The organism is Citrobacter sedlakii NBRC 105722 (genome assembly GCF_000759835.1).
Lineage (GTDB): Bacteria > Pseudomonadota > Gammaproteobacteria > Enterobacterales > Enterobacteriaceae > Citrobacter_A > Citrobacter_A sedlakii.
Map to the genome: position 1 here is coordinate 227,832 of NZ_BBNB01000009.1, position 55,593 is coordinate 283,424.

A 55,593-nucleotide genomic window follows, 5' to 3' on the forward strand; every position below is an offset into this window, starting at 1 on the left:
TCGGTTTGTGAGATTGCGCCGTAGCGACTGTTCAGCCGGTGCCTGTTCATCGGCGGCGACTTTTACCTGATCTACCATGTTTTATTCTTCCTGTACCTGTCTGTGTTGTGCAGGCTCTGCGGCCTTTAATGCGTCTGTTGTGCTTCTGTATGATACGACGATCCTGTTGTCAGGACTCATCGATATTAGGTAAGAATCGGCGGGATGAATACTAAGATTTAAATATTATGTTAACTATATGTTTAAAGTGAGTGTCATATCACTCTGATAACGCGAATTAGCTCACAAAAATACACGCAACGGAACCATTTGCAAGATAAAATGCCGATGTTCGGCGAATACGCGGTTTTATTGCATATTTTCTGTTCCCCTCTTTTCCGAAGGGAACAGAAGACTCTGCTTACAGGATTTCCAGCAGCTCGACGTCAAACACCAGCGTGCTGAACGGCGGAATGGAGGCACCCGCGCCGCGTTCACCGTAGGCGAGTTCATGAGGAATAGTCAGTTCCCACTTCGAGCCGACCGGCATTAAGGTCAGCGCTTCAATCCAGCCGGCGATCACGCCATTAACCGGGAATTCAGCCGGTTCGCCGCGCGCTACGGAGCTGTCGAATACGGTGCCGTCAATCAGCTTGCCGGTATAATGCACGCGAACGCGGTCAGTACGGGCCGGAATCGGACCTTCACCCTGGGTCAGTACGCGGAATTGCAGACCGGATTCGGTGCTGCTCACACCCTCTTTCTCACGGTTTTCTTCCAGATACTTCACGCCTTCCGCGGCCATCGCCTGGAAACGTTCGCGACGTACGGCATCAGCACGCTCATGAATTTCACGCAGCGCGCGGTGTACCACGTCAACCGGAACAGCCGGTTGTTTACCTTCCAGCGCATCGGCAATACCTGCAACCAGCGCTTCAGGCAACAGCCCCTGCAGGCCGGATTCGCTCAGTTGCTGTCCTACCTGCAAACCAATGCCGTAGCTTGCTTGCGCTTCGATAGTATCAAAAGTCGGGGTTGCCATCGTATTTCCTTTCATCGGATTTAAAGTAGCGGGCAGCATAACAGCCGCGCCCTCTGCGGTAAAATGTTGTCATGGGGTGGATGACAAATCCTGGGGAAAAAGAAACAATAGGGGTATCCCGTATGAATATATCAAAAGCGGGTAATATCACGAACATCATAGCGTTAGCTGTCTATACTCTATGATTGAGGAACGAGACGCGGAGCAGGAGGAAAGCCATGCCCGGGCGCTTTGAACTAAAACCTACCCTGGCGAAAATCTGGCATGCACCGGACAATTTTCGCCTTATGGACCCGCTTCCGCCGATGCACCGCCGCGGCATTATTATTGCGGCAGTGGTGCTGGCCATCGGTTTCCTGCTTCCCTCCGACGACAATAGCGTTGCGCCTACGGTAACCCGTGACGCGCAGCTGGATATTCAGTCACCGTCTCAGCCACCGACCGAAGCACAGCTGCAGGCGCAGCTCGTCACGCCGCAAAACGATCCCGGACAGGTCGCTCCGGTGGCGCCGGAACCCATTCAGGAAGGCCAGCCGGAAACGCAGCCGCAGACACAACAGTCGCAGCCGCAAACGCAGCCTTTCCAGCCGGACAGCGGGATCGATCAGCAATGGCGTTCTTACCGCGTTGGTTCTGGTAAAACGATGGCGCAGTTGTTCCGCGACCACGGGCTGCCGCCGACAGACGTGTATGCCATGGCAAAAGTGGAAGGCGCAGGCAAGCCGTTGAGCACCCTTAAAGAAGGGCAGTTAGTGCAGATTCGCCAGAATGCGAACGGCGTAGTGACAGGCTTAACCATCGATACCGGCAATGACCAGCAGGTACTGTTCACCCGTCAGCCGGACGGCAGTTTCCTGCGGGCGCGATAATCACCTATGCCCGGCGACAGTATGCCACCGGGCCTGATTTACGCTTTACGCACCTTATTGACCCACCAGATCCCCGAACACACCAGCACCAGCGCAATCGCGTATTTCCATTCAAGAATATTCTCGCCAAGAAACACTGCCGACAGCACCGCTCCGGAAACGGGAATCAAGAAGTTAAACGGTGCAATCATTCCCACCCGGTTGTATTTGAGCAAAATGCTCCACAGTGCAAACGCTACCGACGAGAGTAATGTCAGATAACCGAGAATCGCGACAGATGAAAACCCGTGGACGGTGAGCGTGCCGCCAAACGCGTAACCGCCAGCGATCAGCGCCAGGCCGCCAATCCCCAACTGGTAACCGGTCATTACCGTAGGGTCAACCGTCTGCGAGATGCGCTTGCCGTAAAGCGTGGCGGCGGAAAGGATAAACGCCGCCAGGACGACAGACCCGTCGCCCAGCAGGCTAAAACTGAAGTCCAGCCCGCTGCTGAAATTCACCACCATCACTCCCGCGAAGCCGAGGATACAACCCAGTGTTTTGTTATAGCTCAGCTTGTCATTCTGGTAGATGAAGTGCGCCAGCAGTACGCTAAAGAAGGTGCCTGTCGCATTCATGATCGAGCCTTTCACCCCAGTGGTGAAGGCCAGACCAATATAAAAGAAGATGTACTGTAAAGAGGTCTGCGTCAGCCCCAGTAACGTGAGCTGGCCGAACTGGCGAGAGCGTAATCTGCCGATGGGCTTACGCTGCGCCATGGCCAGCAGCAGAAGCAGCAGACCGGCAAACAGGAAGCGGTAACCGGCAAAAACAATTTTTGAAGGGATATCATCGGTTGCGATCTGGAAGATCTCATAGCCGCTTTTAATCGCCGGGTAGGCGCTCCCCCATAACAGGCAGCAAAACGCGGCGCTCAGGTAGACAATATTTTTACGCGCAAACAGAGGTTGCGGGTGCGGGGTATCCATTCTTCACCACATTGAAATTATGTTTTATTTTTAATGATTATCCCGAAAAGGGCAAAGAATAGCCAGTGTGAAAAAGCGCAGAGGAAGAAAAGCAAAACGCCGACACGAGGTCGGCGTTTTTCACGAAGCTGTCAGAATAAAAACTTATTCTGCAACAACGTTAATGGTCAGCTTAGCGAAGACTTCGCTGTGAACCTGGAAGTTCACTTCGTGCTCACCAGTGGTACGCAGAACGCCGTTCGGCAGACGAACTTCGCTCTTAGCCACTTCAACGCCAGCTGCAGTAACAGCGTCAGCGATGTCGCGAGTACCGATGGAACCGAACAGTTTACCTTCGTCGCCTGCTTTAGACGCGATAGTAACGGTTTCCAGTGCGTTGATTTTCTCTGCGCGTGCATTTGCAGCAGCCAGAACGTCAGCCAGTTTAGCTTCCAGTTCAGCGCGACGTGCTTCGAAGTATTCAACGTTTTTCTTGGTAGCAGGAACAGCTTTACCCTGTGGTACCAGGAAGTTACGAGCGTAGCCCGCTTTAACGTTAACCTGATCACCCAGGCTACCCAGGTTTGCTACTTTATCAAGCAGAATAACTTGCATTACCTTATCCTCTCAAAGTCGTATTAATGGACCGTGACCGATTACTGATGGCGATCAGTGTACGGCAGCAGGGACAGGTAGCGAGCGCGTTTGATAGCGCGAGCCAGCTGACGCTGGTATTTTGCACGGGTACCGGTGATACGGCTTGGGACAATCTTACCGCTTTCGGTGATGTAGTTTTTCAGCGTAGCGATATCTTTATAGTCGATCTCTTGAACGCCTTCCGCGGTGAAACGGCAGAACTTGCGACGACGGAAATAACGTGCCATATGGCTAGTCTCCAGAATCTATCAATTCAATCTGCTCGGCATGCAGAACCATTTTGCTCAGGCCGTTCTTTGCTTTGTGGCAAGAGATAAATCCCTGAATGGTTATGCGACTACCGACCGTTATACTGTGAGTAATGGCCTGGTTTTCATGTCCGCTAACAATAACGGGCATTTGGCACCACGCCTGCCGGTGAAACCCGGCTTCCTCTTGCACAGAACGATGCTCAAGCACGAACTGGCAATGCGGAATTCCTGATGGACTGACCTTTCGAAGGGGAGCCCTGCACACGGTGCCGGACAACACCAGACGGTTGGTCATCAGAAATTACTCTTCAGAATCCCCAGCTTCAGCATCATCTGCGGTTTCGTTTGCGAAATCATCGCGACGCTCACGGCGCTCGTCTTTCGCTTTAACCATCGGAGATGCTTCGGTAACAGCGTGCTTGGTACGCATTACCATGCTACGGATAACGGCATCGTTGAAGCGGAAGGTAGTTTCCAGCTCATCGATCACTTCCTGCGGCGCTTCAACGTTCATCAGAACGTAGTGCGCTTTGTGCAGTTTGTTGATCGGGTAAGCCAGCTGACGGCGGCCCCAGTCTTCCAGACGGTGGATCTTGCCTTCTGCGCCAGTGATGGCAGCAGAGTAACGCTCGATCATGCCCGGAACCTGTTCGCTCTGGTCAGGATGGACCATAAAAACGATTTCGTAATGACGCATCGAATTGCTCCTTACGGATTATTCAGCCTCCTGTCTGGGTCAGCCGAGGCCCGGGGAGGCAAGGAACGTGTTAAAGGTCGGCTGAAAAATGACGCGTCATAATACTGGGGTCAGACGGGAAACTCAAGGCGATTTGCAAACAATCGCCTGCTCGCTGTCGCTGCTCATCTCCCGGCGAGAAGAGAGAAGTTCATCTTGTGGTTGTTATTAGATGGTTTTTGCCGGGATGACCACTTAGTATGCAGGGAGATAAAATGGAATATTTGACCTGGAGCAAAGGATGCTTAGCAAAAAATGTGGGCTGGCGTTTATTTTCACAGGCCTGATGGCCTGGTATGTCATTCAGACGGGCACAGAGAGCCCGCCGCACCCTGAAAGCTGTTTACCATCACCCTATGCTGACTATAATCCTGCACCGGTTTTTACCCGGTGGCAGTGGGAATCGCCCGCAGAGCGGGGCCTGGCAAATTCGCCGAGAGCGTCCCTGGACGATACCAACATTCTGGTCTGGCTGGATGGCAAAAAACGTATTGCAGCGGATAAAATGACGCTGGCGATCGCCGCCGACTGGAATACGCTGGCGCCGAAGCTGTCGGACTTACTTAAACAAGAAAATTTTAGCCTTCAGTCAGCGTCAATGCCTGTCGCTTACCTGGAAGAGGACTGGGGGCAGACCCTGCTATCACACAGACCGGAAGTGGCCACCAGCCTGGCTGAAAAATTTGTCACGCCGAAATTATGGCAAGCACAACAGGCAGGCTATATCACGGCCAAAGAAGTTGAACACAAAACAAATCTGGCGATTTCACAGCATTGGTTATGGCGGGCGCCGCAGGAATTAATTAAACAGCCTGAACTACAAGAAGAAATATCGTTTACAGAGGCACGAAAAACCTACTCTGTAGGTGACACTAAACGAACCACTTATCTGAAAATAATGGACGCCAGCGCTGTTTTTGGCGAGCCAAAAGTTGCGTTGATCCTAACAACATGTGTCGTATCGCCTAATCCTAATTATTCGTATCTAAAGGCAATAGCGAACAGAATCGACTACTGGAAAAACTTTACTCTCCTCGGGCCGGGCCTCAGGCCATTACAGAGCTATCTCTCTGACAAGCTCGTGCTGGAAGAGAGTATCAAACCCATTACCACCTACCTGAAGAAAAATAATCTGCAAAGCGAACTGGCTTCAGAGGTCACGGCATGGGTTAAAAAAGTACCGTTAGCGGAAACTACGCCTGAACGTCAGTCTGCTGAAACAACGTCATCCGACGCCATGAGCATGGTAACAATCACACTCAAAGATCTCCTTTCTGATACGGATGACTCCCGGGAAATTAAGGAATACAAGGAACTTCCTGACGGTAATTCATTATTCGCCACGAAACGCTACGATCGCCAACAGCAAAATTACGTTTCGGAACTCTATATCACCGAGCCCGGAAATCCGCAGCATGCCACCCACCTTTGGCAAGGGGAAAGCCTGTCCGGTTTAACGTTGGTCCATAAAGGACAGAAGGCCTGGTTCAAAACGTCTTCAGGCCAGTGGTTTGAACTGAATATCCCCACCAGAGAAATAGCTACGCTGGCTTTAAATGAAGAAACTGGCGTGACATCATGGTTCAGCGATGCGAACGGGAATCCCATTACCTTTTCGAGCGACTATAGCGACGAGGGGAAAGGATGTTTGATTTTTCGCCGTATCGATCCGCGTATATCTCCGCCAGAAAATAGCCTGTTCAAAACTTGTCGTAACCATTTCGCCAGCGGAAACTCCATTCAACCGGTCCTGATTTCAACCCCTGGCTATTTTTGGCTTGAAGACAGCAATGGATTAGTCAAACTTAATTCAGAAACCGGAAGAGCTGAACTCTCGTATACGGTTCCTTTCCGATCGCCAGCCGATATCAGAAGCCGCCGCATCGATTTATCTGCCGATGACATTACCCGACATACGCCATATCCGCTGGGCTCCAGTGAGGCCCACTGGATAGCGCTGCATTATCAACATCAATCACCGCTTCAACATCACATGAATGCCTGGCGAATGGGGACCTATTTTATTGATAGTCTCAGCGGCAAATGGCGCTTTAGCGCAGAGCTTAAAAATGCTGACAGTATCACTGCAACCGCCCGTTCCGCTCATGGACGCTTTTTTGCTCAGGCAGGTTGTGAAAAACCGGCGGGTTCAGGAATAACCGCTGATATCTGGGATGTCGCCAGCGCGACAAAAATTGCATCATTGCACCGGCTTCGCTACTGCGGGTTAAAAAACATGGCTTTTAACTGGCAGGGAAATACGTTGATCCTGGTTTTTCATGACAGGTTGATACGCGTCAGACTGCCTGATAACAGACAAGATGCCGCCACTGCAGAGGCGATTCCCACTGAGTCGAAGAATTAATTCTGCTATGCCTGATGCGGTAATTTTTTGAACAACTGCATCAGAAAAGGTCGCCATCGACATTGCGGGTAGCGATTAAAATAAGATCAACAGGGGTTACCCCAAAAACGGTCTCGCTCATCCGAGTTAGCAGTCGAGGAGGTAGGTATGCGAACCCGTATGATAGCCCTTCTGGCTGGGCTTTTGCTTGGCGCCAATGCGCTTGCCGCCATTGAGATTGATAACCAGCAGGCCAGAAATATGGATGATGTTCAGAGCTTAGGCGTCATTTACATCAACCATAACGTCGCCACGGAAAGCGACGCTAAAGATGCGCTGAACGACGAAGCCGATGCGCAAGGCGCGACGTATTACCATGTCATTTTGATCCGCGAACCCGGCAGCAATGGCAACATCCACCCCAGCGCAGAGATTTTTCGCTAGCACCAGGTAAACCAACGAAAAATAATGCCATACTCTGATTTGCCCCCTTTGCAGGGGGCTTTTTTTGCAAAAACCGCCAGAACCTGACCGATTACCTCCCCGCCAGGGAGTGAGTTCCGGCGCTATTTACTTCTTCACTTCTTGCAGCTTCACGTCTGCCCATAGTAAGCGTTCGGACCGTGTTTACGCATGAAGTGTTTGTTCATCAGATAATCGTCGATGGGGCTGAGGTCTGGGTTAATCCCCCGCGCAATCCATGCCATCCGCGCTACCTCCTCCATGACCACGGCATTATGCACCGCATCGTGAGCATCTTTGCCCCACGCAAATGGGCCGTGCTGATACACCACAACTCCCGGCGTATGCAGCGGTTCAATGTCGCCCAGCGTTTCGATGATTACCATGCCCGTATTGAGCTCGTACTCACCCTGCACTTCTGCTTCGCTCAGCGCCCGGGTACAAGGGATGTCGCCAAAAAAGTAATCTGCGTGGGTGGTGCCGAGCGCCGGTATCGCCAGCCCCGCCTGTGCCCAGGCGGTGGCGTGGGTGGAGTGGGTATGCACGACGCCCCCGAGTGACGGATAATGGCGGTACAGCGCAAGATGCGTAGCGGTATCGGATGAAGGACGATACCGCCCCTCCACGACATGACCGTCCATGTCGACCACCACCATGTCATCAACCGTCATAGTCTCGTAAGGGACCCCGCTCGGTTTTATCACGACCAGGCCGCGTTCCCGGTCGATGGCGCTGACGTTGCCCCAGGTAAAGGTCACCAGGCCATAGCGAGGAAGATCCATGTTGGCGTTAAACACCTGCTGCTTTAACATCTGCATCATGCTGACTCCACCAGACCTGCGCTGACCATGCGCGCTTTCACCCAGTCGCGCGCTTTCGCCACCTCACGCGCCGGATCGTCCGCCGTTTCGCTCCACATCTCAATCAGGTATGGCCCGCAATACCCACTCTGCTTGAGCGTCGCAAAACAACGTTCAAAATCGACAACGCCTTCGCCAAACGGCACGTTCTTGAATACGCCCGGCTTCGTGTCTTTTACATGAACCGCCACGATATGACCTATCCCGGCCTGCAGCTCCATCTGAACATCGTTATCCCATGCCGACAGGTTGCCGATATCGGGATACAACTGGAACCACGGATTATTCAGATAGTGCGCGTAGCCTAACGCCTTACTGATGGAGTTCATCAGAGGGTAATCCATGATCTCCATCGCCAGCGTCACCTGCGCCCGGCTAGCCATCTCTACGCTCTCTTTCAGACCGTCACGAAAACGACGGCGCGTCTCGTTATTGGCTTCCTGATAATAGACGTCGTAGCCGGCTAACTGGATCACACGGATCCCGATATCCTGCGCCAACTGAATCGCCTTGCGCATGATCTCCAGGCCCTGAGCGCGCACCGCGTCATCTTCGCTTCCTAACGGAAAACGACGATGGGCGCTCAGGCACATGGATGGAATACGCACGCCAGTCTCCGCAATGGCGCTCACCAGCGTCAGTCGCTGTTCGCGGCTCCAGTCGAGTCGCGCAAGGCGCGCATCGGTCTCATCCACCGACATTTCAACGAAGTCAAAACCCAGCGTGTTCGCCATCCGCAGGCGCTCCAGCCAGCACTCCCCGGCAGGGAGCGCTTTTTCATAGATGCCTAACGGGTTCTGTTTCGACAGCATATCCGCTCCTTATCCCCACAGTTGGGCGATGGAACGTTTAAACTGGCGCGCCGCTTCAACCGGAGAGTCGGCATCGCGAATGCTGCGCCCGGCAATAAAGACGTGAACAGGAATCCCTTTGAACAGCGGCAGATCTTCCAGCGTCAGGCCACCGGTCACGGTCACTTTAAAGCCCATATCGGCAAGGCGCCTGATGGCGCTGATATCCGCCTCGCCCCATGCAACGCCCGCCGCCTGCGCGTCACGGCTACGGTGATAAACCACCTGCTGGATGCCCGCATCACGCCACTGCTGCGCCTGCTCCCAGGTCCAGTATCCGGTCAGCTCAATCTGTACGTCGCCGTTAAACTCTTTCGCCACATCCAGCGCGCCTTTCGCAGTGTTGATATCAGCGCAACAGATGACGGTCACCCAGTCGGCGTTGGCTTCAAAGCACATCCGGGACAGGATCTTGCCCGCGTCGGCGATTTTGGCGTCCGCCAGTACGATTTTATGTGGATAGAGCGCTTTCAGGTCACGCACCGCGCGTACCCCTTCCCCAACGCAGAGAATGGTGCCCACCTCAATAATGTCTACTTCTTCCGCAATCAGGCGGGTGGTCTCGTAGGCGTGAGACAGCGTTTGATTATCCAGCGCAACCTGTAACATGGGTAACTGAGACATATGAAATTCCTCTTAAACAGCCGCCGCGGTGGCGTTATCAATTAAATCAAGCACATCCTGCTCGGTGCGGCAGGCGCGTAAACGGTCAAAATTGGCCTCGTCTTCAAACAGATTCACGATCTGCATGATGCCCACTTCCTGATGGGTATTCGCATCAACGGCGGCCATGGTGATCAGGATATCGACCGGATCGTTATCTTCGTGGTTAAACGCCAGCGGCGTCTTCAACGTTACCAACGAGAAACCGGTTTTCTTAACGCCCTCTTCCGGTCGGCCATGCGGCATCGCCAGCCCAGGGGCAATCACGAAGTACGGGCCAAACTGCGCTACGCCATCAAGAATGGCCTGATAGTAGCGCGGCTCGACGACATCAGCGGCCACCAGCAGGTCAACGCCAATCTTCACGGCCTCTTGCCAGGTGCTGGCTTCAGCCTGCAAACGGACAGAATGGTTTTGCGCCAGCGAATCACGTAGTTTCATGACGCCCCCTTACTTCACATCCTGCGGAAAATGTTGTTTGATCACTTCCAGCAGCTTTGGGCCAAAGTCAGCGGGCGATAACATATTGCGAACGCCCACCACATACTTGTTACCTGTCACGCTAATCTCACCGGCGATATGGGTTGAGGCGATGATGATGTCGGCGCCGCCCAGCTCGCTTTTGTACTCGCCGACAGCACAGCTGTTTACCGTGTGGTCGATATTGGATTGGGTTAAAAACTGATCCACTTTCATTTTCATGATCATGGAACTCCCTTGCCCGTTGCCACATACAGCCAGAATACGTACGGTCATAATCCACACTCCTCATTAAGCAGAATGTTCTGCCAGTTGTTTTTCTGCGTCTTCTTCTGCACGTAGCGCGCGTCCGGCGAAGACCATATAAACCAATGCGATAATCAGAATGACGGCCATAAACGCGATGCCGAGGGAGAAGAAGCCCTGCATCATCGGCGGCGCCAGAATCGACCAGTCGGCCATCCCCATCCAGGCGCTCATACCCGTGAGTTTCACGGCCCAGACGCAGCCAAAGATTTCGATCATCCCCATCACCAGACAGATCTTCAGCGCCGCGCGCCAGCCGCCAAAGTGGTTGGCAAAGACGCCAATGGTGGCGTTGGAAAAGAACATCGGGATGAAGCCCGGAATGATCAGAATGGACGAACCGCAACCCACCAGAATACTGACCGCGATCAGTTGGCCGATGGTGCCCCACATAAAGCCCCAGACCACCGCGTTAGGCGCAAAGCTGTAAATCGCGGCGCAGTCGATAGCCAGCACGGCACCGGGAATCAGGCGTTGAGAAATACCGTTGAACGCTTCGGACAGTTCGGCGACGAACATACGCACGCCCTGGGTGATGATGAAAATCGCCACGGCAAATGAGAAGCCGGTTTGCAGGATATACACCGTCCAGTGTGTTTTACCCGCCATCGCCTGCACCGTGTCGATGCCGAAGGAAAGGAGGATCGCGCCAAAGAAAATCGTCATCACGATGGCCGTTGAAACGATGTTGTCGTGGAAGATATTCAGCCAGCCCGGTAGCTTGAGATCTTCAACGCTTTCTTCTTTTTTACCCAGATATGGCGCGACCTTATAAGCGATCCAGGAGGCGAACTGCTGCTGGTGACCGATGGAGAAACCGCAGCCGTCAGTCACTTCCTGAGTCGGCTTGTACATCATGTTGGACGTAATGCCCCAGTACAGGGAGACCAGGATGGCGGTGCAGATAATAGTGGTCCACATCGAATAGCCGAAGATGTAGAGCGACACCGCGATCAGCCCCGCCTGTTGGAACATGATGTGTCCGGTCAGCATGATGGTGCGGATGCCGGTAATACGTCGGAGCAGGACGTAACAAATATTCAGCGCCAGCGCCAGAAGCACGGCATACCCTACCCAACTGTAGGCATCGCCCATCCGGTCAATGGTTGCCATCATGGAGGCGTAGGTATCGGAGATCGCGCCGTTGATGCCGTACACCTCAGACATTTTGGCAACAACCGGCTTAAAGGTGCTGGTCAAAATGCCAGACCCCGCCTGCAACAGCATAAAACCAATAATGGTTTTAATGGTGCCTTTAATAATCACGCTGACGCTTTTACGCAGCAGGATATAACCGAGGCACGTCACGATGCCGAGCAGAAGCGGCGCGTTTGTCATTACCTGATTAAAGAAAACGGTAAAGACGTCGTAGAGGATCTCCATAACTCTCTCCAGTAAAAAGGAACACGAGGGGTAATCCCGGCGTGGTTGGTGCCATCACTCTAGTAATCACAAATAATCATCACAAGATTAAATTTGATTATTTGTGACGCATCACGCAAATTATTTCCCCTCTTTTCATAATGGATTTCATGATATAACCAGAAAACAGAATTACTCTTTATTTTTCATGGAATTAATTAAACATACACGCTCAATTACCGGCATAATCCGGTATTGACCGTGTGATCAATAAGGTAAAACCCCACGTTCCCCCCATTGCAAACCGCTCAAAATGGTGACAACATGAATCACATCAAATCATAAAATGATTACTTTTGATTGAACCCAGGAGTCAAACAATGAGTAAAGTGAATACCATCACCCGTGAATCATGGATCCTGAACACTTTTCCTGAATGGGGAAGCTGGCTGAACGAAGAGATTGAACAAGAACGCGTGGCGCCAGGCACATTTGCAATGTGGTGGCTGGGGTGTACCGGCATCTGGCTGAAATCCGAAGGCGGCACCAATGTGTGCGTGGATTTCTGGTGCGGTACCGGAAAACAAAGTCACGGTAACCCGCTGATGAAGACCGGCCACCAGATGCAGCGTATGGCGGGCGTAAAAAAATTGCAGCCAAACCTGCGCACCACGCCATTTGTGCTGGATCCTTTCGCGATTCGCCAGATCAACGCGGTGCTGGCAACACACGATCATAACGATCACATTGATGTCAATGTGGCGGCAGCGGTGATGCAAAACTGCGCGGACGATGTGCCGTTCATTGGGCCGCAGACCTGCGTGGACCTTTGGATAGGTTGGGGTGTGCCGAAATCGCGCTGCATCGTGGTAAAACCAGGCGATGTGGTTAAAGTAAAAGATATTGAAATACATGCCCTTGACGCGTTTGACCGCACCGCGCTGATCACACTTCCGGCGGACCAGAAAGCCGCAGGCGTTCTGCCTGACGGCATGGATGCGCGCGCCGTAAACTATCTGTTCAAAACGCCGGGGGGGACGCTGTACCACAGCGGAGATTCCCACTACTCCAACTACTATGCGAAGCACGGCAACGAGCATCAGATCGACGTGGCGCTGGGCTCCTATGGCGAAAACCCACGCGGTATCACCGATAAAATGACCAGCGCAGACATTCTGCGCATGGCGGAATCCCTGAACACGAAAGTCGTGATCCCGTTCCACCATGATATCTGGTCAAATTTCCAGGCCGATCCGCAGGAGATCCGCGTCTTGTGGGAAATGAAAAAAGATCGCCTTAAATACGGTTTTAAGCCGTTCATCTGGCAGGTTGGCGGGAAATTCACCTGGCCTTTGGATAAGGATAACTTTGAATATCACTATCCGCGCGGCTTTGACGACTGCTTCACTATTGAGCCCGATCTGCCGTTTAAATCGTTCCTGTAATCGCGATAATGCCGGGTTTTCCCGGCATTTTTTTCATATTTACTTTAGTATTTTCAGGCTATTTCAAATATCATCTTTTAAAATCATTTTGTATCGGAATAGCTCATGACTGAAGCGCAAAGACATCAAATTTTGCTGGATATGCTGGCACAACTGGGCTTTGTCACCGTGGAAAATGTCGTTGAACGTTTGGGTATCTCCCCTGCAACGGCACGCCGGGATATCAATAAACTTGATGAGAGCGGCAAGCTAAAAAAAGTGCGAAACGGAGCCGAAGCCATCGCCCAGCAGCGCCCACGCTGGACGCCAATGAACCTGCATCAGGCCCAAAACCACGATGAAAAAGTTCGTATCGCGAAAGCCGCCTCCCAGTTGGTCAATCCGGGGGAAAGCGTTGTGATTAACTGCGGCTCCACTGCCTTTTTGTTGGGGCGCGAGATGTGTGGTAAACCTGTGCAGATCATCACCAACTATCTTCCTCTGGCCAATTACCTGATCGATCAGGAGCATGACAGCGTGATCATCATGGGCGGCCAGTACAATAAAACCCAGTCGATCACCCTGAGCCCCCAGGGCAGTGAAAACAGTCTCTATGCCGGACACTGGATGTTCACCAGCGGTAAAGGGCTGACCACGGATGGCCTGTACAAAACGGACATGCTCACCGCTATGGCCGAGCAAAAAATGCTGAGTGTGGTCGGCAAGCTGGTCGTCTTGGTCGACAGCAGCAAAGTGGGCGAACGGGCGGGGATGCTGTTCAGTCGCGCAGATCAGATCGATATGCTTATCACCGGCAAACATGCTAACCCTGAAATCCTGAAACAGCTTGAGGCGCAGGGCGTAAGCATTATACGCGTTTAAAGGTGCTGACGAAAAAAAGAGACCGTCGCCGCCAGGGCTTCGGGCGTGATGCGATGGCGCACGCCCGTCTGCCACTCACAGGTCAGATTCCGGTCTCGTCCAGCCTGCGCCAGCGCCCGCTGCAAGCGAAACGATTCTTCTGCTGGCACGACATCATCCTCCACTCCATGCCATAACAGCAGCGGCCTGTCGGACACCTGTTCCAGCTGTTGCGAGACATCCCACTTCGCCAGTGGCGCGATAACGCTGTCGAACGCCGCCTGCTGCGCTGGCGTATCCAACGCCGAAGGGGGAAACAGCGTTTTTGCCAGACGGGTGAAGTAACCCGAGCCCATCAGGCTGGCCACGCAGCTGACTTCAGGATGCTGCGTCATGATCCCGAGGGCGGTCATACCGCCCATTGACGCTCCCGCCACGGCAAGCCTGTCATCCTGCAGCCAGTTCTCCTGGAGAATAGCCGCACGTAACGCAGTAAATTCCTGCATGTTTTGCTGCAAAATCTGCCAGAATCGCGTCATTCGCAACGGTGCGTTACCGCTGAAACGCGCGCCGTGTTCTGCGGCGTCTGGCATAATGACCCTAAAACCGGCCTGAGCCAGCGCGACGGCAAAGTAGCTGTAAACCAGCGCTGACGACGTGAACCCGTGATAGAAAATGATACTCGGTAAAGGTGTATTGATTTTACCGGTTGGGAAAGCGTGCAGCAGGTGATGCTCCGCCAACTGACATGTTTCTATTTCAATCATTTGCGGGTCCTTTTTTGTCCGGTACGCCACAGGGCGATCCATTAAGCAGTGTTAAGTGTTCAACAACGATTCATAATGTTGAGAACTGGATTACGCTTTCACGACATTTTCATTCGAAAATCGCGCGGAAGTTAACATTTCGGGAACATTCCCCCAAAGGGAAATTAAATAGGCACTACACTATGACTATCAGTAAACGAGATAGAGTTATGCGTCGGCTTGTCCCTTTGATGCTGGTTATGTTGTTAACGGGATGCAGCGTACTTGAAGGTAAGCCGCAGCCAGCGCCACCCGTCGCCGATCATCCGCAGGAAATACGCCGCAATCAAACGCAAGGGTTGCAGCGAATGGGCACCGTCACCTCAATGGTGAGGGGGTCTCCGGATGACGCAATTGATGAGGTTAAAGCCAAAGCCGCCGCCGCGAAAGCCGATTATTACGTTATCGTCATGGTCGATGAGACGATCGTGACGGGTCAGTGGTATTCACAGGCCATTTTATATCGTAAATAAAAGATGCTGAAATTTAAGTCAGTTTCACGTTGCTTTACGCCTCTATACGTTTATCTGTGCACAATAAACCGACAGCAGGAAGCTCGAGGTTTATTACGGCGATGGAATGCCCTGCGTCTTGCGGGGAAACGTAAAATGGAGCTGACGATGAACCAATCTCTTGCCTTATCCTCACTGCTACTTACTGCCGGGCTGATAAGCACGACGGCGCAATCTGCCGAATTTGCCAGCGCGGACTGCGTGACGGGCCTCAATGAAATTGGCCTGATTTCAGTCAGTAATATTTCAGGAAATCCACAGGACGTGGAGCGTATCGTGGCGCTTAAAGCCGATGAACAAGGCGCTTCGTGGTATCGCATTGTGCAGATGTATGAAGAACAGCAGCCTGATAACTGGCGCGTCCAGGCCATCCTTTACGCCTGATTCTGCCCTTCCTGAGCCGGGTCAGCGTTGCGCCACCCGGCTAAGAGATTACCGTACTCCTCCCGTCGCCCTCAGCAGTACTTCATCCTGAACCTGTTCCGATAAGCGTCTTCCTCCACGCGTATCCAGCATCATCTGACACCATGCCTGCGCAACCGGCGGCGACGCGTATCGCAGCATTTGCGAACCGCAGCCGAGCAGATAAATCAGTTGGGTGATGTCACGCCCCTGCGCTTCCACAGGTTTACGTAGCCGCTGTTGCAGTTGGCGAACCGCGCGATCAAAATGGCGGTCCTGCCCCCTCACATCAGAAAAGGTTTCGCTCAGTATTTCATCCGCGCCGGTTTGTTTACTGACGACCCGCAGAACGTCGAGACACATTACGTTTCCTGAACCTTCCCAGATGCTGTTAACCGGCATTTCGCGGTATAGCCGCGGCAGTTCGCTATCTTCGCAATACCCCACGCCACCGAGGACTTCCATCGCTTCGGCCACAAACGGGATACCGCTTTTACAAACCGCGAATTTAGCGGCTGGGGTAAACAGACGGGCCAGCAATTGCTCTTTTGCTTCGCTCCGGCGTTCCCACGCGCGAGCCAGACGGAACAACAGCGCGGTTTGCCCCTCAAGCTGTAGCGCCATCCGGCTGAGTACCTGACGCATCATAGGCTGTTCAATCAGCGGCTTGCCAAAAACCTGACGCTGGTGCGCGTGGTAAATCGCCACTGAGAAAGCGCGGCGCATCAACCCATGGCTACCGAGCGCGCAATCAAAGCGCGTCATGCCGCCCATCTTCAGGATATGGCGAACGCCTTCGCCCTCTTCACCCAGCAGCCAGCCAAGGGCATCCTGAAACTCCACTTCGCAACTGGCATTGGAGCGATTACCCAGTTTGTCTTTGAGACGTTCGAGCCGCACAGCATTGCGCTTTCCGTCGGGCAAAAAACGCGGTACGAAGAAACAGGATAGCCCCCCATCCGTCTGCGCCAGCACCAGATGGGCATCGCTTTGCGGGACGGAGAAAAACCATTTGTGCCCCACCAGCCGGTACGATCCGTCTTCCAGTCGCTCCGCGCGGGTGGTATTGCTCAGCACATCGCTCCCGCCCTGTTTCTCCGTCATTCCCATACCAATGAGCAGGCCACGTTTTTGCCCGCCAGGCAAAAGATGTGAGTCGTAGCGATCGCCCACTAACGGTGTCAACCAGTCAGAAAAGGGGGGCGGGAGCATCTGCTGTAAAAGTGGCGTGGCGGCAAAGGTCATGGTTATCGGGCATAGCGTCCCGGCTTCCACCTGCGCATGCAGGACAAAGCGCGCAGCGCGGGCGACAAACGATCCGGCGCGCGCCTCCTCCTCCCAGGGCAGGTTGTGCACGCGGTTGGTACATAGCCCCTGCATAAGCAGATGCCAGGCGGGATGAAAACGCACATCGTCCAGACGCTGCCCCTGCGGGTCATAGCGCAATAATTCCGGCGGCCAGCTGTTCGCCAGCCGTCCCAGCTCCAGAGACTCGGCGGTGCCAAGCTGTTGTCCGATGCTGGCGAGCAGTTCACCGTCCCAGCCAGCCCCTTCCCGGACAACTGCTTCGCACAGCGCGCCGTCAGACAAGAAAAGATTGCTGTTATTCAACGGTATCGGTTGGTTAAAAACGGTATGCGTTTGCCAGTGCATTGTGTCTCCCTCCTTCAATGGCCGCGACAATAAGTATGGTCGCTGCCGGTTGAATGACGACGGAGAGAGATCACAAAAGTGGGATCACCCCGAGATGTAGTGAGGTATGAATCGTGACGTATCTTTGGTGATCAGGGTGTTATCTTCACGGATCCCCATACCGCAGGCTTCATCATCTACGATCCAACTGCCGACCAGCGTATAGCTGTCGCCGAAGCGTGGTAGCGGCTGAAACGCCTGATAGATCATGGGTTCGTCGGCATAATCACCATCGGCATGCTCCATTACCTGCTGATGGCCGTCAAAGATCGTCACGTTACCCCCCTCACGGGAGAAAATCGGCTTGCGCACACAGCTTGCCCCCGCCTGGATACAGGGCTTTTCCCCGTCAAACCAGGCCGGAAGCAAATTGGGATGCCGCGGGAAGAGGCGCCACAGCAGTGGCATTAACCCCTTGTTGCTGAGGATACTTTTCCATAAAGGTTCAATCCATTGTTCTCGTCGCTTGCGTAACAACGGCCCGTTATCGTCCCGCATCATCCATTCCAGCGGATAGAGCTTAAAGGCGCGCTGAATCACGTTATCGTTGAGATCGGTTAACACGCCGCCAACACCAAGCCCCAGCTCTTCGAGATAAAGAAACCGCGTCTCCTGGCCCGCCTGCTCCGCACAGTCCTGTAAATAAAGCACCGTGGTGCGATCTTCATCGCTGTCTTCACAGCAGCAAAAATAAAATGGTTCCGGACGATAAAGCTCCGCAAACCGCGAAATCAGGCGCTCCTGTATCGCGTTGTACTGATCGGCATCACGGGGAATCGCGCCGCTTCGGCGGGCATCCTCCAGCCACAGCCACTGGAAATACGCCGCCTCGTATAATGACGTTGGCGTGTCTGCGTTGTATTCAAGCAGCTTAACCGGCGCATTACCGCACCAGACAAAATCCATACGTCCGTACAGCGTAGGATCCTTGCTGCGCCAGCTTTCAGCAATCGCATCCCAGTAAAGCGGCGGGATCGCCAGTTGCTCAAGAATATGCTCATCTTTTATCGCGCGATCGACGATTTCCAGGCACATCTGATGCAATTCTGCCGTCGGCTTTTCGATCTGTTCTTCAATTTGCCGAAGCGTGAAGCGGTAAGCCCGGCTTTCATCCCAGTAGATTTCGTTATCAATGATATGAAAATCGAAACCGTGATCGCAGGCAATCTGATTCAGATCCCGGCGAACCGGCACATCATGTCGCAGCATGGTTAGCCCCCCAGCTGCCACGGGCGCTGGACGAGCGTCCGTAACCTCCACGAGACACCGTTGATACCTTTTTCGTGCTGTAGCTATGGCTGGTCGCAGAGCCTGTTTTTCGTGAGCCTGTACGCCAGGCGTAGTCGCCAGACGTCGTACGCCAGACGGGACGAGAAACGTAGGATGACCCATTGCTGCTATAAACATACGCCTCATCACGATCTTTACGGAGCGCACGGCTGAGCAAAAAGCCAGAAATGACAGGCACCCAGCTCTGGTCGATAATATCCTGATAACAGTTGCCGAACTGGGTTTCGCAGTCGCTCTTGCTCATCCTTTTTGGCAAGGTGTTATAAAATTCGGTTTTCGCGTTATTCCAGGCATCAACGCAAACGCTAATATTATTGCCGTCATCAATGCAGTTCTGCACCGTTTCGTAAAAAACGCCGTCACCATCGTTGTCGACATCGTCACTGTCACTGCACCCTTTCAAGGCGAAAAAAGCCGCGCCGCCCATGATCGCCAGCGTCAGCACTTTGCCACTGTACCGGCTGCGTTTAGGCTCGAAAGGGTTTACCGGACGGTCGATCCGGGTAATCGCTGCATGACCTAAGCCTGTTTTACGTTTTTTGTTTCCTGTTTTTTTAGCCATGATCGCCCATTACCACGTCATGCAAGCCGCATTGAAAATACCGCCCGCCAGTGCGGAGGTGCCCATAAATAGTCCCGCCGCCGTATTATGCTGAATAATTTTCTCGCTCAGCGTCGGCATATACAGCCTGACGCTAGCGTAGATGATGAGCTGAATGACCAGCGCAATGCCTCCCCAGGCAAAATAATCCGGAATGCTAACGGCGTTTATTGCCGCGCTGGATAACGGAATAACATATCCCAGCAGCGTACCGCTGAAGGCCAGCGAGGCTGCGGTGTTATTAGTTTTTATCAATCGCCATTCATTGTGCGGCGTAATTTTGGAGTAGATAAAAAGGAAAAGGATAACCATCGCCGCGCCAATAAAAAAATAGGCGCAGAAGGCCAATAATGAATCCAGAATGTGCATCACATGCTTCCCTGTAATTAACCAATAATATTCAATGAAGTCAGGGGAATATCAACGCCCAGCGCGCGTGAAAAGACCCACTCGGGCTCTCCGCGCTCGTCAAATGTCTCCTCCCCGTTCAGCAACAAGTATTCCCAGGTGTCGTCAGTGATCTGACGCTGGTAGCCCATCGAGAAATTGTGGATATCCCATTTTGCCTGCTGTTGATTCTCCACTTTTTCCAGCATAAAGATCGGCGCGATGTTTCCCGGCTCCTCGCGGTTAAAAAATCGCTGCCAGCGCTGCGCCTGCCAGGTCAACGTCGGCGTACCAATGGCCACTGGACTGATGGCCGCACGCCAGTGCGCCTCCTGATTTATGCCGTCACAGGTCTGGTAAACGAACAGTTTGATGTCGTCGATATCCTCGACGCCCGTGCCTCCGGTGGTGTTTATCTGTAAAAACTCATCGCCGGAGGTGTAATAACGGAAAATTTGACTGCCTCCCCCCAGATCGATATGGCTGACAGCCGCAACGGTATATTCTTCACCGGGCAGTTCCACCAAAAGCGACGCCTCCAGTAGGCGGAACGCCAGCGTATCCAGCGTAAACCCGGCATTGAGGTGCAGTCCTAACGGTCCACGAACCGGCGCCTGTGGGGCAGACCTTCTCCACAGCCGTTGAAAGAACGACGTCATCTCGCTTCTCCTATCTCTTGCCAGGCGACATCGTCCGCCAGGATGCGGCTGTTGCCGACCAGGTGTAACCACATGCCACCGCGGACTTCGGTTGAAATCACCGGGTTTAGCTCCATGCCACGACCGTTCTTGCAATGGCTGATACCGAGCACCGTCGCGTCATGATGAAGTTTCATATAGCGCATCAGCGCGCCATAGCGGAAAGGCGTAACCGCTTGCGGCACAGGCAGGGCAAAGCCGGTGTCGCCGAGCATGGGATTCATAATGGAAGCCACCGACTGTGAGGAACCGGGATCCTGGATCGAACGGGACAACTGCTCCGCGGAGAGATTGCGCACAATTTCTATTTGCGGACAGTGTGTTTCAAGCAGTCCGGCGTAACGTTCATCTTCCAGATACACCACGATATGGCTGTGCGGCGGAACAAAGCCCGCCAGCGATAGCGCAGCGGTAAAGGTCTGCTCGTCTGTTCTGGCATAAATGATTACGCTCTGGCAGTGGCTCAGCCCCATCCGCTGATGTTCCTGTGGGTCGTTAATATTACTGACGCGCAGGAAATCCACCCAGCGGTTGCCTGACAGCGGGTGTTGCATCTCGTCCCACTCACACAGCAAAACCCGTTCAAAGGCGCGTCGGGTATCGTAAAGCAGAAGCGAGATCATCTTCTCCGTCTGATGGCCCCGCCAACCAATCACCAGCATATGTTTACGCAGATGTCGAAAATCGCCCATCCCGGTTAATCCTTTCGCTAACGTTCCTTGTACCTGCGCAATGACCTTTCCCATCAGCGCACCAAATAAGCCAACGCTTACCGGGATTTGCCAGAGGCCGGTAAACAAACGTCCTCCGGCGGTCTGCGGGCTTAAGTCACCAAAACCCAGCGTAGACCCCACCACCGAACAGTAGTAGATGAAGTCGCTCAGGCGACCGACCAGCGCCGTTTCACCCAGCAGGGTCAGAACCAGATAACAAATCAGGTACTGACTGATAAACAAACCCAATAACGCAGGCCAGGTCACCCGGGAAAGGTGCCGCTGGCAGGCCCTGACAAGCCAGGTGAACAGCATTACTCACCTTTTTGCTGTTGCAGGCGCGCTAACACATCCTGAGCTGAACTTTTATTGCTGCCGCCGATGCCCACTTCAGCCAGCCGCTCGTCCAGATCGCGCCCATCCGCCACTTTTTCCAACTGCGCCGCCGCGTCCAGCCGTGCCTGACGTTCTGCCTGGCGCGTCTGGATGCGCTTGAGTGATTCTGCCGCTGTAGAGACGTTGGAGGAGGCGCCTACGGTAGAGGTGGTGACCGCCTGCTGCGCGCGCTGCATCGCCTCCGTCGCCTTTACGACTTCCAACTGCTGCTCAAATTGTGAAATGCGCTGACCGGTGGCTGTTACGGCTCTCTCTACGCCGTCCCGCGACGCTTCAAGGTTAGCAAGTACTTGCTCTTCTGCCGTAATGAGGTTTTCCAGGCGCGCTATTTCTTCTGCGACCTCATTGATTAACGCGGCGTCGACATTTTTATTCAGCGCTTCCAGCGCCCGCTTCTCGAGGCTGGCTTTACGCTCGCGCAAATCATAAAGTTTGTCGTTGCTGAGTTTCACCCGGGCGAGCAGTTCGACACGCGACTGATTCGCTTTATTAAGTTCAGTTTTAGCGTCGCGAATATGCTGCTCCAGCATTCTTACGCCCTGCGCTTCTTCAATTGAAGCTTCCGCCTGGGAGATCACTGATTTACCCAGCGTAAATAAACTTTTTAAAATACCCATCATTTTCTCCCTGATGATTACTGCGCGTACTCTTCCGTGACTTCTGCGAGATCTAACGCATTTTCGACCAGCGTGGTAATTTCGAGAACAACATCGTTCAACGAGGAATATAGCGATAGCGCGCCAAACACCACGTAGTACTCTTCATTCTGTATGCCCGAAATGCCAACCGATGAGAGCGGCAACATTTTCTGGTGACGGAGCAGGAAAAGATTAAATTCAGGCTGATTATGAATCGCCGTCACCGGACAGACTCGTGTTTCAATAATTATCTGTCGTGAGGTAAATAACACCGAGAGCAGCAGGTCGCCATAATCATTCATTTTAATGATTAAGGCATTTTCATTATTTGTGATTTCTATATTTAAAGCGACATTATTCTGTAGCGCATCAGCAAGCGCCAGCGGAGTCCATGGCATATAACATTTCCCATTGAGTCATAATCCATTTTAGTCGGTTATAGTAATCGCAATAAATAAAAAAAAGCCATCCGAAAACGGATGGCTTTTACTTAAAAAGAGATTTAGCTGCGCTGACGCACAGCTTCGAAAAGGCAAATCCCAGTCGCCACGGAGACGTTCAGCGATGACACGCTGCCTGCCATTGGAATGCTGATAAGTTCGTCGCAGTGCTCACGGGTCAGACGGCGCATACCTTCACCTTCCGCGCCCATCACCAACGCCATGCGGCCGGTCATTTTGCTCTGGTAAAGCGTATGGTCGGCCTCACCTGCCGTTCCCACAATCCAGATGTTCTCTTCCTGCAGCATACGCATGGTACGCGCCAGGTTAGTGACGCGGATTAACGGAACGCTTTCGGCAGCGCCACAGGCGACTTTTTTCGCCGTCGCGTTCAGTTGCGCCGAGCGATCCTTCGGCACAATCACCGCATGTACGCCAGCGGCGTCTGCGCTACGCAGACAGGCGCCGAGGTTGTGTGGATCGGTGACGCCGTCAAGGATCAGCAGGAACGGTTGATCGTGTGAAGCGATCAAATCCGGCAGATCGTTCTCCTGATACTGACGCCCCGGCTTCACCCGGGCGATAATCCCCTGATGTACCGCACCCTCGCTTTTTTCATCCAGAAACTGGCGGTTCGCCACCTGGATGACCACGCCCTGCGCTTCCAGCGCGTGGATCAGCGGCAACAGACGCTTATCTTCACGACCTTTAAGAATAAAGACATCCTGAAAACGCTCAGGAGCACGCTCAAGCAGGGCCTGCACCGCATGGATGCCGTAAATCATTTCACTCATGAAAGTACTCATTAAGGTTGTTTTCGCCGGGTCAGGTTAGCGGCCCGGCGGCAGTTTTTCGCAATTATTCGGCGGCGTTTTTCTTCGCCGCGCGTTTAGCTTTAGTAGCGGCGGCGATTTTCAGCGTTTTTGCCGAAGGCTTTTTCGCTTTTTTATCGCCTTTTTTCGCCGTTGACGGCCTGGCCTTCGTCTTCTTCTCACCGCGGAATGCGCTGTCTGGCTCAAAGTTCACTTTTTTGCCGACCTGCCGACGACGGCTGGTTTTTTTCCCGGCATCGCCTTTCTTCGCTTTCTCACGCGCTGTCTTGCCAACGTTGCGCGGCGCGCGTTCGCTGGAGATCAGGCTAAAGTCGATCTTACGCTCATCCATATTGACCGCTTCGACGCGCACTTCCACGCGATCGCCCAGACGGTAGGTCTGGCCGCTGGATTCGCCGGTCAGACGCTGCCCGACCTGATCGTAACGATAGTAGTCGTTTTCCAGCGAGGAGACGTGTACCAGACCATCAATAAACAGTTCATCCAGACGCACAAAGAAGCCAAAGCCGGTGACGCTGGCAATCACGCCTTTAAAGACGTTACCCACCTGATCGAGCATAAAGTCGCACTTCAGCCAGTCGGCCACGTCGCGCGTCGCTTCGTCGGCGCGGCGTTCAGCCATCGAACAATGCTGGCCCAACTGGAGCATCTCTTCCATCGAATAATGGTAGCCGCCGGTTTCGGTGGTGTTACCTTTATGCCCCTGCTCTTTCGCCAACAGATATTTGATGGCGCGGTGCAGCGAGAGATCCGGATAACGGCGGATCGGCGAGGTAAAGTGAGCATAAGATTGCAGCGCCAGACCAAAGTGACCACGGTTTTCCGGATCGTAGATCGCCTGTTTCATTGAACGCAGCAGCATGGTTTGCAGCATTTCCGCGTCCGGACGATCGGCAACGGATTCCAGCAGTTCCGCATAGTCGCGCGGTTCAGGTTTGTTTCCGCCCGGCAGTTCGAGTCCCAACTCCGCCAACACGGAACGGAAAGAGGTGATCGCCTCTGTGGTTGGCTTGTCGTGGATGCGGAACAGCGCAGGCTCTTTGGCTTTCTCAACGAACCGCGCCGCAGAGATGTTCGCCAGAATCATGCACTCTTCAATCAGCTTATGGGCGTCGTTACGCTGGGTTTGCTCGATTCGTTCAATACGACGTTCAGCGTTAAAAATAAACTTCGCTTCTTCGCTTTCAAACGAGATACCGCCACGTTCTTCACGCGCTTTCTCCAGCACCTTGTACAGATTGTGCAGTTCTTCGATATGCTTCACCAACGGTGCGTACTGCTCGCGCAGGTCCTGATCGCCTTGCAGCATATGCCAGACCTTGGTGTAGGTCAGACGCGCATGAGAGCTCATCACCGCTTCGTAGAATTTGTAACCGGTCAGACGGCCTTTATTCGAGATGGTCATTTCGCAGACCATGCACAGGCGGTCCACCTGCGGGTTCAAAGAACACAGGCCGTTGGAAAGCACTTCCGGCAGCATTGGCACAACCTGCGACGGGAAGTAAACGGAGGTGCCGCGGTTGCGCGCTTCCTGGTCGAGCGGCGTTGGCGGACGCACGTAATAGCTCACGTCGGCAATCGCCACCCACAAACGCCAGCCGCCGCCGCGTTTCTTCTCGCAATAAACCGCATCATCAAAATCGCGGGCATCTTCGCCATCAATGGTCACCAGCGGCAGAGAACGCAGGTCAACGCGCCCTGCTTTCGCCGCTTCCGGAACCTCTTCTTTCAGCCCGGCAACCTGCTTTTCGACTGCCTGTGGCCAGATATAGGGGATTTCATGGGTGCGCAGCGCCATATCAACCGCCATGCCGGTGCCCATGTTGTCGCCCAGCACTTCGACGATTTTACCCACCGCTTTGGTGCGACGCGTCGGACGCTGAGTGAGTTCAACCACCACCACAAAGCCCATACGCGCGCCCATGATCTCTTCCGGCGGAATAAGGATGTCAAAACTCAGGCGGCTGTCGTCAGGGACGACAAAACCCACGCCCGCTTCGGTAAAGTAGCGGCCCACAATTTGGCTGGTTTTCGGCACCAGCACGCGCACGATACGCGCTTCACGGCGGCCTTTACGATCCGCGCCCAGCGGCTGCGCCAGCACCTGATCGCCATGAATGCAGGTTTTCATCTGCTCGCTGGAGAGGTACAGATCGTCTTTACGCCCTTCGACGCGCAGAAAGCCGTAACCATCACGGTGGCCGATAACGGTACCTTTCAACAGGTCAAGACGTTCCGGCAGCGCATAGCACTGGCGGCGGGTGAAGACCAACTGGCCGTCACGCTCCATTGCGCGAAGGCGACGACGCAGGGCTTCCTGCTGCTCTTCGCCTTCAATATTCAGTTCTGCGGCCAGCTCGTCACGGTTGGCCGGTTTTTCACGTTTTGTTAAGTGTTCGAGGATAAATTCCCGGCTCGGGATAGGGTTCGCGTACTTTTCAGCTTCGCGTTCCTGGAAAGGATCTTGTGACATTGAGGTTCCTCCATTGTCAGCTCCGGTGGAGATTTTCGTCACTCCACCAGCAATAATTTATAAAGCGGTTGATTTTCTTCAACCAAATCGGCAAGCGTGTAGTTGTCCAGTTCCGTCAGAAAACATTGCACGGCCTTAGAAAGCGCCTGTTTGAGTCGACAGGCAGGGGTGATATGGCAAAACTCGCTGCTACAGTTCACCAGCGACAACGGTTCGAGTTCACGCACGACGTCGCCGATACGGATAGTATTCGCGGCTTTGCCCAGGCGTATCCCGCCGTTTTTTCCCCGGATAGCAGTAATGAAGCCCGCCCGGCTAAGTTGATTGATTATTTTGACCATATGATTACGGGACACGCCGTAGACTTCTGTCACCTCAGAAATACTGGTCATGCGTCCTTCCGGTAGCGACGCCATATAGATTAGCGCACGTAATCCGTAATCGGTGAAACTCGTTAACTGCACATCAACCTCAAGGAAAAGGGGAAAACGGGATACAACTCATTTATTGATGATAAACCAGCCACTCGCCAGGTCGCTAATTTATTTCAGTTTGGGAAGGAAAAAAGCGAGGATATTGCATTGTACATAGCCGGATGGCGGCGAAAATGCCTTATCCGGCTTACAAGGCCCGGTCAGCAAAGCGCTACCGGGCATTATACCTTAATTATGCGTCGTACGGGTCACGCAGAATCATGGTCTCAGTACGGTCCGGGCCGGTAGAGATGATATCAATCGGCACACCGGTCAGTTCTTCAATACGCTTAATGTAATTGAGCGCCGCCTGCGGCAGACCGCTACGTTCTTTCACGCCAAAGGTGGATTCAGACCAACCCGGCATGGTTTCGTAGATCGGCTCGATACCTTCCCAGTCGTCAGCCGCCAGCGGCGTCGTCGTCACTTCACGGCCATCCGGCATACGGTAAGCAACGCAGATTTTCACTTCTTTCAAACCGTCCAGTACGTCCAGTTTGGTCAGGCAGAAGCCGGACAGTGAGTTGATCTGCACCGCACGGCGCACGGCGACGGAGTCCAGCCAGCCGGTACGACGGCGACGTCCGGTGGTGGCGCCATATTCGTTACCCTGCTTGCAGAGGAACTCGCCGGTTTCATCAAACAGCTCAGTCGGGAACGGACCCGCCCCCACGCGCGTGGAGTAAGCTTTGATGATACCCAGAACGTAATCCACATAACGTGGGCCCAGGCCAGAGCCGGTCGCCACGCCACCCGCGGTGGTGTTAGAGGACGTTACGTACGGATAAGTACCGTGGTCGATATCCAGCAGCGTACCCTGCGCGCCCTCGAACATGACGAAATCGCCACGCTTGCGCGCCTGGTCCAGCAGATCGGAAACATCGACAACCATAGAGGTCAGGATGTCGGCAATCGCCATCACATCATCCAGCACTTTCTGGTAGTCAACGGCTTCGACTTTGTAGAAGTTCACCAGCTGGAAGTTGTGATATTCCATCACTTCTTTCAGTTTTTCAGCGAAGGTAGCTTTGTCGAACAGGTCGCCGACGCGCAGACCGCGACGAGCCACTTTGTCTTCATAAGCCGGTCCGATACCACGACCGGTCGTCCCGATCGCTTTCGCGCCACGCGCTTTCTCACGCGCATTATCCAGCGCTACGTGGTAATCGAGGATCAGCGGACACGCTTCAGACAGGAGCAGACGCTCACGGACAGGGATGCCACGGTCTTCCAGACCTTTCATCTCTTTCATCAGCGCAGCAGGAGACAGAACAACACCGTTACCGATGATGCTGGTTACGTTCTCACGAAGAATGCCTGATGGAATAAGATGGAGGACGGTTTTTTCACCGTTGATTACGAGAGTATGGCCTGCGTTGTGTCCACCCTGGTAGCGCACAACATATTTAGCCCGTTCAGTCAGAAGATCGACGATCTTTCCTTTACCTTCGTCACCCCATTGGGTGCCCAGTACGACGACGTTGTTACCCATTTTTCAAAATCACCGTTTGCTTAAAAATGGATTCTACCATCGCTTTTTCAGATATACAGCACTTTTTGCATGCAAAAATCAGCTAAATTCGCCGCTTTTTTGATCAGCCAATCGTTTTCCTCAACATGTAGTAGACCACAACGCCCGCAACCACAAGTCCGCCGCCAAAACGACGTAACGTATTTTCCGGCAGTTGCGTCATTGCGGAAATCATCTTCTTCCACGCGCGCGGATAGAGCATCGGGCCTAAACCTTCCAGCACCAACACCAGGGCAAGCGCCAGCCAGATTGTTTCGTTCATTTCTGCTCCTTATAAAAGAAAACCACCGCTTCCGGAGAGAGCGGTGGTTTGAAAACTCAAACGCGTTGAGTTTATCGCGTTGCGGTATTCGGTGTCTTCATGTAGCGGAAGAAATCGCTGTCCGGGCTCATGACCATGACGTCCTGATTTCCTTCGAAGCTCTTCTCGTAAGCGCGCAGGCTACGAATAAAGGCATAGAAGTCAGGATCCTGGCTGAACGCGTCGGCAAACAGTTTCGCCGCTTCGGCGTCGCCTTCACCGCGCAGGATACGCCCCTGACGCTCAGCTTCCGCCAGCGTTTTGGTCACTTCGTAATCGGCAGCCGCGCGCAATTTTTCCGCTTCTTCCTGACCCTGTGAACGATGACGACGGGCGACCGCTTCACGTTCAGCGCGCATACGGTTGTAGATCGCTTCGGACACTTCGGTCGGCAGGTTGATCTGCTTGATACGCACGTCCACCACTTCGATACCTAACGCAGCCATACTGTTCGGGTTGATCACCGGCACATTGCCGTTGGTTTCAGCCTGAACGCGCTCTGCGGCTTCAGCAATGGCGTTATCCGCCGCTGGAGTCGCCACTTCGTCTTCCGTTCCCGCAGAACCGGAGTTCAGCGCGTCACGGACTTCCAGAGTCAGACGACCACGGGAATCGGTCACGATGTCTTTCACATCCAGACGACCAATCTCAGAACGCAGACGGTCAGAGAACTTACGTTTCAACAGCACTTCCGCCTGCGACACATCGCCGCCGCCCGTTGCCAGGAAGTAACGGCTGAAGTCGCTGATACGCCATTTGATGTATGAGTCGACGATCAGGTCTTTTTTCTCTTTCGTGACGAAACGATCGGCCTGGTTATCCATCGTCTGGATACGCGCGTCCAGCATTTTCACCGACTGAATAAACGGCACCTTGAAGTGCAGCCCCGGTTCATAGATCAACGGTTTCTTATCGTCATCACGCACGACGCTGCTGAACTGGAACTTAATGCCACGCTCGCCTTCTTTCACTACAAAGACTGAGGTATAGAGCACTACCAGCACGATGATGACAATCGCAATAACTGACTTACGCATCGTTATTCCCCCTGACGCTGGTAGTCGTTACGCTGCGCGTTAGCGCGGCGTTGGTCCATAATATCGCCCTGACTGGTGGACGAGGTGTTGCTTGCTCCGCTACTGCTGGAAGATGACGTAGTCGGCAAGCGCAGCAGGTCGGAACCGCTGTCGCGTTTTGTTGCCGGCGCGTTGCCGCCTTTCAGCATCTGATCCAACGGCAGTACCATCAGGTTACCGCCCTTGTCGTTGACCAGCACTTTACGGGTATGGCTCAACACTTTTTCCATCGTCTCGATATACAGACGCTCGCGAGTGATCTCAGGGGCGGCTTTATATTCCGGCAGGATTTTCGCGAAGCGCGCCACTTCACCCTGGGCTTCCAGAATGGTTTGCGTTTTGTAAGCGCGCGCTTCTTCAAGAATACGCTGTGCCTGACCGTTCGCACGCGGCTGAACTTCGTTGGTGTACGCTTCCGCTTCACGGATGTATTGCTGTTCGTTTTCACGTGCGGCAATGGCGTCATCAAACGCGGCTTTCACCTCTTCCGGCGGACGAGCAGCCTGGAAGTTGACGTCCAGCAGGGTAATCCCCATGTTGTACGGACGGATCGTCTCTTCCAGTTCACGCTGGGTGTCGCTACGAATAACGGTACGCCCTTCGGTCAGAATACGGTCCATGGTGTATTTACCGATAACGCCGCGCAGGGCGCTGTCGGTCGCCTGACGTAGACTGTCGTCGGCGCTGGTCACGCTAAACAGGTATTTTTGCGGATCGGTGATGCGGTACTGAACGTTCATCTCGACGCGCACGACGTTTTCGTCAGAGGTCAGCATCACACCGGACGCCGCCAGTTCGCGAACCGCTTCCACGTTCACCGGCGTCACCTCATCGATAAACGTCGGTTTCCAGTTCAGACCCGGCTCAACCAGATGACTGAATTTACCGAAGCGCGTAACAACGCCGCGTTCAGCTTCTTTAATGGTGTAGAAACCGCTTGCCGCCCAGATAATGACGATAGCTGCCGCCGCGATGGTGACGACACGTCCGCCCAGATGCGGGCGAGGGCCTTGCGATGAGCTTCCGCCGCCAGAGCCGGTACCTTTACCGCCACCCAGTCCACCGAGCTTTTTGCTCAGCTTACGGAAGATATCATCAAGATCAGGTGGCCCCTGCTCGCGACCACCTTTGTTTCCATTTCCCTCAGAGTTGCCGCCTGGTTTGCTGCTTCCCCACGGGTCGCGGTCTTGTCCGTTATTACCGGGCTGATTCCACGCCATGTTTGTGCTCCATATTTGTTATGCGGTGATATACCCACTGTGTTCCAGGTGATGACAACGTCGCACCAGGTGGCTTGTCGTATAACCCGAAATGCTCAGAGTATTGGGCAAAAATCCTCAGGCCCTTTCCTCCCGGTCAGACAACGTAGTCGGCCAGGGAAGGTTCTTGTTTACAGAGGCGACGCCAGTCCACGATCGGCAGGCGAACCTGCAAGCTCATGCTGCCGTCATCCTCCATCCACTCTTTTTCTATTGCCTGAAGCTGATAAAAACGACTTCTCAGACGCCCTTCCTGCGGCGGCAAACGCAGCGTATGTTGCGCTACCTCGCCGGAAAGCCGTTCCGTCAAAGCCTGAAAAAGCTGTGGTATTCCGATCCCTGTCTGCGCGGAAAGCCAGACACGGATCGGTTTGTTCTCTTCATCCCTGTCGATACGCGGCTCGAAGTCGTCCAGCATATCGATTTTATTCATCACCATCAGGGTTGGGATCTCGTGAGCATCGATCTCCTCGAGAACCGTATCCACTGCGTCGATGTTCTCCTGCACACGCACATCAGCAGCATCTACAACGTGCAGCAACAGCGTGGCCTGACGCGTTTCCTGGAGGGTGGCTTTGAACGCCGCCACCAGGTCATGCGGAAGATGGCGGATAAACCCTACGGTATCCGCCAGCACGGTTTCACCTACGTCCGCGACGTCAATACGGCGCAACGTGGGGTCCAGGGTTGCGAACAGTTGGTCTGCCGCATAGACCCGGGCTTCTGTAATTTGGTTGAAAAGGGTAGATTTTCCGGCGTTGGTATATCCCACCAGCGAGACGGTCGGGACATCCGCTTTAATGCGCGACTGTCGCCCCTGCTCACGTTGCTTTTCAACTTTTTCCAGGCGCGACTGGATCTGCAAAATACGATTACGCAATAAACGGCGGTCGGTTTCGAGCTGGGTTTCACCCGGACCGCGCAAACCAATCCCGCCTTTCTGTCTTTCAAGGTGGGTCCAGCCACGGACAAGGCGCGTAGCCAGATGGCGCAGCTGCGCCAGCTCAACCTGCAGTTTCCCCTCATGGGTACGCGCACGTTGAGCGAAAATATCCAAGATAAGACCGGTACGGTCGATAACACGACACTCGCACAAACGTTCCAGGTTACGCTCCTGGGCCGGGCTTAATGCATGGTCAAATAGCACGACGGCAGCGCCAGTCGCTTTTACGGCTTCCGCAATCTCAACAGCCTTACCTTCACCTACAAAGTACTTCGGGTGCGGTGCTTTACGGCTACCGGTAATCACCTGCATTGCTTCGACACCGGCGGAAGACACCAGAGATTCAAACTCCTGGAGGTCTTCCATATCTTTGTCTTGCGAAAAATAGATGTGTACCAGTACCGCCTGCTCACCGGCGTCATAACGGTCAAACAAGCGTCAACCCCTCGATATAAATCAGCGGGGAACGCAGATAACCTGGCTCCCCGTGTGTAAAACAGCCAGAAACGTTATTCAGTTTCTTCGCTGTCCTGCGGCGCAGAAGAACCCTGCGCGTTGCTACCGTGATGATAGTTGCTGCTGGTACCGCCACCGGTATTGTTGCTGTGATGAGAAACCGGACGAGACGGGACAACAGTAGAAATCGCGTGCTTATAAACCATCTGGCTGACCGTGTTTTTCAACAGGATCACGAATTGATCAAAAGACTCGATTTGACCTTGCAGTTTAATACCATTCACCAAATAAATAGAAACTGGAACACGTTCCCGACGCAGTGCGTTCAGGAACGGATCTTGTAAAGATTGCCCCTTAGCCATTCTCTCTTTTCCTTATATGCTTTGTACTTTGAACCTTTTGGTTCTGAAAAATTGCGCACGATACGTCTCAATTGTACACATTCAGTTCGCGATAGCACCAACAACCTGTAATACTTCGTTGAGCGCCTGTTCAGGTTTTTCGCTGTCAAGCCAGCGCACCCCATCCCAGCCGCGCAACCAGGTCATCTGACGCTTCGCCAACTGTCTCGTGGCGCAAACACCTCTATAAACCATTTCATCGTATGAAATTTCGCCTTCAAGGTACGACCACATCTGGCGATATCCCACACAACGAATGGAAGGCAAATCCGTATGCAAATCTCCACGGGCAAATAGCGCCCGGACTTCTGCTTCAAAACCTGAAGCCAACATCTGATGAAAACGCTGCTCGATGCGTTGATGCAGCAATTCACGACTCGCCGGGGCGATGGCAAACTGATACACCTGGTACGGTAAAGCATCACCTGACGTTTGCGTCAGTTCCGTTAAAGTTTTACCCGAAATGAAAAAAACTTCCAGTGCCCGGGAAAGCCTTTGCGGATCATTCGGATGAATACGCGCAGCGGCGACAGGGTCAATCGCCTGAAGCTGCTGATGCAACGCATCCCATCCGTGCTCTACCGCCTGCTGCTCTATTCTGGCCCTGACCTCCGGGTCCGCCGACGGCAGCGGCGAAAGCCCTTCCAGCAACGCCTTGAAATACAGCATTGTTCCGCCCACCAGCAGCGGAATTCGTCCGGCTGCGGTGATATCTGCCATCTCCGCCAGCGCATCGCGGCGGAAATCTGCGGCTGAATATGCCTGCAACGGATCGAGAATATCTAACAATCGGTGCGGCGCCGCCTGTAACTCTTTCGCGTCCGGCTTCGCCGTACCGATATCCATCCCCTTGTAGATAAGGGCGGAGTCAACGCTAATCAACTCTATTGGCAAAACTTTACGCAGTTCAATCGCTAACGCCGTTTTGCCCGAGGCCGTCGGCCCCATCAAAAAAATTGCCTTTGGCAGGCTCGCCTTAGGGGTATCACTCATGTTTCAGGGCATTCATCGCCGTATGTAAATCAACAGGTTGTAACAGACCACCCGGCGGCGCCTTCACAAGCTGCGGACAAAGCCGCTCCACGTCAGCCAGCAGCGTAATGGCCTGCGCCATGGTCCACTGCGCGTGTTCGCTCATTAAATTGCGTGCAATCCACTGCGCCATATTGTCAGGTTCGAGCGCTGACTGCTGCGTCAGGTAGCCTATCAGTTCAGGAATCAAGATTTGTAAATTTTGTTGGCGTAAGGGTAAAGGCACCGCCCGAACGGTCACATGCTGGGCATCTGACTGAAATTCGATCCCCAGTTTCGCCAGCGCGTTTTGCGCGTTTGTCAGCGCCGCTTTTTCTTCAGCGGTCACCTTCAGGCGCAGCGGGATGAGCAGCGGCTGCGCGCAAACCTCTCCCTCGCCCGGCGTCAGCTGCGCCTGACGTAGCCAACGCTCCGCCACCGGCAGCGCCAGCAGGTGAATTTGCCCATCACGCTCAAGCAACGCGCAGTCGTGACCAACGATTGTCAACACGCGTCCAAAGCTCTGGCTATGTCCGGATAACGCGGAAACCGCCGTTTCCGGCGCGCGCGTTTTGCCTGCGGGAACCGGTTCAGGCGTCTTTAGGAGCTGCCGATAGACCTCTCCTTGTTGCTTCTGGTAGCCCGGCTGAGCATGGGGCCAACCGGCCTGCGTCGGACGCGCGCCGCCGCTCGCAGGCGAAACAGGAGAAGAATAACGCGGCGCTGTCGTTTCGCGCGCCTGCGCAGGCTCGGCAAAATGGTTACGCCCTGCCGCCACGCGGTTTTCCGGCACGTGTCTTGGCGCAGGAGCGTCATCCCCCTCCAGCGGCAGCGGCGACTCAAGCTGCTGTTGCAGCACGCTCAGCACGCCCTGGTAGATAAAATCATGTACCAGGCGCGACTGATGAAAACGGACTTCATGCTTGGCTGGATGCACGTTCACATCGACCTGATGCGGGTCTATTTCCAGATAAAGCACGAAAGCCGGCTGCTGATCGGCGCCAAGCTTATCTTCACAAGCCTGACGAATAGCGTGATTTATCAGCCGGTCGCGCATCATACGACCATTCACGTAACAGTACTGAATTTCTGCCAGCGCCGTGGTGGTGTGATGGGGATCGGCAACCCAGCCGCGCAGGGTGAGATCGCCATGCTGCCACTCGATAGTCAACGCCTGTTCAAGGAATGGCGCGCCGCAAATCGCGCCAAGACGGCGCTCTTGCGGCCCGTCTTTCGCCACCGCGCGATACTGGCGCACCAATTTACCGTTGTGCGACAAATTGATGGTCACGTCAAAACGCGCCAGCGCAATACGGCGAATGATCTCATCAATATGATTAAACTCGGTTTTTTCGGTTCGCATAAACTTGCGACGGGCGGGCGTGTTATAGAACAGGTCCAGCACTTCCAGCGTGGTGCCTACGGGATGCGCGGCGGGTTTAACCGTCACATCCATATCACGCCCTTCAGCATAGGCTTGCCAGGCTTCCTGCTGATCGGCGGTGCGGGAGGTTAACGTCAGGCGGGAGACTGAGCTGATGCTGGCCAGCGCTTCGCCACGAAAACCGAGGCTGATAATCGCTTCCAGATCGTCGAGCGAGGCGATTTTACTGGTGGCGTGACGGGCCAGCGCCAGCGCCAGTTCGTCTTTCCTGATGCCGCAGCCGTTGTCGCGAATACGGATAAGCTTCGCGCCGCCGCGTTCGATATCAATATCGATACGCGTTGCGCCCGCATCAAGGCTGTTTTCCACCAGTTCTTTGACCACCGACGCAGGTCTTTCCACCACCTCGCCTGCGGCAATCTGGTTCGCCAGTTGTGGCGGTAGCACCTGAATCGGCATGACAATTCCTTAGTTAATCAACGACTCGCCAGGCGTAACGGCGCTCGCGGTTTGTGTCCCTTGTGGACCTGACTGCAGGGGATGCGCCTGGAAGTAGCTCCGCAGTCCTTTGTAAATCGCTTCGGCCAGTTGCTGTTGGTACGCATCGCTGGCGAGCAGCCGTTCTTCGCTGTGGTTACTGATAAATCCGGTTTCAACCAACACCGACGGAATATCAGGCGATCGTAGCACCCCCAGGCTGGCATGCTCCGGACGCCGCTTATGCAATGACCCGATACGTTCGAGCTGGCCTAACATATTGGTTGCCACATCATACCCTACGCGCTGGGAATGGCCGAACTGCAAATCCAGAACCGCCTGGCTTAAGTAAGGGTCGGACTGACTGTTCGCCAGTACGTCGCCCGCGCCGCCGAGCAGCTCGGATTGTTTTTCATGCTCTTCCAGCCAGTTCGCCATTTCGCTATTGGCGCGACGGTTAGACAGCACCCACACCGACGCGCCGGTAGCATTACGGTTTGGCGCGGCATCGGCGTGAATCGACACCAGGAAATTGGCGTTCTGCTTACGCGCCACATCGGAGCGGCCCATTACCGAGATGAAATAGTCGCCGTCGCGGGTGAGAACGCCTTTAAACATAGGATCGTTATTCAGTAGCGTGCGCAGCTTGCGGGCCACCGCGATGGTCACGTTTTTCTCCCGCGTGCCGCCGGGGCCAATCGCCCCTGGATCCTGCCCACCGTGCCCGGCGTCGATGGCAATGACCACCTTGTCGCCGTTACTGGTCGTCGTACGCGCGGCGGGGCGCGTGATGGTATGACTGCTGGTGACGGCCGTAGTACGCTCATTGCTGGATTTAAACGGGTTTCGCGCCGGTTCGCTCGGGCGTGGCGTCACCACGGGCGGTTCAACCCGCTTTGCGACCACTGGCGGAGGCGGCGGCGCATCGGCGTTGATCGTAAAGACGACGGTGTAATTGCCGCCATTCTGCCGTTTTACCGCTTCAGTCTTGCCGTTTTCCGTGAGATCGACCACCAGCCGCAGCGACTGCGGATCCTGCGGCGTGCCGGAACGTATCGTTTTCACCAGGTTATTGCCGCTAAACTGCAGCGGCAGCCCTTGAATCACGCCGGTTTGCTTAATATCCAGCGCGACGGTACGTTTACCCTGCTGCGAAAAGGCGTAATCCGGATCGCCGATAAAGCTCAGCGTAATCCGCGCCTGCTGTTCACCGTTTGAAACCTGAATATCGGACAAACTGGCCGCGCCAGCCTGCGCGCACAGTAACACCAGCGTTGCCGCCAGCCACTTTCTGATGCGATACATCATCCCGCCACCTTTAAGGTTAACCGGCTAAACGCGCAATCAGCGCTTCCCCGGAGGAGGAAACGGCGCTAATTCGCGCCTCACGGCCTTGCGCCTTATACTCTAAATGGATTTCAATATCCGGGTCCGGCAATACACCTTTCCCCTGCTGCGGCCACTCCACCAGACAAATGGCGTCGTTGGCAAAATAATCCCGGATCCCCATAAATTCCAGTTCTTCCGGATCGGCGAGGCGATACAGATCGAAGTGATAAACCATCAGGTTATCGAGCGCATAGGGTTCGACCAGCGTATACGTTGGGCTTTTTACATTACCGGCATGGCCTAACGCCTGCAGGAACCCGCGGCTAAAGGTGGTTTTACCCGCGCCTAAATCCCCGAACAAATAGATAACGGTCGCGCCGTCGCAGGCGTGGGCGACCCGCAGCCCCAGGTCTAACGTGGCCTGTTCGTCAGGTAGCGGAATTACTCGATTCATCATGATAAACGTCAATCACATCTGGGTTAACAATACGCTGTAGCGTGGAAAAAAGATCGGTTGCCAGCATGCCGCGCATGCCAAAACGTGCTGCCAGAACATCTGCCGCCGCGCCGTGGGCAACACAGCCCGCACAGGCTGCATCATACGGGGTAAGCTTCTGTCCAAGCAATGCGGCAATGATCCCGGAGAGCACATCCCCCATACCGCCGCTGGCCATTCCTGCATTTCCGGCATCAATTATTCCCAACGCATTCGGCTCCGCGGCAACCACCGTTCCCGCGCCTTTCAACACCGCAACGCCTCCATAACGTTTTACCAGACGCTGCGCAGAAAGTAAGCGATCGCTTTCAATTTCTGCGACAGAACAACCCAGTAACCGCGCGGCTTCTCCCGGATGCGGCGTGATGACGCGATTGTGACGTTTATCGGGGTTGATTGCCAGCAGGTTCAGCGCATCGGCATCCCAGAGCATTGGTTTGCGAAAATTCTCGACCTTCTGCAGCGCTTTTTTGCCCCATTCCGCCTGGCCGAGCCCAGGGCCAATCACCACGACATCCGCCCATTCGAGGCTCTCATCCAGCGTCTGCGGCGTCAGCTCATAAACCATTAATTCCGGGCGAGCCGTCAACAACGGCGCGATATTCTCCCTGCGGGTTAGCACCCGCACCAGTCCGGCGCCGGTACGCAACGCCGCTTCGCCGGCCATGCGAATGGCGCCCGCGGTGCCATGATCGCCGCCAACGATCGCCAGGCGACCATGATCGCCCTTATGAGAGGTAGGACGACGCGGCGCCAGCCATTGCGCGAGCAGCGAAGCGTCAACGCGCCGGATCGGCGACGCCTGACCTGCTAACCACTCTTCCAGACCCAGCGCGTTAAAATGCAGTTCGCCCACCACATCGCGGGCCTTTCCGGTCAACAAGCCCGGCTTCAGCGCGATAAAGGTGACGGTGCGATCGGCATCGATTACCGCGCCCGGCGTTGCGCCCGTTTGCGCCAGCAGCCCGGACGGGATATCAACCGCCAAAACCGGCGCGGGATGGGCGTTGGCCTGTGCAATGAGTGCGGCGATCGGTTCATGGGGCGCCTGGGTTAACCCGGTGCCGAGCAAAGCATCAACAATGAGGTCCACTTTTTCCGGCCAGATAATCTCCGGCGCATGAATAATTCCCCCCGCGTTCAGCCAGGCTTCCCGCGCCTGTTCGGCCTCTTCCGGCAGCGGCTTTTCGCTCTCCTGAGCCAGCAACGTGACGTTAATGCCCGCCGCTTTCGCCAGCCTCGCCACCACATATCCGTCGCCGCCGTTATTCCCGTGACCGCACAGCACCAACCAGTGGCGGGCATAAGGCCAGCTTTCACGCGCGACGTCAAACGCCGCTTCTCCGGCACGCAACATCAGTTCAAACAACGTCAACCCAAGCGTATCAGCAGCCTCTTGCTCCAGTCCTCTGATGTCGTCGGCGGGCCAGAGGGAGTGTGGTATACTTACGGGGTTTTTCTTTATGGTATGGTCCGTCATGTCAGAGCCCCTCGATCTCAATCAGTTAGCGCAAAAAATTAAGCAGTGGGGGCTGGAACTGGGCTTTCAGCAGGTAGGTATTACCGATACTGACCTCAGCGAAGCCGAACCCAAACTGCAGGCATGGCTGGACAAACAGTACCACGGCGAGATGGACTGGATGGCGCGCCACGGCATGATGCGCGCGCGCCCTCATGAGCTGTTGCCTGGTACGCTGCGCGTTATTAGCGTGCGTATGAACTATCTTCCCGCCAGGGCTGCGTTTGCCAGCACGCTGAAAAATCCTGACCTGGGTTACGTTAGCCGCTACGCGCTGGGGCGCGACTACCATAAGCTATTGCGTAACCGACTAAAAAAACTGGGTGAGAGGATTCAGCAGCATTGTGTCTCGCTGAATTTTAGACCTTTTGTTGACTCTGCGCCCATTCTGGAGCGACCGTTGGCGGAAAAAGCGGGTCTGGGGTGGACAGGTAAGCACTCACTTATCCTCAACCGGGAAGCGGGGTCGTTTTTCTTTCTGGGTGAATTGTTAATCGATCTCCCGCTGCCCGTGGACCATGCCGTTGAAGACGGATGCGGAAAGTGCGTCGCCTGCATGACCACCTGCCCAACTGGCGCGATTGTCGCCCCTTATACGGTAGATGCCCGCCGCTGTATTTCTTACCTTACAATTGAACTCGAAGGCGCCATTCCCGAAGACTTGCGTCCCTTAATGGGCAACCGGATTTACGGCTGCGACGACTGTCAGCTCATCTGTCCGTGGAACCGATATTCACAATTAACGGACGAAGCGGATTTCAGCCCACGCCAACAACTGCACGCGCCGGCGCTAATTGAACTCTTCAGTTGGGACGAAGCTCGCTTTTTGAAAATCACCGAAGGTTCAGCTATCCGGCGCATTGGTCACCTGCGCTGGTTACGGAATATCGCGGTCGCCCTTGGCAACGCGCCCTGGCATGAAGACGTGCTCTGTGCGCTGGAAAACCGCCGGGGTGAGCACCCACTTCTCGATGAACACATCCAGTGGGCGATCGCGCAGCAAATCGCAAAGCGAAATGCCAGTGCAGTCGAGGTGCAACTCCCGCAGCAGAAACGTCTGGTCAGAGCCATTGAAAAAGGGCTTCCACGGGACGCATAAGTCGTCCACAGCCTGTGCATAAAATTAAAAACACATTGCTATTCAAGCACGAAAAAATCGTCAAGCGATCCGCTTAACAATTTAAGATGTTATTTATTTCTTATATTTCAGCGGGATATAAAAATATCATTCACTCTGCGAAGCGTTTTAAACGCAGAAGACAAATACGCAGTCTGTGGATAACTCTGTTTACAAGAATATATCATGAACGAAAAGAGACGCACCACGAGCAGCCGTTCACTGTGGATATGTGTAGAGATAAGAATTTGGAGCGGGAAACGAGACTCGAACTCGCGACCCCGACCTTGGCAAGGTCGTGCTCTACCAACTGAGCTATTCCCGCTTGGGTGGTCTGTGCGTTGAGGCACTTTCAAATTTTGGAGCGGGAAACGAGACTCGAACTCGCGACCCCGACCTTGGCAAGGTCGTGCTCTACCAACTGAGCTATTCCCGCTTGGGTGGTCTGTGCGTTAAGGCACTTTCAAATTTTGGAGCGGGAAACGAGACTCGAACTCGCGACCCCGACCTTGGCAAGGTCGTGCTCTACCAACTGAGCTATTCCCGCTTAATCTTCGTCTTCCGAAAAATCGAAATCCTGCGATTAATTTACTGCCGTTTGTTGCTGTCGTAATTCGCATTTCTGCGTCGTTACGGGAGGCGCATTATACGAGAAATCCTTTCTCCTGCAACCCCTTCAAACGCAATTTTTTATGAAATTCGTTTGAATGCTGATTTTATCAGCAAAGCGTATAATTTAGCGGCAATCATCCCCCTGTGCAAGTGAGACGACCAGCGATCAGGCCGGGCGCGGCGTCGCCACACCCGGCACAGCAGGCGGTTAAAGCTGAATAAAATGCTCGCGATAGTAAGCCAGTTCCGCCACCGACTCGCGGATATCGTCCATCGCCTGATGCGTGCCCTGCTTGGTAAAACCCTCAAGAATTTCCGGCTTCCAGCGACGCGCCAGCTCTTTAAGCGTGCTCACGTCGAGATAACGGTAGTGGAAATACGCTTCCAGCTCCGGCATATACTTAAACAAAAACCGGCGGTCTTGTCCGATACTGTTCCCGCAGATTGGCGATTTGCCCTGTGGCACCCACTCTTTCAGAAATTCAAGGGTCGCCAGTTCCGCTTCGCGATCGCCCATCGTGCTCGCCTTCACCCGCTCCACCAACCCGCTGGCGGTATGTGTGCGCACGTTCCAGTCGTCCATCAGCGCCAGTTGTTCATCAGACTGATGCACCGCGATGGTCGGCCCTTCGGCCAGAATCGTAAGATTTGCGTCGGTGACCAGCGTGGCGATTTCAATTATGCGATCGCGCTCGGGATCCAGACCGGTCATCTCAAGATCAATCCAAATCAGGTTGTTTTCATTGGCACTCATGCTATTTTCCACCCTTCAGTGGTCACGTTTTCGTGTGACTATATTCATTTAGAATTGCGTGTATCATAAATGTTTTGCCCATCATGGGCGACCAGGAGTCAGTACGATTGAGTAAAAATAAACTCTCCAAAGGCCAGCAGCGCCGTGTGAACGCTAATCACCAGCGTCGTCTCAAAACGTCTAAGGAGAAGCCAGACTACGATGACAACCTGTTCGGCGAGACCGCTGAAGGTATTGTCATTAGCCGCTTCGGCATGCATGCCGACGTCGAATCCGCCGACGGTGAAATTCACCGCTGCAATATTCGCCGTACAATCCGCTCGCTGGTCACTGGCGACCGCGTGGTCTGGCGTCCGGGTAAAGCCGCCGCCGAAGGCGTCAATGTGAAAGGTATCGTGGAAGCGGTACATGAACGCACCTCGGTGCTCACGCGCCCGGATTTTTACGATGGCGTCAAACCGATTGCCGCCAACATTGACCAAATCGTCATTGTCTCAGCCATATTACCGGAGCTGTCGCTGAATATTATCGACCGTTATCTCGTGGCGTGCGAGACGCTTCAGGTTGAACCGATTATCGTGCTCAATAAGATCGATTTGCTGGATGACGACGGCATGGCGTTTGTGAACGAGCAGATGGATATCTATCGCAACATCGGTTATCGCGTACTGATGGTTTCCAGTCATACTCAGGATGGCCTGAAGCCGTTGGAGGATGCGCTGACCGGGCGAGTCAGTATATTTGCCGGGCAGTCCGGCGTCGGTAAATCCAGTCTGCTGAATGCGCTGCTGGGCCTGCAGGAAGAGATCCTCACAAACGATGTTTCCGACAACTCGGGGCTTGGGCAGCACACCACCACGGCGGCGCGCCTGTATCACTTCCCACACGGCGGCGATGTCATTGACTCCCCTGGCGTACGGGAATTTGGTTTGTGGCATCTGGAGCCGGAACAAATTTTCAACGGTTTTGTCGAATTTCACGACTTCCTGGGATTATGCAAATACCGCGACTGTAAGCATGATAGCGACCCCGGTTGCGCCATCCGTGAAGCAGTAGAGGACGGTAAGATTGCGGAAACCCGTTTCGAGAACTATCACCGCATTCTTGAAAGCATGGCGCAGGTAAAAACGCGTAAAAACTTTTCTGATACGGACGACTGACAGATACCCTAAGCGTCGTTAGAATCGTCCCCTTTTTTCAGGATACTGGCGTGAATGCCGGTTCAGGTAAAACAATAGCCTGGAGGCTACCTTGCTAAACTCATTTAAACTTTCGCTACAATACATTCTGCCGAAACTATGGCTCACTCGCCTGGCGGGCTGGGGCGCGAGCAAACGAGCGGGATGGCTGACGAAGCTGGCTATCGATCTGTTCGTGAAGGTCTACAAGGTCGATATGAAAGAGGCGCAGAAGCCGGATACCGCAAGCTATCGCACGTTTAATGATTTCTTCGTGCGTCCGCTGCGGGACGAGGTGCGTCCGCTGAATACTGACCCGAACGTGCTGGTCATGCCAGCAGACGGGGTGATCAGCCAGTTAGGCAAGATTGAAGAAGATAAAATCCTGCAGGCCAAAGGCCATAACTACAGCCTGGAAGCCTTACTGGCGGGCAACTATCTGATGGCGGATCTGTTCCGCAACGGTTCGTTTGTCACCACCTACCTGTCGCCGCGCGATTACCACCGTGTGCACATGCCCTGTAACGGGATCCTGCGCGAGATGATCTACGTGCCGGGCGATCTGTTCTCGGTAAATCACCTGACCGCGCAAAACGTGCCGAATCTGTTCGCCCGAAATGAACGTGTTATCTGCCTGTTCGACACCGAATTTGGTCCAATGGCGCAAATTCTGGTGGGGGCTACGATCGTCGGCAGCATCGAAACCGTCTGGGCCGGAACGATCACTCCGCCGCGTGAAGGCGTGATTAAACGCTGGACCTGGCCTGCCGGAGAGAGCGAAGGTTCCGTGGCATTGCTGAAAGGCCAGGAGATGGGCCGCTTCAAGCTCGGCTCCACCGTCATCAACCTGTTTGCGCCAGGTAAAGTGAATCTGGTTGAGTCGCTGGAAAGCCTGTCAGTGACTAAAATTGGTCAGCCGCTGGCGATCTCAACCGAGACGTTCGTGGCGCCCGTTGATGCTGAACCTGCCCCACTGCCGGAAGAAGAAATCAAAGCCGAACATGATGCCAGCCCGCTGGTAGACGACAAAAAAGACGAAACCTGAAACTGACACCCCATCATTCAGGAGCATTGACGCAACCTGAATGATGGCGTGGAGAGGAAACGCTGCTGTGCGCCTGATAATCACATTTCTGATGGCCTGGTGCCTCAGCCTGGGGGCATACGCCGCGACAGCCCCCGACGCCAAACACATTACCCAGGAACTGGAGCAGGCGAAAGCGGCAAAACCCGCCCAACCGGAAGCCGTTGAGGCGCTGCAGGCGGCGTTGAATGCGCTTGAGGAGCGTAAAGGCTCTCTCGAGCGCGCTCAGCAGTATCAACAAGTCATTGATAATTTCCCCAAAATGTCCGCCTCGCTGCGGGCACAACTCACCAACCTGCGCGATGAACCCCGCACCGTTCCGCCTGGCTTGTCCACCGATGCGCTAAACCAGGAGATCCTCCAGGTCAGCAGCCAGTTGCTGGAGAAAAGCCGCCAGGCCCAGCAGGAACAGGAACGCGCGCGCGAAATCGCTGACTCATTGAGCCAGCTTCCGCAGCAGCAAACCGATGCCCGCCGCCAGCTTAACGAGATCGAACGCCGCATTGGCACAGCAACGGGTAATACGCCCGTCAGCCAGGCGCAAAATTACAGTATGCAGGCCGACTCAGCGCGGCTGAAGGCGCTGGTCGACGAACTGGAGCTGGCGCAGCTTTCCGCCAATAATCGTCAGGAGCTGGCGCGGTTGCGCGCGGAACTGGCGCAAAAGCAGAGCCAGCAGCTTGATGCTTATCTGCAGGCATTACGAAATCAACTTAACAGCCAGCGCCAGCGTGAAGCAGAACGCGCGCTGGAGAGCACCGAACTGCTGGCGGAAAACAGCGCGGATCTGCCGCCGGATATCGTTGCGCAATTTAAGGTGAACCGTGAGCTGTCTGCGGCGCTGAACCAGCAGGCGCAGCGGATGGATCTGGTCGCCTCTCAGCAGCGTCAGGCCGCCAGTCAGACCCAACAGGTTCGCCAGGCGTTGACGACGCTACGGGAACAGTCGCAGTGGCTCGGCTCTTCCAACCTGCTGGGCGAAGCCCTGCGCGCGCAGGTGGCGCGGCTGCCGGAGATGCCAAAGCCGCAGCAGTTGGATACCGAAATGGCGCAGCTGCGCGTTCAGCGTCTGCGCTACGAAGATCAGCTCAATAAACAGCCCCAGCTTCGCCAACTGCATCAGGCAGACGGACAGCCGCTTACCGCCGAACAAAATCGCATTCTGGAAGCCCAACTGCGAACCCAGCGCGAGCTGCTGAATTCGCTGCTCCAGGGCGGCGACACGCTGATACTCGAACTGACCAAGCTGAAGGTGTCCAATAGCCAGCTTGAAGACGCCCTGAAAGAGGTCAACGAGGCGACCCACCGCTATCTTTTCTGGACCTCCGACGTGCGCCCTCTGTCGTTCTCCTGGCCAATCGATATTGTCCAGGATCTGCGCCGTCTGATATCGCTCGACACCGTCAGCCAACTGGGCAAAGCCAGCCTGATGATGTTAACCAGCCGGGAAACGCTGTTACCGCTGTTCGGCGCGCTGATTCTGGTGGGCTTTAGCATTTATTCGCGTCGCCACTTTACCCGGTTTCTCGAACGTTCCGCCGCCAAAGTCGGCAAAGTGACCCAGGACCACTTCTGGCTGACGCTGCGCACCGTGTTCTGGTCGATACTGGTGGCCTCGCCGTTGCCGGTGCTGTGGATGACGCTAGGCTACGGTCTGCGCGAAGCCTGGCCGTATCCGCTGGCGGTCGCGATAGGCGACGGCGTCACGGCGACTGTGCCGCTGCTGTGGGTCGTGATGATCTGCGCGACCTTTGCCCGCCCGAATGGTCTGTTTATCGCCCACTTTGGCTGGCCACGCCAGCGCGTCACGCGGGCGATGCGGTATTACCTGATGAGTATCGGTCTGATTGTGCCGCTGATTATGGCGCTGATTATGTTTGATAACCTGAATGACCGGGAATTTTCCGGCTCGTTGGGGCGCCTGTGCTTTATATTGATTTGCGGCGCGCTGGCGCTGGTGACGTTGAGTCTGAAAAAGGCCGGGATCCCGCTTTATCTCGATAAAGAAGGCAACGGCGACAATATGGTCAACAGTATGCTGTGGAACATGATGATCGGCGCGCCGCTGCTGGCGATTCTGGCGGCGGCGGTGGGCTATCTCGCCACCGCACAGGCGCTGCTGGCGCGGCTGGAAACCTCCGTCGCTATCTGGTTCCTGCTGCTGGTGATTTATCACGTCATTCGCCGCTGGATGCTGATCCAGCGGCGGAGGCTGGCCTTTGACCGCGCGAAGCACCGTCGGGCGGAAATGCTGGCGCAGCGTGCCCGTGGCGAAGAAGAACCGGCCCATTCCACCAGCCTTGAAGGCACCGTTGACATCGATGAAAGCGAAGTCGATCTCGATGCCATCAGTACCCAGTCATTACGTCTGGTGCGTTCTATCCTGATGCTGATCGCCTTGCTGTCGGTGATTGTATTGTGGTCGGAGATCCATTCCGCGTTCGGCTTCCTGGAAAATATCTCGCTCTGGGATGTCACCTCCACGGTGCAGGGCGTCGAAAGCCTCGAGCCAATCACGCTGGGCGCGGTGCTGATTGCGATTCTGGTGTTTATCATCACCACGCAACTGGTGCGTAATCTTCCCGCACTGCTGGAGCTGGCGCTGTTACAGCATCTCGATCTGACGCCAGGCACCGGCTACGCCATTACCACCATAACCAAATACCTGCTGATGCTGATCGGCGGGCTGGTCGGCTTCTCGATGATTGGTATCGAATGGTCAAAACTGCAATGGCTGGTCGCGGCGCTCGGTGTGGGTCTTGGCTTTGGCTTGCAGGAGATCTTCGCAAACTTTATCTCGGGTCTGATTATCCTGTTTGAAAAGCCAATTCGTATTGGCGATACGGTGACGATCCGCGATCTGACTGGCAGCGTGACGAAGATTAACACCCGCGCGACCACCATCAGCGACTGGGATCGTAAAGAGATTATCGTGCCGAACAAAGCGTTTATTACTGAGCAGTTTATCAACTGGTCGCTGTCCGACTCGGTAACCCGCGTGGTGCTCACCGTTCCGGCCCCTTCTGACGCTAACAGCGAAGAGGTCACCCAGATCCTCTACACGGCGGCGGAGCGTTGTTCGCTGGTGATTGATAACCCGCCGCCGGAAGTCTTTCTGGTTGACCTGCAACAGGGGATTCAGATCTTTGAATTGCGCATCTATGCTGCGGAAATGGGCCACAGAATGCCGCTACGCCATGAAATCCACCAGTTGATTCTGGCGGGCTTCCAGGAGCACGGTATAGATTTGCCGTTCCCACCGTTCCAGATGCGTCTGGAAAGTCTTAACGGCAAGAAAACGGCCAGAACGTTAACCTCAGCCGGACGCGGTAGCCGCCCGGCAGGAAGTTTGTAAAGCAGGTGTAGGCCTGATAAGGCGAAGCCGCCATCAGGTCTACAGCCGTTCTGTTTATTCCAACGCCCACTGCGGCTGATTTGCCAACCGGCGGCTATAGTTCTGATAAATCGTTATTGCCAGCAGTGAAAAGAATACCGGTCCGCCGGTCATCCACAGCGCGCTGTTCCAGTCTCCGGCCTCGATCACTGGCTGGACGATCGTGAAAACGTTGGCAAACGTCACCACCAGCACCACCACACCCGTCGCGGCCAGCGTCGATGTTCTGGTTTTGAAAATCACAAACGGTCTTTCCAGCTCAGTTCGCGCCTTAAAGAACGGGAACGCCAGCGCGAGGAACAGGTACGGCAGGGTCATTGAGACATTCGCCATTAGCGTCAGCTTGTTATAAAACGCCGAGGCGGTGTCGCCGCCAAACGAGACCAACAGAATAAACAGGCACACCAGCAGACACTGCATCCACATCGCCGTTGCCGGCATCCCGACGGCGTTGAGTCTTGTCATTGGCGCAGGCCATAACGCTTTCGGCGTTCCCTGTATGATCGCTTTCAACGGTGAATAACTCAGCGTGAAGAACGCGCCGGTGTAGGCGAGGAACATCGACAGACCGGTAATGCGCGCAAACCAGACGCCCAGGGTTATCGCTGCTTCCGGCGACAGATGTAACGCATTGCCCAGCGTCATCCCAAGGCTTTTCATCAGGATATAGGTAATATTTCCGAGGTTCACGGCGCTATTACTGAGTACCTGCTGCCAGTTGGTGCTAACACCCCATAAAAATATCGCCAGCGAATAGCCGACGGAAATAACCATCGCCGCAAATACGATGCCTTTCGCAAAGTTCTTTTCCGGTTTTTCGGTTTTATCTACCAGCCCGCCGACCGCTTCAATACCGCCATAGGCAAATATCGCGAACACCACAAATGACAGCATTGCCAGGCCAGACTGATAGCCCGTGTTCGGCGAGGCGGTGAAATTAATCTCCTCGGCGAAATGTCCGCCGTTTAATAACAGAATGGCGATGCTCACCAGCAGCAGAACCGCATTCAGGCACATCACCGCAATGCCGCCAACCGCCGTAACGCGAGCAATTTTATTAATCCCCCGCGCGGCCACGCCGGTGACCATAATCATCCACGCCACGGCAAGCAGCCCTACGACCTGCGTGGGTTCAAGCCCGCCGATGCGCCAGTGTTGGGTCATATCCGCGCCGAACACAAAGGTGGAAAATGGCACCCACACCTTCGCCGCAGTACTCACCATCCAGATGACGTAAGATGAAAACCACATGAACGTGCCAATAAAAGCATAGCGCGGTCCAACGCTGTTATTCATCCAGGAATAGATTCCGCCCTCCTCTTTTCGGTAAGCGGAACCCATTTCAGCCATCATTAATGCAAATGGAATAAAGAATAATAATGCAGAAAATATATACCATGGGATTGCGCTATAACCCATTAAGTAAAAAGCGGAAGGGCTATTTGCAAATCCAAAAACGGAAGTAAAAATCATCAGGATGAGACCTGTCAGGCTCATCTTTTTTATTGTCTGGCTCATGAAACCATCCCTCACTCTGAGCGCGTTGAGTAAACCGCGCTCACTGAATCGCACCGCTCTCTATTGCGGAGAGCGGCAAGTGAAATCAACACAGGATTGATACCTGAATGGTAACAAATGACCAGTATTAAAATGTGGCTTTTAGAGGGAAATTGAAAATTTGTGCTACAAAATGGCGCGTATGACACCATTTTGTAGGGAAAACAAGAACACTATGCGCGGTCGACGGTAAAGGCAATCACTTCTGCAAGGCTTTCTGCCCCCAGCGCCAGCATCACCAGGCGATCCACGCCCAACGCGACGCCGGAACAGTCCGGCATCCCAACTTTGAGCGCGTCGAGCAGGTTATTGTCGATCGGCTGCTGTGGTAAGCCACGGGCGGCACGCTTACGGTTATCCTGTTCAAAACGCTGCTGCTGTTCGCGCGCGTCCGTCAGTTCGTGGAAACCATTCGCCAGTTCAATACCTTTGTAGTAGACCTCAAAGCGTTCCGCCACGCGGTGATCTTCCGTGCTGATTTGCGCCAGCGATGCCTGGCTTGCCGGAAAATGGTACACAAACGTCGGCTTTTCCTTACCGATGTGCGGCTCGACGCCCATTGTGAACAACAGTTGCAACAGCGTATCGCGATCCTCTTCGGTATCGGCAATATTGCTCAGGTCCAGCTTCGCTGCGACTTCTCGCAGTTGCGTCTTATCCGCGGAGAGCGGGTCGATCTCCAGATGACGCAGGAATGCCTGCTGATAAGAAAGGCTCTCCGCCGCCGGGCATTCCAGCACCTGTTGCAGCAGATCGTCCACTTCGTTCATCAGCCGGTACATGTCGTAATGGGGACGGTACCACTCCAGCATGGTGAATTCCGGGTTGTGATGGCGCCCCATCTCTTCATTACGGAAGCTACGACAAAGCTGGAAGACCGGACCACAGCCTGCCACCAGCAGACGTTTCATGTGGTATTCCGGACTGGTCATTAAATAGAGGTTCATCCCCTGGGAGTGACCGGGGCCGACGAAACGCGTCTCGAACGGGAACAGATGAATGTCTGTGACCGTCGCCTGGCTCATGCAGGGCGTCTCTACCTCCAGCACGCCGCGATCGGCGAAAAAACGACGAATTTCCGTCATAATTGCCGCGCGTTTTAACAGGTTAGGTATGGACGCGCTCGGCTGCCAGGTTGCCGTTTCGCTCATGGTTCTTTCTCCAGTTTAAGACAAGGGCACGAAGTCTACTCGTAACGCGCCAATGAAACAAATTTTGCGCAGGAATAATAAAGCGGGGCTACCGGGTTAAAAAAGCGTACAACGATGGTTTAGTAATTAAATTAATCAAATTCAATGATAATTCCCCCCTCTGACGCGCTAAAAAAATCGAACACGTCAAATTTCGTGCACATCGCAATGACTATACTGTTGTACCTATAAAGGAGCAGTGGAAACGCATTCACGTCCCGTATGATTCAGGGTCTTTATCTGAAAATGCGAGGTCGTGAAATTACAACAATCTGGAGGAATGTCGTGCAAACCTTTCAAGCCGATCTTGCCATTATAGGCGCCGGTGGCGCGGGATTACGTGCTGCAATTGCTGCCGCGCAGGCAAATCCTAACGCAAAAATCGCACTGATCTCAAAAGTGTACCCCATGCGCAGCCACACCGTTGCTGCCGAAGGGGGCTCAGCCGCAGTCGCCCAGGATCATGACAGCTTCGACTATCATTTTCATGATACCGTAGCGGGCGGAGACTGGCTGTGTGAACAGGATGTCGTGGACTACTTTGTCCATCACTGTCCGACCGAAATGACCCAACTGGAGCAATGGGGCTGCCCATGGAGCCGTCGTCCGGACGGTAGCGTCAACGTCCGTCGCTTCGGCGGGATGAAAATCGAGCGTACCTGGTTTGCCGCGGATAAAACCGGCTTCCATATGCTGCACACCCTGTTCCAGACCTCCCTGCAGTTCCCACAAATCCAACGTTTTGACGAACATTTTGTTCTGGATATCCTGGTTGATGAGGGACACGCTCGCGGCCTGGTCGCGATGAACATGATGGAAGGCACATTAGTGCAGATCCGCGCGAACGCGGTGGTGATGGCGACCGGCGGCGCAGGCCGTGTGTATCGTTACAACACCAACGGCGGCATCGTGACCGGCGACGGCATGGGCATGGCGCTGAGCCACGGCGTTCCGCTGCGTGATATGGAATTCGTTCAGTATCACCCGACCGGTCTGCCAGGTTCCGGTATTCTGATGACCGAAGGTTGCCGTGGTGAAGGCGGTATCCTGGTCAACAAAAACGGCTACCGCTATCTGCAGGACTACGGTATGGGTCCGGAAACCCCGCTGGGCGAGCCGAAAAACAAATACATGGAACTGGGCCCGCGCGACAAAGTTTCTCAGGCCTTCTGGCACGAATGGCGTAAAGGCAACACCATTTCAACCCCGCGCGGCGATGTGGTTCACCTCGACCTGCGTCATCTGGGCGAGAAGAAACTGCTCGAACGTCTGCCGTTTATCTGCGAACTGGCGAAAGCCTACGTGGGCGTCGATCCAGTGAAAGAGCCGATTCCGGTTCGTCCAACCGCGCACTACACCATGGGCGGTATCGAAACCGATCAGAACTGCGAAACCCGCATTAAAGGTCTGTTTGCCGTCGGCGAATGTTCTTCCGTTGGTCTGCACGGCGCTAACCGCCTGGGCTCTAACTCGCTGGCCGAGCTGGTGGTCTTTGGTCGTCTGGCGGGCGAGCAGGCGATGGAGCGCGCGTCGACCGCAGACACCGCTAATGACGCCGCGCTGAACGCACAGGTTGCGGACGTTGAAAAACGCCTGAAAGACCTGGTTAACCAGGAAGGTAATGAAAACTGGGCGAAGATCCGCGACGAAATGGGTCTGTCCATGGAAGAAGGTTGCGGCATCTACCGTACGCCGGAACTGATGCAGAAAACCGTGGACAAGCTGGCCGAGTTGCAGGAACGCTTCAAACGCGTGCGCATTACCGACAACTCCAGCGTGTTCAACACCGACCTGCTTTACACGATCGAACTGGGTCACGGTCTGAACGTGGCAGAATGTATGGCGCACTCCGCGCTGGCACGTAAGGAATCACGCGGCGCGCACCAGCGTCTGGATGAAGGCTGCACCGAGCGTGACGACGTCAACTTCCTCAAACATACTCTCGCCTTCCGCGATGCTGATGGCACGACTCGCCTTGATTATAGCGACGTGAAAATCACCACGCTGCCGCCTGCGAAACGCGTTTACGGTGCGGAAGCGGAAGCAGCCGATAAGAAGGAGAAGGCGTAATGGCTGAGATGAAAAACCTGAAAGTTGAGGTGGTGCGCTACAACCCTGAAACCGACACCGCGCCGCACAGTGCTTTCTACGAAGTGCCCTATGATGAAACCACCTCACTGCTGGATGCGCTGGGCTATATCAAAGATAACCTGGCGCCGGACCTGAGCTACCGCTGGTCCTGCCGTATGGCGATCTGCGGTTCCTGCGGCATGATGGTGAACAACGTACCGAAACTGGCGTGCAAAACCTTCCTGCGTGATTACACCAACGGCATCAAGGTGGAAGCGCTGGGCAACTTCCCGATCGAACGCGATCTGGTCGTCGATATGACGCACTTTATTGAAAGTCTGGAGGCGATCAAGCCGTACATCATCGGCAATCCGCGCACCACGGATCAAGGACCGAACGTCCAGACCCCGGCACAGATGGCGAAGTATCACCAGTTTTCTGGTTGCATCAACTGTGGTCTGTGCTATGCCGCCTGCCCGCAGTTCGGCCTGAACCCTGAGTTCATCGGTCCGGCGGCGATTACGCTGGCGCATCGTTACAACGAAGACAGCCGCGACCACGGTAAGAAGGAGCGTATGGCGCAGTTGAACAGTCAGAATGGCGTATGGAGCTGTACTTTTGTGGGCTATTGCTCCGAAGTCTGTCCGAAACACGTCGATCCGGCTGCGGCCATTCAGCAGGGTAAAGTGGAAAGCTCGAAAGACTTTCTTATCGCCACCCTGAAACCACGCTAAGGAGTGCAACATGACGACTAAACGCAAACCCTATGTGCGGCCGATGACGTCCACCTGGTGGAAAAAACTGCCGTTTTATCGCTTTTACATGCTGCGCGAAGGCACCGCCGTTCCGGCAGTGTGGTTCAGTATTGAGCTGATTTTCGGTCTGTTCGCGCTCAAGCATGGCGTGGAATCCTGGGCAGGCTTCGTAGGCTTCCTGCAAAACCCGGTGGTGGTGATCCTCAACCTGATCGCCCTGGCGGCAGCGCTGCTGCACACCAAAACCTGGTTTGAGCTGGCGCCGAAAGCCGCCAACATTATCGTAAAAGATGAAAAAATGGGGCCAGAGCCGATCATTAAAGGTCTCTGGGTGGTTACTGCGGTCGTGACCGTAGTCATACTGTTTGTTGCCCTGTTCTGGTAAGGAGTCCGGGATGATTAATCCAAACCCAAAACGTTCTGACGAACCGGTATTCTGGGGTCTGTTTGGCGCAGGCGGTATGTGGAGCGCGATCATCGCGCCGGTAATGGTTCTGCTGGTGGGTATTTTGCTGCCGCTGGGTCTGTTCCCGGGCGATGCCCTGAGCTTTGAGCGCGTACTGGCGTTTGCCCAGAGCTTCATTGGTCGTGCGTTTCTGTTCCTGATGATCGTCCTGCCGCTGTGGTGTGGTTTACACCGCATGCACCATGCAATGCATGATCTGAAAATCCACGTGCCGGCTGGCAAGTGGGTCTTCTACGGTCTGGCGGCTATTCTGACGGTTGTCACCGCTATCGGGATTGTCAGCATCTAAATCCTCTGCCCTCTTGTCAGCCTGATAAGAGGGCAATTTTTTCTCCCTTCTGCCGCTATTTTCCCGCCAGGTTCTACACTTAAGTAAAAACCGCTTAAGGAAGACCTATGCGCCTGCTCCCCGTCGTTGCCGCTGTCACCGCGGCTTTCCTGGTCGTCTCCTGCAGTAATCCAACACCACCACGCGGCGTCACGGTGGTCACAAACTTCGACGCGAAACGTTACCTCGGCAGTTGGTATGAGATAGCTCGTTTCGATCACCGCTTTGAACGTGGTTTGGAAAAAGTGACGGCAACCTACAGTCAGCGCGACGACGGCGGTCTTAACGTCGTCAATAAAGGCTATAACCCGGACAGAGGCCGATGGCAGCAGACGGAAGGAAAAGCCTATTTTACTGGCGATCCCAGCCGCGCGGCGCTGAAAGTCTCTTTCTTCGGACCGTTCTACGGCGGATATAACGTTATCGCGCTCGACAGAGAGTATCGCCACGCGCTGGTTTGCGGTCCGGATCGCGACTACCTGTGGATACTCTCACGCACCCCGACCATTTCCGATGAAATGAAGCAGCAGATGCTGGCCGTCGCGACCCGGCAAGGTTTTGATGTCAGTAAATTAATTTGGGTGAAGCAACCCGGCGCTTAATGGGTGCTCAGCTTCAGGCCAATAATCCCAACGACTATCAGCGCCAGGCTGGCGAGACGCATCGGGTTGGCTGACTCTCCCAGCAGCACAATACCGGTAATGGCGGCCCCGACGGCGCCGATTCCGGTCCACACGGCATAGGCGGTACCGACGGGCAGCGTTTTCATCGCCCAGGCGAGAAGCGCCATACTGACAATCATCGCGGCGATGGTGATGACGCTCGGCGTCAGGCGACTGAATCCGTGAGTGTATTTCAGGCCAACCGCCCAAACCACTTCAAGCAGACCCGCAATTAACAAGATTATCCAGGACATATCAGGCTCCGTAGAAATGGGGCCGTCCCCGATGAAAGACGCGTTTGCAGGTCGTCCTGCAACGCGATGAGTAGAAAAATAATTTTGCCTGAGCGGGGATAAATTTCAACTTTTTTCTCTTTTGCCCGCTAAAGCGTCGAATTAGGCGCATTTCGAAGCGCATTTTACGCATTCAGCACTGATCGGACTTCTCTATGATGGGACGCTTTCTGAAGTCAGGAAGCCACTAGCCTTACTTCTGAATGCGAAAACGTTATGTTGAAAATACTCGTGATTGACCGTTGCCACTTTACCCGTTCCGGGATCGAGGCGTGGCTTAATCGTTCTGAATTCTTTAATCATTCATTTCTGGTCTCCGGGCTTAACAACCTGCTGTTGGTGAAGGAGCATATCCAGCAGTGGAAACCGCACCTGGTGATCGCCGATCTTTATGGCTTTCTGAATGATGCGCGTTCTGTTCAGTACATTGCGCCGTTTGTTCTCGCCTGCGGTAGCAGCCCACTCATTTTGCTGGAGTCTGGCGGTCTGGCGGAAACCCAGCGCTACCCGGTTTATGCCGCGTTGTCGAAGCAGGTTGCTCTGCCGGAACTGGCGGAAAATATTCACAATGCGTTGCTCAGCGGTTCCGTCGCAGAAGCGCCTGGCAATGCTTCGCCCTTACTGACGCCGCAGGAAGAAAAGGTACTGACGATGTGGATGGAAGGGGCAAGTAATAACGCCATCGCCTGTGCGCTCAGCATTCACGCAAAGACGGTCTATACCTATAAGCGCAATATCCGTATGAAGCTACACATGGACAATCGCTTTTCACCTTTTCTGGCGCTTTCCGAAATGAAAAGTTAACGGCACGACAGGGTTGCCGTACCGTTTACGCTGTTACTGCTGAGCTCTTGTCGCCGCGCCGGAAATAGCATCGCCGCCGTCAGAAATATCCTGACCAACGCCTCGCGTGGTATTACAGGCAGTCAACACGGAGGAAAGCACTAACACTGAAAAGATCGCTGCAATTGTTTTCTTAACCATAACGTCTTCCTTTTCTAGCCAATGTTATTTGAGTATTGCTACTTAATCATAGACAAGATCCGGAAAAATGACGGAACAGAGACAATTTTTAGGAAGACGAGAAAAAATTAGCTGGCGGCGTTCGAAATGGAGTTGCCGAGATGTTTCATGTCCTCACCAAAGCCCCGTGCGGTATTGCAGCCCGCCAGCAACGATGTGGTGAAAAGAATCAGTGTTACAAGACCGAGAAGACGTTTCATCATTCCTGCCCTGGAAAACAGTGGTGCAGCGAAAGGGCTGCACCAAATTTATGCTGATCCACACCATCCTTCAGGATGAGATGGATTATTTAACGCGGGAAACGTATTCGCCTGAACGCGTATCCACTTTGATCACTTCGCCAATCTGAACGAACAGCGGAACTTTAACCACTGCGCCAGTGGACAGCGTTGCCGGCTTGCCGCCAGTCCCTGCGGTATCGCCTTTCAGACCCGGGTCGGTATCAACGATTTCCAGCTCAACGAAGTTCGGCGGCGTGA

The 55,593-nt window shown here is 54.4% G+C and carries 60 protein-coding genes and 3 tRNA genes (2 of these 63 running past the window's edge); 17 read left to right on the forward strand and 46 right to left on the reverse strand.

The window, feature by feature from the left end:
* Nucleotides 1-78 carry the 5' portion of a D-serine/D-alanine/glycine transporter gene (gene cycA / locus CSE01S_RS13865; protein WP_042289521.1) on the reverse strand. It extends 1,332 nt beyond the left edge of the window, so the window shows 78 of its 1,410 coding nt (coding positions 1-78); it begins with the start codon at nt 76-78; its stop codon lies beyond the left edge, outside the window.
* Nucleotides 79-400: 322 nt separating this feature from the next.
* Nucleotides 401-1,021 carry a BamJ family beta-barrel-assembly machinery protein gene (gene bamJ / locus CSE01S_RS13870; protein WP_042289524.1) on the reverse strand — a complete coding sequence of 207 codons (621 nt, stop codon included), beginning with the start codon at nt 1,019-1,021 and terminating at the stop codon, nt 401-403.
* A 218-nt stretch (nt 1,022-1,239) separates the two neighbouring features.
* Between bamJ and CSE01S_RS13875 the strand changes: the two genes are divergently transcribed.
* Nucleotides 1,240-1,890, forward strand: a complete 651-nt coding sequence (locus CSE01S_RS13875; protein WP_042289526.1) for an OapA family protein — start codon at nt 1,240-1,242, stop codon at nt 1,888-1,890.
* A 38-nt stretch (nt 1,891-1,928) separates the two neighbouring features.
* Here the strand turns inward: CSE01S_RS13875 and CSE01S_RS13880 are convergent, their stop codons facing one another.
* From CSE01S_RS13880 to rpsF, 5 genes are all read right to left on the reverse strand, one after another.
* Nucleotides 1,929-2,858, reverse strand: coding sequence for a DMT family transporter (locus CSE01S_RS13880; protein ID WP_042289528.1), 930 nt, complete (start codon nt 2,856-2,858; stop codon nt 1,929-1,931).
* Between the two features lie 144 nt (nt 2,859-3,002).
* Nucleotides 3,003-3,452, reverse strand: coding sequence for a 50S ribosomal protein L9 (rplI, locus tag CSE01S_RS13885; protein ID WP_012907347.1), 450 nt, complete (start codon nt 3,450-3,452; stop codon nt 3,003-3,005).
* Nucleotides 3,453-3,493: 41 nt separating this feature from the next.
* A complete protein-coding gene (rpsR, locus tag CSE01S_RS13890; protein ID WP_000135199.1) occupies nt 3,494-3,721 on the reverse strand; it encodes a 30S ribosomal protein S18 in 228 nt (75 codons plus the stop codon).
* Nucleotides 3,722-3,725: 4 nt separating this feature from the next.
* Nucleotides 3,726-4,040: a primosomal replication protein N gene (gene priB / locus CSE01S_RS13895; protein ID WP_042289531.1), complete on the reverse strand. Its 315-nt coding sequence runs from the start codon at nt 4,038-4,040 to the stop codon at nt 3,726-3,728.
* Nucleotides 4,041-4,046: 6 nt separating this feature from the next.
* On the reverse strand, nt 4,047-4,442 hold the full coding sequence (gene rpsF / locus CSE01S_RS13900; RefSeq protein WP_001216673.1) for a 30S ribosomal protein S6: 396 nt from the start codon (nt 4,440-4,442) through the stop codon (nt 4,047-4,049).
* A gap of 280 nt (nt 4,443-4,722) precedes the next feature.
* Between rpsF and CSE01S_RS13905 the strand changes: the two genes are divergently transcribed.
* Nucleotides 4,723-6,846: a hypothetical protein gene (locus CSE01S_RS13905; RefSeq protein WP_042289534.1), complete on the forward strand. Its 2,124-nt coding sequence runs from the start codon at nt 4,723-4,725 to the stop codon at nt 6,844-6,846.
* A 147-nt stretch (nt 6,847-6,993) separates the two neighbouring features.
* Entirely contained in the window at nt 6,994-7,269 is a 276-nt protein-coding gene (gene yjfY, locus CSE01S_RS13910) for a DUF1471 family protein YjfY (protein WP_042289537.1), read from the forward strand.
* Between the two features lie 149 nt (nt 7,270-7,418).
* On the opposite strand, the gene CSE01S_RS13915 is transcribed toward yjfY, so the two are convergent.
* From CSE01S_RS13915 to ulaA, 6 genes are read right to left on the reverse strand one after another with little or no spacing between them, the layout of a single operon-like run.
* Nucleotides 7,419-8,105 (reverse strand): L-ribulose-5-phosphate 4-epimerase, encoded by a 687-nt coding sequence (locus tag CSE01S_RS13915; RefSeq protein WP_042289769.1) that lies wholly within the window; start codon nt 8,103-8,105, stop codon nt 7,419-7,421.
* Nucleotides 8,105-8,959: an L-ribulose-5-phosphate 3-epimerase gene (locus tag CSE01S_RS13920; protein WP_042289540.1), complete on the reverse strand. Its 855-nt coding sequence runs from the start codon at nt 8,957-8,959 to the stop codon at nt 8,105-8,107. Before CSE01S_RS13920 ends, CSE01S_RS13915 begins: the two co-directional genes overlap by 1 nt.
* A gap of 9 nt (nt 8,960-8,968) precedes the next feature.
* On the reverse strand, nt 8,969-9,622 hold the full coding sequence (ulaD, locus tag CSE01S_RS13925; protein WP_148365411.1) for a 3-keto-L-gulonate-6-phosphate decarboxylase UlaD: 654 nt from the start codon (nt 9,620-9,622) through the stop codon (nt 8,969-8,971).
* 12 nt (nt 9,623-9,634) lie between these two features.
* Nucleotides 9,635-10,102, reverse strand: a complete 468-nt coding sequence (gene ulaC / locus CSE01S_RS13930; protein WP_042289543.1) for a PTS ascorbate transporter subunit IIA — start codon at nt 10,100-10,102, stop codon at nt 9,635-9,637.
* Between the two features lie 9 nt (nt 10,103-10,111).
* Entirely contained in the window at nt 10,112-10,417 is a 306-nt protein-coding gene (ulaB, locus tag CSE01S_RS13935; protein ID WP_042289546.1) for a PTS ascorbate transporter subunit IIB, read from the reverse strand.
* Between the two features lie 15 nt (nt 10,418-10,432).
* Nucleotides 10,433-11,830 (reverse strand): PTS ascorbate transporter subunit IIC, encoded by a 1,398-nt coding sequence (gene ulaA, locus CSE01S_RS13940; RefSeq protein WP_042289548.1) that lies wholly within the window; start codon nt 11,828-11,830, stop codon nt 10,433-10,435.
* Nucleotides 11,831-12,189: 359 nt separating this feature from the next.
* Between ulaA and ulaG the strand changes: the two genes are divergently transcribed.
* Together ulaG and ulaR are read left to right on the forward strand one after the other, a co-directional pair.
* Nucleotides 12,190-13,254 (forward strand): L-ascorbate 6-phosphate lactonase, encoded by a 1,065-nt coding sequence (ulaG, locus tag CSE01S_RS13945; RefSeq protein ID WP_042289551.1) that lies wholly within the window; start codon nt 12,190-12,192, stop codon nt 13,252-13,254.
* 105 nt (nt 13,255-13,359) lie between these two features.
* The gene (gene ulaR, locus CSE01S_RS13950) at nt 13,360-14,115 is read left to right on the forward strand and encodes an HTH-type transcriptional regulator UlaR (RefSeq protein WP_042289553.1); all 756 of its coding nucleotides are present in this window, start codon (nt 13,360-13,362) and stop codon (nt 14,113-14,115) included.
* Here the strand turns inward: ulaR and yjfP are convergent.
* Complete coding sequence (gene yjfP, locus CSE01S_RS13955; protein WP_042289555.1) at nt 14,112-14,861, reverse strand: esterase; 750 nt, start codon at nt 14,859-14,861, stop codon at nt 14,112-14,114. The genes ulaR and yjfP overlap by 4 nt on opposite strands.
* Nucleotides 14,862-15,043: 182 nt before the next feature.
* Here yjfP and bsmA point away from each other — a divergent pair, with 182 nt between their 5' ends.
* Nucleotides 15,044-15,373, forward strand: a complete 330-nt coding sequence (bsmA, locus tag CSE01S_RS13960; RefSeq protein ID WP_042289558.1) for a biofilm peroxide resistance protein BsmA — start codon at nt 15,044-15,046, stop codon at nt 15,371-15,373.
* A 147-nt stretch (nt 15,374-15,520) separates the two neighbouring features.
* Entirely contained in the window at nt 15,521-15,796 is a 276-nt protein-coding gene (gene yjfN, locus CSE01S_RS13965; protein ID WP_072197155.1) for a DUF1471 family protease activator YjfN, read from the forward strand.
* Between the two features lie 48 nt (nt 15,797-15,844).
* Here the strand turns inward: yjfN and CSE01S_RS13970 are convergent, their stop codons facing one another.
* The 22 genes from CSE01S_RS13970 to nnr all read right to left on the reverse strand — a co-directional run bounded on the left by CSE01S_RS13970 (nt 15,845) and on the right by nnr (nt 38,592).
* Nucleotides 15,845-17,467 carry an isovaleryl-CoA dehydrogenase gene (locus tag CSE01S_RS13970; RefSeq protein WP_042289562.1) on the reverse strand — a complete coding sequence of 541 codons (1,623 nt, stop codon included), beginning with the start codon at nt 17,465-17,467 and terminating at the stop codon, nt 15,845-15,847.
* Nucleotides 17,468-17,551: 84 nt separating this feature from the next.
* Nucleotides 17,552-18,715 (reverse strand): glutathionylspermidine synthase family protein, encoded by a 1,164-nt coding sequence (locus CSE01S_RS13975; RefSeq protein ID WP_042289564.1) that lies wholly within the window; start codon nt 18,713-18,715, stop codon nt 17,552-17,554.
* Entirely contained in the window at nt 18,702-19,358 is a 657-nt protein-coding gene (locus CSE01S_RS13980) for a DUF1190 domain-containing protein (RefSeq protein ID WP_042289566.1), read from the reverse strand. The genes CSE01S_RS13975 and CSE01S_RS13980 overlap by 14 nt, the downstream gene beginning before the upstream one ends.
* 9 nt (nt 19,359-19,367) lie before the next feature.
* A complete protein-coding gene (locus CSE01S_RS13985; RefSeq protein WP_042289568.1) occupies nt 19,368-19,766 on the reverse strand; it encodes a DUF350 domain-containing protein in 399 nt (132 codons plus the stop codon).
* Between the two features lie 17 nt (nt 19,767-19,783).
* Nucleotides 19,784-20,467: a YjfK family protein gene (locus tag CSE01S_RS13990; RefSeq protein WP_084589020.1), complete on the reverse strand. Its 684-nt coding sequence runs from the start codon at nt 20,465-20,467 to the stop codon at nt 19,784-19,786.
* Entirely contained in the window at nt 20,440-21,510 is a 1,071-nt protein-coding gene (locus tag CSE01S_RS13995; RefSeq protein ID WP_042289572.1) for a potassium channel family protein, read from the reverse strand. The genes CSE01S_RS13990 and CSE01S_RS13995 overlap by 28 nt, the downstream gene beginning before the upstream one ends.
* Complete coding sequence (locus CSE01S_RS14000) at nt 21,510-22,208, reverse strand: PspA/IM30 family protein (protein ID WP_042289574.1); 699 nt, start codon at nt 22,206-22,208, stop codon at nt 21,510-21,512. The genes CSE01S_RS13995 and CSE01S_RS14000 overlap by 1 nt, the downstream gene beginning before the upstream one ends.
* A gap of 17 nt (nt 22,209-22,225) precedes the next feature.
* On the reverse strand, nt 22,226-22,627 hold the full coding sequence (locus tag CSE01S_RS14005; protein WP_042289575.1) for a YjfI family protein: 402 nt from the start codon (nt 22,625-22,627) through the stop codon (nt 22,226-22,228).
* Nucleotides 22,628-22,731: 104 nt separating this feature from the next.
* Entirely contained in the window at nt 22,732-23,463 is a 732-nt protein-coding gene (rlmB, locus tag CSE01S_RS14010; protein WP_042289578.1) for a 23S rRNA (guanosine(2251)-2'-O)-methyltransferase RlmB, read from the reverse strand.
* 64 nt (nt 23,464-23,527) lie between these two features.
* Nucleotides 23,528-25,975: a ribonuclease R gene (rnr, locus tag CSE01S_RS14015; protein ID WP_042289581.1), complete on the reverse strand. Its 2,448-nt coding sequence runs from the start codon at nt 25,973-25,975 to the stop codon at nt 23,528-23,530.
* 38 nt (nt 25,976-26,013) lie between these two features.
* Entirely contained in the window at nt 26,014-26,439 is a 426-nt protein-coding gene (gene nsrR, locus CSE01S_RS14020) for a nitric oxide-sensing transcriptional repressor NsrR (protein ID WP_042289582.1), read from the reverse strand.
* 202 nt (nt 26,440-26,641) lie between these two features.
* Nucleotides 26,642-27,940, reverse strand: coding sequence for an adenylosuccinate synthase (gene purA, locus CSE01S_RS14025; protein WP_042289586.1), 1,299 nt, complete (start codon nt 27,938-27,940; stop codon nt 26,642-26,644).
* A gap of 103 nt (nt 27,941-28,043) precedes the next feature.
* Nucleotides 28,044-28,241 (reverse strand): DUF2065 domain-containing protein, encoded by a 198-nt coding sequence (locus CSE01S_RS14030; RefSeq protein WP_042289588.1) that lies wholly within the window; start codon nt 28,239-28,241, stop codon nt 28,044-28,046.
* Nucleotides 28,242-28,312: 71 nt separating this feature from the next.
* A complete protein-coding gene (gene hflC, locus CSE01S_RS14035) occupies nt 28,313-29,317 on the reverse strand; it encodes a protease modulator HflC (protein ID WP_042289590.1) in 1,005 nt (334 codons plus the stop codon).
* Nucleotides 29,318-29,319: 2 nt separating this feature from the next.
* Nucleotides 29,320-30,576: an FtsH protease activity modulator HflK gene (gene hflK / locus CSE01S_RS14040; RefSeq protein ID WP_042289593.1), complete on the reverse strand. Its 1,257-nt coding sequence runs from the start codon at nt 30,574-30,576 to the stop codon at nt 29,320-29,322.
* A gap of 136 nt (nt 30,577-30,712) precedes the next feature.
* The gene (hflX, locus tag CSE01S_RS14045) at nt 30,713-31,993 is read right to left on the reverse strand and encodes a ribosome rescue GTPase HflX (protein WP_042289596.1); all 1,281 of its coding nucleotides are present in this window, start codon (nt 31,991-31,993) and stop codon (nt 30,713-30,715) included.
* Nucleotides 31,994-32,067: 74 nt separating this feature from the next.
* Nucleotides 32,068-32,376, reverse strand: coding sequence for an RNA chaperone Hfq (gene hfq / locus CSE01S_RS14050; RefSeq protein ID WP_042289598.1), 309 nt, complete (start codon nt 32,374-32,376; stop codon nt 32,068-32,070).
* An 81-nt stretch (nt 32,377-32,457) separates the two neighbouring features.
* On the reverse strand, nt 32,458-33,408 hold the full coding sequence (gene miaA, locus CSE01S_RS14055) for a tRNA (adenosine(37)-N6)-dimethylallyltransferase MiaA (RefSeq protein WP_042289600.1): 951 nt from the start codon (nt 33,406-33,408) through the stop codon (nt 32,458-32,460).
* Nucleotides 33,401-35,269, reverse strand: coding sequence for a DNA mismatch repair endonuclease MutL (gene mutL, locus CSE01S_RS14060; protein ID WP_042289603.1), 1,869 nt, complete (start codon nt 35,267-35,269; stop codon nt 33,401-33,403). Before mutL ends, miaA begins: the two co-directional genes overlap by 8 nt.
* 9 nt (nt 35,270-35,278) lie before the next feature.
* On the reverse strand, nt 35,279-36,595 hold the full coding sequence (gene amiB, locus CSE01S_RS14065) for an N-acetylmuramoyl-L-alanine amidase AmiB (protein WP_042289605.1): 1,317 nt from the start codon (nt 36,593-36,595) through the stop codon (nt 35,279-35,281).
* 16 nt (nt 36,596-36,611) lie between these two features.
* Nucleotides 36,612-37,073 (reverse strand): tRNA (adenosine(37)-N6)-threonylcarbamoyltransferase complex ATPase subunit type 1 TsaE, encoded by a 462-nt coding sequence (tsaE, locus tag CSE01S_RS14070; RefSeq protein ID WP_042289607.1) that lies wholly within the window; start codon nt 37,071-37,073, stop codon nt 36,612-36,614.
* The gene (gene nnr / locus CSE01S_RS14075) at nt 37,045-38,592 is read right to left on the reverse strand and encodes a bifunctional ADP-dependent NAD(P)H-hydrate dehydratase/NAD(P)H-hydrate epimerase (RefSeq protein ID WP_042289610.1); all 1,548 of its coding nucleotides are present in this window, start codon (nt 38,590-38,592) and stop codon (nt 37,045-37,047) included. Before nnr ends, tsaE begins: the two co-directional genes overlap by 29 nt.
* On the opposite strand from nnr, the gene queG reads away from it, so the two are divergent.
* Nucleotides 38,591-39,730: a tRNA epoxyqueuosine(34) reductase QueG gene (queG, locus tag CSE01S_RS14080; protein ID WP_042289612.1), complete on the forward strand. Its 1,140-nt coding sequence runs from the start codon at nt 38,591-38,593 to the stop codon at nt 39,728-39,730. The two genes, nnr and queG, sit on opposite strands and share 2 nt — an antisense overlap.
* A 267-nt stretch (nt 39,731-39,997) precedes the next feature.
* Here queG and CSE01S_RS14085 read toward each other — a convergent pair.
* From CSE01S_RS14085 to orn, 4 genes are all read right to left on the reverse strand, one after another.
* A tRNA-Gly gene (locus CSE01S_RS14085) sits at nt 39,998-40,073 on the reverse strand.
* A gap of 35 nt (nt 40,074-40,108) precedes the next feature.
* Nucleotides 40,109-40,184, reverse strand: a tRNA-Gly gene (locus tag CSE01S_RS14090).
* Nucleotides 40,185-40,219: 35 nt separating this feature from the next.
* Nucleotides 40,220-40,295 (reverse strand) — tRNA-Gly (locus CSE01S_RS14095).
* Nucleotides 40,296-40,568: 273 nt separating this feature from the next.
* Nucleotides 40,569-41,114 (reverse strand): oligoribonuclease, encoded by a 546-nt coding sequence (gene orn, locus CSE01S_RS14100; RefSeq protein WP_042289614.1) that lies wholly within the window; start codon nt 41,112-41,114, stop codon nt 40,569-40,571.
* Nucleotides 41,115-41,221: 107 nt separating this feature from the next.
* Here orn and rsgA point away from each other — a divergent pair, with 107 nt between their 5' ends.
* The 3 genes from rsgA (at nt 41,222) to mscM (ending at nt 46,731) form a co-directional block, all read left to right on the forward strand.
* A complete protein-coding gene (gene rsgA, locus CSE01S_RS14105) occupies nt 41,222-42,274 on the forward strand; it encodes a small ribosomal subunit biogenesis GTPase RsgA (protein WP_174435351.1) in 1,053 nt (350 codons plus the stop codon).
* Nucleotides 42,275-42,365: 91 nt separating this feature from the next.
* On the forward strand, nt 42,366-43,337 hold the full coding sequence (gene asd / locus CSE01S_RS14110; RefSeq protein ID WP_042289619.1) for an archaetidylserine decarboxylase: 972 nt from the start codon (nt 42,366-42,368) through the stop codon (nt 43,335-43,337).
* A 67-nt stretch (nt 43,338-43,404) separates the two neighbouring features.
* Nucleotides 43,405-46,731 (forward strand): miniconductance mechanosensitive channel MscM, encoded by a 3,327-nt coding sequence (mscM, locus tag CSE01S_RS14115; RefSeq protein ID WP_042289621.1) that lies wholly within the window; start codon nt 43,405-43,407, stop codon nt 46,729-46,731.
* 54 nt (nt 46,732-46,785) lie between these two features.
* Here mscM and yjeM read toward each other — a convergent pair whose 3' ends face one another.
* Nucleotides 46,786-48,288, reverse strand: a complete 1,503-nt coding sequence (gene yjeM, locus CSE01S_RS14120; protein ID WP_042289624.1) for a glutamate/gamma-aminobutyrate family transporter YjeM — start codon at nt 48,286-48,288, stop codon at nt 46,786-46,788.
* A 212-nt stretch (nt 48,289-48,500) separates the two neighbouring features.
* Entirely contained in the window at nt 48,501-49,478 is a 978-nt protein-coding gene (epmA, locus tag CSE01S_RS14125) for an elongation factor P--(R)-beta-lysine ligase (protein WP_042289625.1), read from the reverse strand.
* A 324-nt stretch (nt 49,479-49,802) separates the two neighbouring features.
* On the opposite strand from epmA, the gene frdA reads away from it, so the two are divergent.
* The 5 genes from frdA to CSE01S_RS14150 all read left to right on the forward strand — a co-directional run bounded on the left by frdA (nt 49,803) and on the right by CSE01S_RS14150 (nt 53,738).
* Nucleotides 49,803-51,587, forward strand: coding sequence for a fumarate reductase (quinol) flavoprotein subunit (gene frdA, locus CSE01S_RS14130; RefSeq protein ID WP_042289775.1), 1,785 nt, complete (start codon nt 49,803-49,805; stop codon nt 51,585-51,587).
* Nucleotides 51,587-52,321 (forward strand): fumarate reductase iron-sulfur protein, encoded by a 735-nt coding sequence (gene frdB / locus CSE01S_RS14135; protein ID WP_042289627.1) that lies wholly within the window; start codon nt 51,587-51,589, stop codon nt 52,319-52,321. The genes frdA and frdB overlap by 1 nt, the downstream gene beginning before the upstream one ends.
* 10 nt (nt 52,322-52,331) lie before the next feature.
* Nucleotides 52,332-52,727, forward strand: a complete 396-nt coding sequence (frdC, locus tag CSE01S_RS14140; RefSeq protein ID WP_042289631.1) for a fumarate reductase subunit FrdC — start codon at nt 52,332-52,334, stop codon at nt 52,725-52,727.
* A gap of 10 nt (nt 52,728-52,737) precedes the next feature.
* Nucleotides 52,738-53,097 carry a fumarate reductase subunit FrdD gene (frdD, locus tag CSE01S_RS14145; protein WP_042289633.1) on the forward strand — a complete coding sequence of 120 codons (360 nt, stop codon included), beginning with the start codon at nt 52,738-52,740 and terminating at the stop codon, nt 53,095-53,097.
* Between the two features lie 107 nt (nt 53,098-53,204).
* Entirely contained in the window at nt 53,205-53,738 is a 534-nt protein-coding gene (locus tag CSE01S_RS14150; protein ID WP_042289635.1) for a lipocalin family protein, read from the forward strand.
* Here the strand turns inward: CSE01S_RS14150 and sugE are convergent.
* Nucleotides 53,735-54,052 carry a quaternary ammonium compound efflux SMR transporter SugE gene (gene sugE, locus CSE01S_RS14155; RefSeq protein ID WP_042289637.1) on the reverse strand — a complete coding sequence of 106 codons (318 nt, stop codon included), beginning with the start codon at nt 54,050-54,052 and terminating at the stop codon, nt 53,735-53,737. The two genes, CSE01S_RS14150 and sugE, sit on opposite strands and share 4 nt — an antisense overlap.
* Nucleotides 54,053-54,307: 255 nt before the next feature.
* Between sugE and CSE01S_RS14160 the strand changes: the two genes are divergently transcribed.
* A complete protein-coding gene (locus CSE01S_RS14160) occupies nt 54,308-54,895 on the forward strand; it encodes a LuxR C-terminal-related transcriptional regulator (RefSeq protein ID WP_042289640.1) in 588 nt (195 codons plus the stop codon).
* 33 nt (nt 54,896-54,928) lie between these two features.
* Here CSE01S_RS14160 and ecnB read toward each other — a convergent pair whose 3' ends face one another.
* The 3 genes from ecnB to efp all read right to left on the reverse strand — a co-directional run.
* On the reverse strand, nt 54,929-55,075 hold the full coding sequence (gene ecnB / locus CSE01S_RS14165) for a lipoprotein toxin entericidin B (protein WP_042289642.1): 147 nt from the start codon (nt 55,073-55,075) through the stop codon (nt 54,929-54,931).
* Between the two features lie 107 nt (nt 55,076-55,182).
* The gene (locus tag CSE01S_RS14170) at nt 55,183-55,317 is read right to left on the reverse strand and encodes an entericidin A/B family lipoprotein (protein ID WP_042289643.1); all 135 of its coding nucleotides are present in this window, start codon (nt 55,315-55,317) and stop codon (nt 55,183-55,185) included.
* An 82-nt stretch (nt 55,318-55,399) separates the two neighbouring features.
* A protein-coding gene (efp, locus tag CSE01S_RS14175; protein ID WP_042289645.1) for an elongation factor P crosses the window boundary here: on the reverse strand, nt 55,400-55,593 show its final stretch. It continues 373 nt past the right edge of the window; only the last 194 of its 567 coding nucleotides appear in the window; the start codon falls outside the window, past its right edge; its stop codon occupies nt 55,400-55,402.

Coding starts and splice junctions, on each gene's coding strand:
- rlmB (WP_042289578.1), bottom strand. CDS start 23,463: ATGAGTGAAATGATTTACGGCATCCATGCGGTGCAGGCCCTGCTTGAG.
- epmA (WP_042289625.1), bottom strand. CDS start 49,478: ATGAGCGAAACGGCAACCTGGCAGCCGAGCGCGTCCATACCTAACCTG.
- orn (WP_042289614.1), bottom strand. CDS start 41,114: ATGAGTGCCAATGAAAACAACCTGATTTGGATTGATCTTGAGATGACC.
- CSE01S_RS13995 (WP_042289572.1), bottom strand. CDS start 21,510: ATGCTGTTCACCTGGCTTGTCAGGGCCTGCCAGCGGCACCTTTCCCGG.
- CSE01S_RS13920 (WP_042289540.1), bottom strand. CDS start 8,959: ATGCTGTCGAAACAGAACCCGTTAGGCATCTATGAAAAAGCGCTCCCT.
- CSE01S_RS14170 (WP_042289643.1), bottom strand. CDS start 55,317: ATGATGAAACGTCTTCTCGGTCTTGTAACACTGATTCTTTTCACCACA.
- ulaC (WP_042289543.1), bottom strand. CDS start 10,102: ATGAAACTACGTGATTCGCTGGCGCAAAACCATTCTGTCCGTTTGCAG.
- frdD (WP_042289633.1), top strand. CDS start 52,738: ATGATTAATCCAAACCCAAAACGTTCTGACGAACCGGTATTCTGGGGT.
- yjfY (WP_042289537.1), top strand. CDS start 6,994: ATGCGAACCCGTATGATAGCCCTTCTGGCTGGGCTTTTGCTTGGCGCC.
- purA (WP_042289586.1), bottom strand. CDS start 27,940: ATGGGTAACAACGTCGTCGTACTGGGCACCCAATGGGGTGACGAAGGT.
- CSE01S_RS13880 (WP_042289528.1), bottom strand. CDS start 2,858: ATGGATACCCCGCACCCGCAACCTCTGTTTGCGCGTAAAAATATTGTC.
- CSE01S_RS14160 (WP_042289640.1), top strand. CDS start 54,308: ATGTTGAAAATACTCGTGATTGACCGTTGCCACTTTACCCGTTCCGGG.
- ulaG (WP_042289551.1), top strand. CDS start 12,190: ATGAGTAAAGTGAATACCATCACCCGTGAATCATGGATCCTGAACACT.
- ulaD (WP_148365411.1), bottom strand. CDS start 9,622: ATGTCTCAGTTACCCATGTTACAGGTTGCGCTGGATAATCAAACGCTG.
- hflK (WP_042289593.1), bottom strand. CDS start 30,576: ATGGCGTGGAATCAGCCCGGTAATAACGGACAAGACCGCGACCCGTGG.
- CSE01S_RS13905 (WP_042289534.1), top strand. CDS start 4,723: ATGCTTAGCAAAAAATGTGGGCTGGCGTTTATTTTCACAGGCCTGATG.
- nnr (WP_042289610.1), bottom strand. CDS start 38,592: ATGACGGACCATACCATAAAGAAAAACCCCGTAAGTATACCACACTCC.
- yjfN (WP_072197155.1), top strand. CDS start 15,521: ATGAACCAATCTCTTGCCTTATCCTCACTGCTACTTACTGCCGGGCTG.
- ulaR (WP_042289553.1), top strand. CDS start 13,360: ATGACTGAAGCGCAAAGACATCAAATTTTGCTGGATATGCTGGCACAA.
- CSE01S_RS14000 (WP_042289574.1), bottom strand. CDS start 22,208: ATGGGTATTTTAAAAAGTTTATTTACGCTGGGTAAATCAGTGATCTCC.
- CSE01S_RS14150 (WP_042289635.1), top strand. CDS start 53,205: ATGCGCCTGCTCCCCGTCGTTGCCGCTGTCACCGCGGCTTTCCTGGTC.
- frdB (WP_042289627.1), top strand. CDS start 51,587: ATGGCTGAGATGAAAAACCTGAAAGTTGAGGTGGTGCGCTACAACCCT.
- amiB (WP_042289605.1), bottom strand. CDS start 36,595: ATGATGTATCGCATCAGAAAGTGGCTGGCGGCAACGCTGGTGTTACTG.
- mutL (WP_042289603.1), bottom strand. CDS start 35,269: ATGCCGATTCAGGTGCTACCGCCACAACTGGCGAACCAGATTGCCGCA.
- CSE01S_RS13970 (WP_042289562.1), bottom strand. CDS start 17,467: ATGCACTGGCAAACGCATACCGTTTTTAACCAACCGATACCGTTGAAT.
- hfq (WP_042289598.1), bottom strand. CDS start 32,376: ATGGCTAAGGGGCAATCTTTACAAGATCCGTTCCTGAACGCACTGCGT.
- CSE01S_RS13875 (WP_042289526.1), top strand. CDS start 1,240: ATGCCCGGGCGCTTTGAACTAAAACCTACCCTGGCGAAAATCTGGCAT.
- ecnB (WP_042289642.1), bottom strand. CDS start 55,075: ATGGTTAAGAAAACAATTGCAGCGATCTTTTCAGTGTTAGTGCTTTCC.
- rplI (WP_012907347.1), bottom strand. CDS start 3,452: ATGCAAGTTATTCTGCTTGATAAAGTAGCAAACCTGGGTAGCCTGGGT.
- miaA (WP_042289600.1), bottom strand. CDS start 33,408: ATGAGTGATACCCCTAAGGCGAGCCTGCCAAAGGCAATTTTTTTGATG.
- bamJ (WP_042289524.1), bottom strand. CDS start 1,021: ATGGCAACCCCGACTTTTGATACTATCGAAGCGCAAGCAAGCTACGGC.
- rpsF (WP_001216673.1), bottom strand. CDS start 4,442: ATGCGTCATTACGAAATCGTTTTTATGGTCCATCCTGACCAGAGCGAA.
- CSE01S_RS13985 (WP_042289568.1), bottom strand. CDS start 19,766: ATGCACATTCTGGATTCATTATTGGCCTTCTGCGCCTATTTTTTTATT.
- rpsR (WP_000135199.1), bottom strand. CDS start 3,721: ATGGCACGTTATTTCCGTCGTCGCAAGTTCTGCCGTTTCACCGCGGAA.
- hflC (WP_042289590.1), bottom strand. CDS start 29,317: ATGCGTAAGTCAGTTATTGCGATTGTCATCATCGTGCTGGTAGTGCTC.
- yjeM (WP_042289624.1), bottom strand. CDS start 48,288: ATGAGCCAGACAATAAAAAAGATGAGCCTGACAGGTCTCATCCTGATG.
- tsaE (WP_042289607.1), bottom strand. CDS start 37,073: ATGATGAATCGAGTAATTCCGCTACCTGACGAACAGGCCACGTTAGAC.
- queG (WP_042289612.1), top strand. CDS start 38,591: ATGTCAGAGCCCCTCGATCTCAATCAGTTAGCGCAAAAAATTAAGCAG.
- CSE01S_RS14030 (WP_042289588.1), bottom strand. CDS start 28,241: ATGAACGAAACAATCTGGCTGGCGCTTGCCCTGGTGTTGGTGCTGGAA.
- CSE01S_RS13975 (WP_042289564.1), bottom strand. CDS start 18,715: ATGCTGCGACATGATGTGCCGGTTCGCCGGGATCTGAATCAGATTGCC.
- frdC (WP_042289631.1), top strand. CDS start 52,332: ATGACGACTAAACGCAAACCCTATGTGCGGCCGATGACGTCCACCTGG.
- ulaA (WP_042289548.1), bottom strand. CDS start 11,830: ATGGAGATCCTCTACGACGTCTTTACCGTTTTCTTTAATCAGGTAATG.
- CSE01S_RS14005 (WP_042289575.1), bottom strand. CDS start 22,627: ATGCCATGGACTCCGCTGGCGCTTGCTGATGCGCTACAGAATAATGTC.
- CSE01S_RS13915 (WP_042289769.1), bottom strand. CDS start 8,105: ATGCAGATGTTAAAGCAGCAGGTGTTTAACGCCAACATGGATCTTCCT.
- priB (WP_042289531.1), bottom strand. CDS start 4,040: ATGACCAACCGTCTGGTGTTGTCCGGCACCGTGTGCAGGGCTCCCCTT.
- ulaB (WP_042289546.1), bottom strand. CDS start 10,417: ATGACCGTACGTATTCTGGCTGTATGTGGCAACGGGCAAGGGAGTTCC.
- bsmA (WP_042289558.1), top strand. CDS start 15,044: ATGACTATCAGTAAACGAGATAGAGTTATGCGTCGGCTTGTCCCTTTG.
- rnr (WP_042289581.1), bottom strand. CDS start 25,975: ATGTCACAAGATCCTTTCCAGGAACGCGAAGCTGAAAAGTACGCGAAC.
- yjfP (WP_042289555.1), bottom strand. CDS start 14,861: ATGATTGAAATAGAAACATGTCAGTTGGCGGAGCATCACCTGCTGCAC.
- CSE01S_RS13980 (WP_042289566.1), bottom strand. CDS start 19,358: ATGGCTAAAAAAACAGGAAACAAAAAACGTAAAACAGGCTTAGGTCAT.
- sugE (WP_042289637.1), bottom strand. CDS start 54,052: ATGTCCTGGATAATCTTGTTAATTGCGGGTCTGCTTGAAGTGGTTTGG.